Below are 55,417 nucleotides of genomic sequence, written 5' to 3' on the forward strand. Positions count from 1 at the left end.
GCGGCGAGCGCCTACGCCGCCCGCGCGGGCCTCGACTCCCACGTGTTCCTCCCCGACCGCGCCGGCTTCACCCAGAAGGCGATGACCGAGGTCCACGGCGGCGACCTCCGGATCGCCGAGGGGGAGATCACCGACGCCGGCGACGAGTACGCTGCCGCGATGGCGGAGGGCGCGGAGGGCGACGAGGCCGGCTGGTACTCCACGAAGACGTTCGTGACGCCGTACCGCCACGACGTGAAGAAGACGATGGCCTACGAGACGATCGAGCAGTTGGACTGGGCGGTGCCCGACGCGATCGTCTACCCGACCGGCGGCGGCGTCGGCCTGATCGGGATGCACAAGGCGGCGACGGAGCTTCGGGACCTCGGCTTCACAGAGAGCGACGACCTCCCGGGGATGTACGCCGCCCAGGCCGACGGCTGTGCGCCGGTCGTCCACGCGTGGGAGGAGGGTGCCGACGAGCACGAGGCCTGGACCGACATCACCACCGCCTGCAACGGGATCGCGGTGCCCGATCCCGGCGCGTCGCCGTGGATCCTCGAGGCGCTCCGGGAGTCCGGCGGCGGCGCGGTCGCCACCGGCGACGAGGCGATCCTCGACGCGGCGATCGAGGTCGCGCGGGCGGAGGGCGTCGAGGTCGGCGCGACGTGCGCCTCAGCGGTGTCCGGGGCGTTCGAGTTGGCCGAGCGGGGGGAACTCGGCGCTGACGACACCGTGGTCCTGCTCAATACCGGCGCGGGCAACAAGGATGTCGACACGCTGCGGAGCCACCTCGGCGCACGCGAGGAAGCGGCCAGCGAACGATAGACGGGAGTCACGGGCGGCCGGAATCGTCGCCGACGGGGGCGGCGAGGGGTACGAGAGCGTCACCGGAGCGAGGACCGAGGGATCGACGGACTGCGGGTCGATCCGGGTCACTCCGTCGGCGAGTCGACGCCGGTGATCTCGAACCGCGCGCCGCCGCCCTCGGCGTCGGTTACGCGGACGCTCCAGCCGTGTGCCTCGGCGATCTCCTCGACGATGCTGAGCCCGAATCCCGTTCCGTTCTCGGCGGTGGAGACGCCGGCGTCGAACACCTCCTCGCGACGCTCCGGATCGATTCCGGGGCCGTCGTCGGCGACGTAGACGCCGCCGTCACAGTCGCCGACCGTGATCGTCGGGGCCGGCCCGCCGTGGTCGACGGCGTTGCGGAGGAGGTTCTCGACGAGCTGTCTGAGTCGGCTCTCGTCCGCCGACACCGTCAGATCGGTGTCCACCTGAAGCGACGCCTCGCGGGTGTCGACGGTGCCCCAGCAGGCCTCGACGAACGCCGCGACGTCGACCGGCTCGCGCTCGGCGACCTCGTCGCCCTCCCGTGCGAGCACGAGCAGGTCGTCGATCAGCTCGTCCATCCGGTCGAGCGCGGACTCGACGTCCTCGAGGTGCGGGCTGTCCGCCTCCGCTCTCGCGAGACGCAGTCGCCCGGTCGCGACGTTGAGCGGGTTTCGCAGGTCGTGTGAGACGATGCTCGCGAACTCGTCGAGCCGTTCGATCTTCCGCTCCAGTCGCTCCTCGCGTCGCTTCTGGTCGGTGATGTCGCTGATCGTGCCGACGTGGTAGTCGTCGCCGTCGACGCGGACCCGCGTGGTCGTCGTCCTGACGGGGACGTCCTCCCCGGTGTCCATCCGGCGGTTGACCGTCTCGTGGACGCGCGTCTCGCCCACGTCGTAGGAGTCCCAGTACTCGTCGAAGCGGTCGGCGTCGATCTCGGGGTTCACGTCCCAGATGTGGGCTCCCTCGAGGTCCGATCGGGTCCCTCCGAGCAGGCGCGGGTAGTAGTCGTTGACGAAGACGACCTCCCCGTGCTCGTCGTACGCGCCGACGCCGGCCTCGATCTGTTCGACCCCGCGCTCCAGTATCGCCCGTTCGTACTCGCGCTCGCGGACGTTGCTGAGGTCGCGGCTGATCACGAAGAAGCGCGACTCGCCGGCGATGTCCACCTGCGAGAGGGTGACCTCGGCGGGGACGGCCCGGCCGTCGCTGTGTCGGTACGTCCCCTCCAGGCGTCGCGTCTCGCCGGGGTTCATTTCGTCCCACATCGCCTGGACCGTCTCGGGGTCGATCCGATCGTCGAGCTCCCAGACGCGCCTGCCGATCAGCTCGTCCTCGTCGTAGCCGAGGGTCTCACAGAACCGTCGGTTCACGTCGAGGATCCGCCCCTCGTCGTCGTGGACGTCGATCATGGCCGGGGAGTTCTCGAACAGCGCGTCGAGCTCTGCGGCCTTGCGCCGCCGTTCGCGCTCGCGGTCGCGACGCTGGCTCACGTCGCGGATGACGCAGACGTGACCGCCGCCCGACAGGGGCGCAAGCGAGAGGAGCTTCGGATACGTGCTCCCGTCGACGCGCTCGCCGATCGAGTCGCCGACCCACGTCGTGTCCCCCTCGAGCGTCGGGAACACCTCCTCGCGGAGACGCTCGGCCTCCTCGTCGGGGACCGTCTCGGTCCAGTGGCGACCGATCAGCTCCGCCGGCTCCACCCCGTAGTTGGCGGCGTACGACTCGTTCACCTCCACGAACCTACCGTCCCCGTCGATGATCGAGATGCCCTCGTTTGCGGTCTCGACGGCGCGCGCCCACAGGTCGGCGCGTCGCTCGGCGCGCGCACGCTCGACGGCGTTGCGGACGCGGTTCGCGAGGATCTCGTAGCCGTCCTGGCCCCCCTTCTTCTGGAGGTAGTCCGTGACCCCCGCCGAGATCGCCTCGCTCGCTATCTCTTCGGACCCCTTCCCGGTGAACAGCACGAACGGGAGGTCCGGGTCGCGCTCGCGAACCGTCTCCAGCAGTTCGATCCCGTCGGTTCCGGGCATGTCGTAGTCGCTGACGACGCAATCGATCCCGTCGTCGAGTCGCTCCAGCGCCTCCTCCGCGTTTTTGGCGGTCTCGACCGAGAATCGGTCGTCGGTCCGTTCGAGGAACGCGGCGGTGAGATCGGCGAAATCCGGGTCGTCGTCGACGTGCAACACCCGGATCGGATCAGCCATAACCACTTCAGGGGACGGTGGATGAAAAGAATATACCCTGGTTACGTCACGAACGCGGTCGATTCAACGGGTCGACGGCGATCCATTCACTCGGCGGCGACCGGAACGGAACCGCGACGGACACGGATCGGCACCAGCGTCGGAGCCGTCGCTGGCGGGCGGAGATCGGGCGGCTCGGGTGAATCCCTCGTCACACGGGGCTCGGTGGGGGTAACCCTCGTCACGGCCGCCCGGCCGGTCGTAGCCAACGGATGCGTATCACTCCTTCCCATCGGCGGCGTCGCCGTCGCGGTCGCTGTCGCGGTCGCCGCCGTCGGTCGCGCTCTCCCCGGTCGTGACGGCGACCGCGACACAGCATCCGCGACCGCGACACAGCATCCGCGACCGCGACACAGCATCCGCGACCACGACACAGCATCCGCGACCGCGACACAGCATCCGCGACCGCGACACAGCATCCGCGACCGCAACGCTACCGCCACCACGACCGCGACACCGGAGACGTGTACCACCACCGGCGCGCTTTTGCGGGCGTCGGCCGCAGGAACGGTATGGAGCTATTCGCCGTCCCCGACCTCCCGGAGGTCCGGGAGGGGGACGACCTCGCCGAGTTGATCCGCGACCGGGTCGACCTCCGACCCGACGACGTGGTGTGCGTCGCGTCAACGGTCGTCTCGAAGGCCGAGGGACGCGCGTTCGACCTCGACGACTTCCCGGCCGGACCGCGGGCCCGGGAGGTCGCGACGCGTCTCTCTGAGGTCTCCGGCGACGAGAAGGACCCCCGGTTCGCGCAGGCCGTCCTGGAGGAGTCGACCGAGGTGATCATGGACGCGCCGTTCCTGCTCACCGAGTCGCGCTTCGGCCACGTCGGCGTCAACGCCGGCATCGACCGCTCGAACGTCCCCGGAAGCGACCTCCTCCTCCTGCCGGAGCGCCCCTCCGCCTCGGCCGAGCGGATCCGGGACGGTCTCCCGGCCGACCGCGTGCTCGTCACCGACACCTGCGGGCGGCCGTTCCGCCACGGACAGCGCGGCGTCGCGATCGGGTGGGCCGGCATGTCGCCGGCGCGTGACTGGCGCGGAGAGTCGGATCGGGACGGCCGAGAACTGGGCGTCACCGTGGAGAACGTCGCCGACGAACTCGCCGCCGCGGCGAACCTCGTCGCCGGCGAGGGCGACGACGGCACCCCGGTCGTCGTCGTCCGGGAGTTCAGGTGGGGCGACCACGCCGAGAGCGACGCGCACTTCCGGGACGTGGACGGCGACCTGATCCGCCAGGCGGTTCGGGGGTGGGAGTTCGATGGATAGTCCGACGCTCGGGATCGAACTCGCGCCCGAGCACCCCGTCGACCGCATGGTCGACCTCGGCGTGCGGGCCGAGGACGCCGGCTTCGACGCGCTGTTCGTCTCGCACCACTACAACAACCGCGACGCCTTCTCCGTGCTCTCGCGGCTGGCGGCCGCGACCGACGACGCCCGCCTCGGCCCGGGCGTCGTCAATCCGCTGGAGTTCCACCCCGCCACGCTCGCCTCGAAGGTGGCGACGCTCGACGAGGCCAGCGGCGGCCGGGCCGTCTTCGGGATCGGACCGGGCGACCCCTCGACGCTTCGGAACCTCGGTCTCGGGGACGACCGCGGTCTGCGGCCGGTGCTGGAGGCGTTCAAGACCGCGCAGAAGCTATGGGCGGGCGAGCGCGTCGACGGCGGGTCGACGTTCGAGGCCGACGACGCCGGCCTGAACTACGAGCCGCCGCAGGGAGCCGACATTCCCGTCTACGTCGGCGGCGAGGGCCCGCACATGTGCCGGATGGCCGGCAAACACGCCGACGGCCTGCTGTTCAACGGCTCGCACCCGGACGACCTGGCGTGGGCGCGCGAGCAGGTCGAGCGGGGGAAGTCCGACCGCCCCGACTCCCGCGGCGACTTCGATCTGGCGGCGTACGCCGCCGTCAGCGTCGCGGAGGACGACGAGGCGGCGCGGGAGGCCGCCCGACCGCCGGTGGCGTTCATCGCCGCCGGCGCGGCCCCGCCGGTGGTGAAGCGCCACGGGATCGACCCCGAGACGGCGGAGGCGATCGGCGAGCACATCTCCGCCGGGGAGTTCTCGGAGGCCTTCGACGCGGTGACGCCGGCGATGATCGACGCCTTCTGCGTGGCCGGCGACGCCGGCGCGGTCGCCGACCGGATGGCCGCGGTGCTGGAGCACGCGGACTCGCTGGTCGTCGGCTCCCCGCTGGGCCCCGATCTGGAGACGGCGATCGACCTGGCGGCCGAGGCGGCGGCCGACGCCGGTCTCGTCGCCGGCGACCGCGCGAGCGACGACGCGCCGTAACGAGAAGTCGGGGATCGGGAGCCGTCGCGGTCGCCCGCGCGGGCCTCGAACGCGGATCAGTTCGTGTAGGTTCGGAGGTCGGCGATCACGAGGTCGCGTCCGTCGGCCTCCGTTCGCGCCGCGGCGTCGGACCCCTCGACTGCGGACCCCTCGTCCCCGGATCCCTCACCGGCGTCGACGATCCGGAACACGTCGACGAAGCCGAACAGCTCCGCGCCGTCGCCGCCGACGAGTCGGCCGCGGACGAGGACCTCGCCGCCGGCGTCGGCGTGCACCGCGTCGACCCGGTGGTCGGTGTCGGCTCGGGGGCGCTCGTCGCGCATGAACCGGACGAACCGCTCGCGGCCCGACAGCGTTCGATCCGGGCGGTCGTGGACGAAGTCGGGAGCGAGCAGGCCCGCGAGCGCGTCGTACTCGCCGGCGTCGATGGCCTCGTAGTAGGCACGCGCGGTCGCCTCGGGCGTCACGCTATCGACAGGGCGGCCCGCGGGCTTGAATGGTCGGGTCGCGGGCGAGACGCGTTCGGGTGGCGGCGCGAGCCGCGTCGCAGCCGGCGGCGGCGGCCGGTCGGGGCGCTTATTCGCCCGGGCGGCGTTGCTCGGGCGTGGATCTGCACGTCCGGTACGAGGGCGACGACGACCCCGACAAGTGCACGGCCCGGAAGCTCGCGCGCTTCGACCTGGCTGAGCTCCACCGTTCGGACTCGGCGACGCCGTACGGAACCGTGCTCAACCCCCACGCCGAGCGGGCGCTCTCGCCCGCCGACCGCGAGGCGGCGGACGGCGGGACGCTCGTCGCGCTCGACTGCTCGTGGGAGTCGGCGGGCGAGGCGATGTTCTCGCTGCCGGGTGAACACCGCGCGCTCCCGTACCTCGTCGCCGCCAACCCGGTGAACTTCGGACGACCGATGCAGTTGACCACGGTGGAAGCGTTCGCCGCCGGGCTGCACATCCTCGGCGAGCCCGATCACGCCGAGCGGGTGCTCTCGAAGTTCACCTGGGGTGAGACGTTCCTCGAACTCAACGAGGAACCGCTCCGGCGGTACGCCGCGTGCGACGACTCCGGGGAGGTCGTCGCGATCCAGCAGGAGTACCTTGACCGCTGACGACCGCCCGACCGGTCAGGCGTCGCGCCCGCCCTCCCGGCGACGCTCGTCGTCCCCGCCGTGCTCGTCCGTGCCACCTGCACCGTCCGCGTGCTCCTCGTCGACGCCCCGGTCGACTCCGTCCTCGGTTTCGCTCCCCTCGTCGCGCTCGAACGCCGCCGCGCCGTCGACGAGGCGGTCGTCGTCGCCGGCGGACCCCCCGGCATCGTCGCCCGCGGCGTCGGACACCGGGGCATCGGAGGCCGGCGCGTCGGAGGCCGACCCCTCCCCGAGCCCGTCGTCGCCCTGCACAGCGTACTCCGGGAGGTCCGCGGCGTCGACGTCGCCCGCGAGCACCTCGTCGGGGTCGATTTCGGCGAGCCCGTCCGGGTCCGACGCCGTCCGGGAGTCGGTATCGGCGTCCGCGTCCACCTCCGCCCCCGGTTCGGACTCGGCCTCGCTCTCGGCGTCGGCGTCGGCCTCCCGCGCGGCGGCCAGTTGGTCGGTCGTCGGGACGAACAGGCGGTCGGTTTCGGGGTCGTACGGGCCGTCGGGAACCTCCCCGCGCGCCTCCGCGCGGAGGCCGTCGGCCGCCTCCGGTGCGGGGTCGGGAGCGTTTCCGGCGTTCGTGCGGACGCGCTCGGCGCTGACGCCCCGGATCCGGGCCCACTCCTCGGCGTCGACGCCGGCGAGGGTGACCGCCCACGCGTCCAGCGCCGCCGCCGGCGACGACCCCGACTCCAGCAGGCCGACGAGCGACCGGAGCGCGCGCGTCTCGGCCTCGCGCCACCAGTCCGGCTTGCCGACGTAGACGGGGTAGAAGAACGGCGTGTCGCTGGCGTCGGCCAGGTCGCGCGGGAACGAGACGGTGCGGTCGTGCACCTCCTGAAAGACGGTCATGTTCACGGCGGCGACGGCCGCCAGCAGGTCGTCGTCCATCTCGTAGCCGGCGGCCTCCAACTCGGCTCGGAGGTCGGCGAAGGCGAACGCGAACCACGCCGAGTCGGCGTCGTCGATCAGCAGGTGATTCGGGCTGTCCGCGTCGCGGGCGCGGCGGTACTGCTCGACGATGCGATCCTGGACGGCGTCGTGGAGGACGCGCAGTCCGATCCGCACGTCGTCGACGGCGAAGTCGGTGCGCTCGGCGACCTCCTCGATGTACGCGTCGGGAACCGCCGGGCGGTGCATGGGAGGTGGGTGTTCGGTGGGGGCTAAAACGGTTCGTGTTCTCGCGATCGGACTCGTGTCGGAGCGTCGCGGACGGCGACGCCGTGGTGAACAGCACCGCCGAGGCGACGGAGTTGACTACCGCGAAAGCCCCCGGCGCGTTCGGGTCGGTGCAGCCGGCGCGCTCCTCGTCGCTCGGCGACGCCTCGCTCCTGCGGTGCTCACCGGTCCGCGCCGTCCCCGAACGCGCCGGCCCCTTTCAGTCCCACCCGACGGTCGGACGAGCGTCGTCGCGATGGCGGTTTCTCGGACTCGTCGCGTCACGGACACCCGCTCGTGTCGCCGTGGGGTGTCGGCGATCGCGGGTCGCCGGGAGTCCGTTAGAGGCGGTCAGCGATGTCCTCGGCGAAGTACGTGAGGATCAGGTCCGCGCCGGCGCGCTTCATCGAGAGGAGCGACTCGCGGGCCGTCTCCTCCAAGTCGAGCCACCCGCGGTCGGCGGCGGCGTGGAGCATCGCGTACTCGCCGGAGACGTTGTAGGCGGCGACGGGGAGGTCGAACTCCCCGCGCACGTCGCGGACGATATCGAGGTACGGCAGCCCGGGCTTCACCATCAGCACGTCCGCGCCCTCCTCGGCGTCGAGGCGGGCCTCCCGGAGCGCCTCGCGGCGGTTCGCGGGGTCCATCTGGTAGTGCCGGCGGTCGCCGAAGGCGGGCGCGCCGTCGGCCGCGTCCCGGAACGGGCCGTAGAAGGCGGACTCGTACTTCACCGCGTAGCTCATGATCGGCACCGACTCGAAGCCGGCGTCGTCGAGGCCCGCGCGGATGGCTCCGACCATCCCGTCGGTCATCGAGGAGGGCGCGACCATGTCCGCGCCCGCCTCGGCGTGGGAGACGGCCGTCTTCCGGAGCAGGTCCAGCGTCTCGTCGTTCTTCACCGTGAGGTCGGGGTCCTCGGCGGCGTGCTCCTCGAGGACGCCGCAGTGGCCGTGGTCGGTGTACTCGCAGAGACACACGTCGGTGACGACGTAGGCCTCCGTCTCGCTCGCGACGTCGCGGACGGCGCGCTGGACGACGCCCTCGGCGGCGTAGGCCCGCGAGCCGACCGCGTCCTTCGACTCGGGGATGCCGAACACCATCACCGCCTCGACGCCCGTCGCGAGCACCTCTTCGACGCGGTCGACCGCGTCCGCGACGGGGACGCGCTCGTGGCCGGGCATCGACTCGATGGCGACCCGCTCGTCGGTCGTCGCGTCGACGAACACCGGCGCGATGAGGTCCGACGCCGAGAGGTCGGTTTCGGAGACGAGCGGCCGGACGCCGTCGCTCCGGAGGCGACGGGGCCGGCGCGTGCGCGGCGAGTCGCGCGGGCGATCGGTGGGGGTCATCGTCGGGGGTCGGCCCGCGCGGGAGGTAAACCCCGCGTTCGCGGCCGACCGGTGGAGGGGGCGTCGTGACGGGTCGACCGGCGGGGAAGGCGTCGGCGACGGGCCGGCCGGGCGGGACGCGTGTTCGCCCGCCGGCGAATCACGCAAACCATATATCGGGAGACGGGTAACCGGGGAGCGTGACGCTTTCGCCCCTCCAGGTCGACGCGATGCCCCCGTGGCTGGAGTCGCTGTTGGCCTCGGAGTACGCCTTCCTCGTGCTGTTCGGCGTGTTCGTGCTGGAGGGAGCGATGCTGATGTACTTCATGCCGAGCGAACTCATCGTCCCCGGGTCGCTCATTCTCTTCGGTCACTCCCCCGACACCGTCGTCGCCGTGATCGGCGTCGCGGTGCTCGGGGCGACCGTCGGCCAGACCGCGCTGTTCGTCGTCGCCCAGCGCGGCGGCCGGGAGTGGCTCCTCCGGAAGCGCTGGTTCCGCGTGAGCGAGGACACCCTCGACCGCTTCGACGGCTGGTTCGACCGCTGGGGCCCCGTCGTGGTGCCCGTCTCGAACGCCCTGCTGTTCACCCGGGGGATGCTCACCGTTCCCGCGGGGCTGGCCGAGATGGAGCCGCGTCGGTTCCTCGTGCTGTCGGCGGTCGGGACCCTGATCTTCGAGTCGTGGCTGGCGGCGCTGTACGTGTTCGGCGTCGACCTGCTGTGGTAACGCGGGCCACGGAACGGAAACGGTTTTTCCCCGACCGGACGCCCCTCGGGGTATGCCCGGTCCCGTCTTCCTCGCCGACGAGCGCGTCGCCCTCCGAACCGTCGAGAGCGAGGACGAGCCGTTCCTCCACGAGCACCGCAACCGCGCGTCCCTGCGCGACCCGCTCGGGGAGTTCGAGCCGTTGACCGCCGAGGACGTGGCGGAGTACCGCGAGGAGGTCGTCCGCGGCGACGACGGACTCACGCTGGCGATCTGCGTCGACGGCGACCCGGTCGGCCTGTGTTTCCTGTTCGACGAGGACGCCCGCCGCGGCGTCGCGGAGGTGGGCTACTGGCTCGCCCCCGACGCCAAGGGCAACGGCTACGCGACGGCGGCGGCGGGCCTGCTGTGCGATCACGCGTTCGACGAGCGCGGCCATCACCGCCTCACCGCCCGGGTGTACGAGGGCAACGACGCGTCGACGGCCGTGCTCGAGCGCCTCGGCTTCGCCGAGGAGGGCCGGCTCCGCGAGAACGCGGTCCGCGACGGGGAGCGACGCGACACGCTCCGCTACGGGCTGCTCGCGCGCGAGTGGGACCGAGAGTCGTGAGGGCGGGGACGCGATCGAACGGTGGGGGCGTGAGGGCGGGGACGTGGGCGGTCGGAGCGATCAGGACTCGCGATCGGTCTGCGTCACGTCGACCTGCTCGCGGATGGCCTCGAGTCCCTCGCTCTCGGCGAGCTCCTCGACGCGGTCGCGGAAGTGCGACTCGCACAGGCCGACCCTGACGCCCCCCCGTTCGGCGGCGTACGCCGCCTCGCGCTCACAGTAGTGGCACTGCATGTCCGATACTGGGCGCTCGTTCCTACTTAACTCCGTGCCTCCGGCAACCGCTCGACGACGGCCGCCCAGCGCTCGGCGTCGAGTCCCGCAACCCCCAGCTCCTCGCCGTGTGCGTCGGTGCCGCCCGTCAGGAGGAGGTCGTGCTCGGCCGCCAGCGACTCGACCCGGCCGGGGTCGTCGGTGACGGACTCGGCGTACGGGTAGAAGCGCTCGACCGCATCGAGGTCGTGTTCGACGCAGAGATCGAGCGCCGCCGCGGGGTCGTGGTAGCGGAACGGGTGCGCGAGGCCGACGACCGCACAGGCACCCCGGAGGAGGTCGACGCCGCGGTCGATCGGGGTCACGTCGCGCGGAACGTAGCAGGGACCGTCGTTGCCGATGAGGTGCGCGAACGCGCCCTCGTAGTCGTAGTCGGCGTCGCTGGCGTCGATCGCGCGAGCGACGTGCGGGCGACCCAGGCCCTCGCGCGCCTCGATACCCAGGTCGACGCCGAGGCGGGACTCGACGCGCTCGATGATCCGCCGACCGCGGTCGATCCGGTCCGCCTGCAGGCGTTCGCACTCGGCGCGGAGCGCGTCGTCGTCGCCGACGCCGTAGCCGAGGAGGTCGACCCGGTCGCCACCGGCGAGTTCGACGCGAAGCTCGATGCCGCGGACGACCGTCAGCCCGTCGCGGTCGACGACGGGCGCGTTCAGTTCGGGATGGATCCGGTCGTGGTCGGTGACGGCGGCCGCCTCGAGGCCGGCGTCGCGGGCGGTGGCGACCAGCGACTCCAGGGTGAACGTCCCGTCGGAGACCGTCGTGTGCGCGTGGAGGTCCGCGACTACCATGCTTCGAGTCGGACGGTCGCGACCCAAGGCGGTTCCGGTCGGCGGCGACCTGGGTGGGAGAGTTCCGGTCGGCAGCGACGTGGGCGGGAGAGCTACGGTCGGCGGCGACGGGGGTGAGAGAGTTCCAGTCGAGGACGATCCGCGGCGGCGACCCGGATCGCGTCCGTCGCGGACAGACGTGGCTGCCCGAGGGAGCCGTGGCCGCCCAAAGGACGCCGATCGACGGACGCGATCGAATTGAAGGACATTATAATACGTTAAAGACTACCGTTCCCACGAAGGTCGTACATGGACAATCGTTACATACCCGGACCGCGTCAGCGTAGTTGATGCGCCTGAACGGCACGGAAGACGACATCTCGACCCACGAGTACCCCGCGACGAGCGGCGAACTCATCGACGCGTACGGCGACACCCGTATCGAACTACAGGACGGGAGCGAGACGCTCGGTGCGGTACTCGGTCGCCTGGGGTCGGAGACCTTCCACTCCGCCGACGACGTGTGGATGACCCTCCGCGGCGGCGTCGGCCACGAGGCCGTCGGGCGGCGCTTCTACAGCGACCGCGACGCCCCCGCAGTCGGGGAGGACGGACCGGACCCCGTCTCGTTCTGAGACGGCCGCGGCGGCGACCCGCCACGCTGCCGCACCACGGTACTGATCGGTCTCGGGGTCAGTCGTAGCTCAGTCATCGACCCCGACACCTTCGTTCGGACGCGACACCCACTCCAGCGCCGCGTCCAACTCCAGCGCCGTTACACCCACTCCAGCGCCGCGTCCGACTCCAGCGCCGTTACACCCACTCCAGCGCCGCGTCCAACTCCAGCGCCGTTACACCCACTCCAGCGCCGCGTCCAACTCCAGGGGCACGCTTCCCTTCCGGTACGCCTCCGTGCGGCCGTCGGGGCGCGACCGGAACACGACCGCCGGACGGTGGCCCACCTCGGGGCGCTCGCCGCGGACGGCGAACCAGTCGTCGTCGGGGAACGACGAGCAGTCGACGAACAGCGTGATCCCGCCGCCGTGGGCCTCCAACTGCCCGCTGGTCTTCGTCTCGACGGTGTCGCGCACGGCCGCAGACGGCGTCCCCGCCGAGCGCCTGTTGGGCGCGACCGGCCGGGTCACCTCCACGAGCGTCGAGGTCCCGTCGTCGCGGGTCGCGCGGAAGTCGATCACGTGGTCGGTCGTCACCTCGATCTCCGGTTCGATGTCGTAGCCCGCGTTCACGAGCAGGCGCGCGGCGTCGAACTCGCCCATCGTCGCCGTCATTCGGGTGAGGTCCATGTACTCGCTGGTGCCGAGCTTGCTCGCCATCTCCTCGCGCTCGTCGTCCATGACGCCCGTCGCGAGGAACTGCTCGTAGAAGCCCAGCGCCTCGAAGCGGTCGGCGTCGGGGAACCCCGCGGCGTGCTCGCGGAAGAACTCCCGGGTCGTCCCCGCGCCGTCCTTCGAGCATAAGACCGGCAGGAAGTACCACGAGAGGTGCGGGAAGTCCTCCAGCCACGGGTCGTCCTCGTACAGCACCGCCAGCAATTCCTTTTCGGCCCATCGCGTGACGCCGAACGGCACGTCAGCGAGCGCGTACTTCTCGGTGCGCCACAGCGTCGAGGGCGTCTCGGTGTTGCCGAGCCAGTAGCCGCCGGGACCGCCGCCGACGCCGTCGGGGCCCTCCCCGTCGTCGGTCCAACAGAACAGCGCGAGGCTGCCGTCGTCCATGTCGAATCGTCGCGCCTCGTAGCCGGACGGCGGGGCGTACCACGGGTCGCCGGCGGTCGCCCCGATGTTCGAGTCCAGCGGACCGAGGAGGTCGCTTCGGACGCGACCCGTCGACCACGAGCCGGGGGCGTATCTGAAACGGAGCGGGCGTGCCACGTCGGCTATCGACGGGCGCTCGGTTTGAACCCTCCGCTCGGGCGTCACGTCCCCGCCCGACAGCCTCGCACGGACCGGTCCGCGGCGACCTGCAGCGACCTGTTGCTGCCCGCAGCGACCTACGGCGGCCCGCAGCGACCTACGGCGGCCGAGGAATGCCTGCGACCACCCACTGATCGATCCGACGGTCGCGGACGACGACGGACTGGCGGCTATACCACGAACGACCGATACATATATTGCAGATGATTTGTTACGTGATGTCGTACCATGTCAATGGGTGCCTATGACGAGGACGAGCACGAGCGTCGCGAGGAGAAGGCCCGTCTCGACGGCGACTTCGGTGAGGAACGCAGCGAGTACCGCGGGAGGGTCACTTACGAGTCGGGCGACTCCACGGAGGCACTCCTCGACCAGTTCCAGACGATCAAAGACGACTGAGCCGACGACGCCGGCGACCGGGGGTTCTCGAGTGCGCCTGTGACCGTTCAGCGACGCCACCGCCCGAAGCGTACGTGTCCGGGTCGACGGACCACGGGTCCCGAACCGCGGATCGCCCGCCGGCGTCACTCCCAGTCGTCGGTGGGGGGCGCGCCGCGATCCGTCTCGACGGCGTCCGGGTCGGGGGCGTCCGCGACGGGACTGCCGCGGTCGGCCGCCGCGTCCCGCCACTCCCGGTCGGCGGCGGCGACCCAGGAGTCGGCCGCGAGCGTCCGCTCGCGCTCGCGAGCCATCCGGTCGTCGTCGACCGTGCCGGTCCCCGGCGCGGACGCGGCCGCGCAGGCGACGAACGCGGCGCGGTCCTCGACGGTCGCCTCGCCGGCGACGAGCCGAGCGACGGCTCCCTCCACGGCGTCGGGATCGGGGTACAGGAACACCGTCGAGCCGATCGCGCCCCGGTCCAGCGGGGGCGGCGGAAGGTCGGCGGGTACGGCGTCGTCGACGAGGTGATCCCCGGCCTCGCCGTGGACGCGCTCGACCCGTTCGCACTCCGTCTCGGCGTCGAGTTCGAGGTTGTGGCCGGGGTAGGTGTGACACCGGCGCGGGTAGCGGTCGGTCTCGTGGATCCGGCACTTCAGCGTGGTCGGATCGAGGAAGGCGCAGGCGTCCAGCCAGACGCGTTCTCCGTCGAAGGGCGCGACCGGCTTCGGCGTCTTGCGGAGGCCGACGAGGAACGCCGGTCGACCGCCGACGGCGGCGACCTCGTGGCCGTCGACCGTCACCGTGTGGTCTCCCTCGGCGGCGAACAGTCGGGGAACGAGCGCGTCGCCGAGACCGTCGGCGACGAACTCGCGGATCTCGTCGCGAGAGAGCGCGACGAGGTTGTACGCGTCGTCGAGCGCGCGGTAGCGTCCCTCGCGCTCGCGGTCGTCGGGCGCACCCAGCGGCCGCCAGTCGATGCAGCAGCCGGCGCAGCCCTCGCAGTTCACCTCCATGGTCGACGTGACGCCGTCGCGTCGCAAGAAGCTGTCTGCGGATCGCTGTGTCGGTGCGCGACCGCGGGGTTATTGTCCGCGCCGACCCCAGCAGGGGCATGAGCACGCAGCGGTGCGACGGCTGCGGCGACCGCGTCCGCCTCGGCGGCGGCATCGGCGACATGTGGTCGTTCGAGACGGGTAGCACCGACGGCCTCACCCTCGAACTCGCCGACGGCTCCGAGCACTTCCTGTGTTACGACTGCATCGAGGCGCTCCCCGACGACGAGGAGGTGCGTCGCGAGCACGTCGAGGCGCTGCCGGCGGCGGACGACTGAGTCGTCCGTCGAGTGGAGTCGCCGACGGGGCCCGCCGATCGAGCTCTCGACGACTCCGATCTCGACGACTACTCACCCCTCCCCCGGGATCGACCGCGGTACCGCCATCCGACACCCTTACGCCCGCCGCCGCGGTTCCTCCGACAGACCGTGGACCCCTCCCGGATCCCCTCGGCGTTCCCCGCGCCCTCCTTTCGCGGGACCCAGGAGTCGGCGCTGTCGGCCATCGCCGACGCGTTCGCCGACGGCAACCGTGTCGTGCTCGTTCGCGCACCCACGGGGAGCGGGAAGTCGCTGTTGGCGCGGGCGATCGCCGGGGCGGCCCGCACCGTCGAGGAGGCCAGTCCGTCGCAGGCGACGGGGGCGTACTACACCACCCCGCAGGTGTCGCAACTCGACGACGTTGCCGCGGACGACCTCCTCGAGGACCTGAACGTGATCCGCGGGAAGTCCAACTACACCTGTATCCTCCCAGGCGAGGAGGACACCCCGGTGAACCGCGCGCCCTGCGCCCGCCAGCGGGGGTACGACTGCTCGGTCAAGCACCGCTGTCCGTACTACTCCGACCGCGCGATCGCCTCCAATCGCCCCATCGCGGCGATGACGCTGGCGTACTTCATGCAGACGGCCGGCTCGGACGTGTTCCGGAAACGGGACGTGGTCGTCGTCGACGAGGCGCATGGCCTCGCGGAGTGGGCCGAGATGTACGCGACGATCGAACTGTCGCCCGAGACCGTGCCCGTCTGGGACGAAGTCGGGGTGCCGGACGTGCACGATCACGAGGTCGGTCCCGTCGAGCGCACCGCCCGGTTCGGCGACGCCCTCGTCGGCGTCTGCGAGCGCGCCAAGGACGACCTCCTCGCGAAGGGCGACCTCACGCCGGAGGAGGCGGCCAGACGCGACCGCCTGCAGGAACTGATCTCGGAGGTGAAGTGGTTCCTGGAAGACTACCGCGACGCGGAGTCGGCGACGACGTGGGTCGTCGACCAGCCCGACGGCGAGGGCGGCGCGCTGACGATCAAGCCGCTCGACCCCGAGCGCTACCTGAAGCACACGGTGTGGGACCGCGGAAACCGCTTCGCGCTGCTGTCGGCCACGATCCTCAGCAAGGAGTCGTTCTGCCGCGGCGTCGGCCTCGACCCCTCGGAGGTCGCGCTCGTCGACGTGGAACACACGTTCCCCGTCGAGAACCGGCCGCTGTACGACGTGACGCAGGGGAAAATGACGTACGAGCACCGCGATGAGACGCTCCCGAAGGTCGCGCGGCTGTGCCTGCGGCTGCTGGCGCGCCACCCCGACGAGAAGGGACTGATCCACGCCCACAGCTACGCCATCGCCCGACAACTGACCGAGCGCCTCGGCCAGTTCGGCGTCGGCGCGCGCGTCCGAAGCCACGACAGCGACGACCGCGACGCCCAGTTGGAGGCGTGGAAGGCCAGCGACGACCCCGAGGTGTTCGTCTCTGTGAAGATGGAGGAGGCGCTGGACCTGAACGGCGACCTCTGTCGCTGGCAGGTGCTGTGTAAGGCCCCGTATCTCAACACGAGCGACTCCCGCGTCGCCGCCCGCCTGGAGGACGGTCAGTGGGCGTGGTACCACCGCGCCGCCCTCAGGACTGTGATCCAGGCGTGCGGCCGGGTCGTCCGCGCGCCCGATGACCACGGCGCGACCTACCTCGCGGACTCGAGCCTGCTGGACCTGTTCGAGCGCGCCCGGGCCGACACGCCGTCGTGGTTCCGCGACCAGATCGACCGCATGAGCGAGCCGGACCTCCCGGAGTTCGACCCCGAGGCGGCGATGGCGGGGATGGACGCCGATCCCGGCCCGAGTTCCGGGGCGGGACACGGCGTCGGCGGCGGACGGTCGAGCGGTGGTGGCGGGAGCGGCGGTGGCGAGAGCGACGGGGGCGGGAGCGGCGGTGGCCGTGGCTTCTCGGGCGGTACCGGACGCCCCTCCTCGGGATCCGCGTCGTCCTCGTCGGGGTCGTCGCGGGGATCCTCCTCCGGCGACGACGGCGACGACGAGGACGGGGACGACCCGATGGCGGACCACCCGCTCTCGGACGTGTGGGGAGAGTAGCCCCTTCGAGATCCACGGCGATCCGAGTACGCCCTTATATGACAGCACCGGAACGGCGTGAGTCGCCACGCGTATCATGACATATTATCTCACGAAGGATTATGTATTCCCTTGTAGTATCCGGAGCTATGACGATCCACGGTGTCGACACCGCCCTGACGCTGTTTAACTCCGGAACGCTCACGCGGACGCAGGCCGCCCGGAAGGCCGGCGTCGACCTCGACCGCTTCGACGAGCTGTGCCGCCGCCGCGGCGTCGGATCCGCGGGGCCGTCGCTCGACCCGAGCGGGCCTTCTGGGGTCAACGCTGACTGAGCGGTTGACCCCCACGTTCCCCGGCTCTCGTCCCCAGTCGCTCCAGCCGGCAGAACACTCAACCGGTAGCCGCGCGCGTCTCGGTCCGTGAGCTACACCGTCGAGACGGCGACAGTCTCGTACTGTCCCGCCTGCGGCGCGTCGCTCGGCGCTCGCGAGACCCACGAAGGCGAGCGGCCGTACTGCCCCGACTGCGACCTGACGCTGTACCGGAATCCGATCCCGATGGCCCGAGCGACCGTGGTCGACGGCGACCGCGCGATGCTGGTCGAGATGGGCGAGGGCCGCGACGAGGGGGCGTGGGCGCTGGCGGGCGGTCACTGCCTCGGCGACGAGCCGCCGCGGACGACGGCGGCCCGGGAGCTCCGGGAGGAGACCGGCCTGTCCGTCGACCCGGCGGATATGACGCTCGTCGGCGACGGGTTCCTCCGGTTCGAGGACGGGGTGTCGATGGTCTCGTTCAACTACGCCGCCGCGGCCGCCGACGCGACGGGGACCGTCGAGGCGGCCGACGACGCCGCTGACGCGCGGTTCTGGACGCGAACCGAGATCGAGGGGTCGCCGCCGCTGCTGCGGGCGTCCGGGAGGACGCAGGTGCTCGACGCGATCGATCGACTCGGCAGGGACCGGTAGCCGCCGCTACTCCCCGTCGGCTGTGTCGTCCTCGGCCTCCCCGTCGTCCGCGTCCGCCGGCGGCACCACGTACAGCCCCGCGTCGGTCTTCACCACGTCGACGCGCTCGGCGTCCTCGTCGACGCCCGACAGGCGCGCCACCGTCACCGCCTCGTACGTCTCGGGGTCGAGCACCTGCACAGCGTTGTCGTCCTCGACGGCGACGACCGTCGTCTGGACGGCGTCGTCGACGTGTCCGACCGTCTCGGCGTCGGGCGTCTCTCCCTCCTCGAAGGCGGCCTCGTAGGGCTCGCCCGTCGCGAGGCGGATCCCCTTGAGGTTGCCGCGGACGGAGCGCACCAGCACCGGCCCCTCGCCGTCGTCGGGGTCGATCACGTCGCCCGGGCGGAACTTCGGCAGGCGGACCGCGAAGGTGACGCGGTACACCTCGTTGCCGTCGCCGTCCTCGGTGACGAGCGTCGGAGCCTCCGAGTAGCTCCCGCCTAACTCCTCGGTGATCTGGGTGGCGACGGCCTTCCCGAGCTTGTTCGTCGAGAGCTTCACGTCCGTGCCCTCGGGCTGGTCGACGACCTCGGTGACGAACGACTCGCGGTCGCCGTCGGCCTCGCGCTCGGCGACGAGCGACTCGGCGATCTCGACGGCTCGCGACTGCTCTCGGGGGTCCGGGACGCGGTCGCGCCCGCGGATCTGCACCTCCGCGGCGTAGCTTCCGCCGGAGATGCGCCCGCAGCGGTCGCAGGTGCCGCGGCTGATCTTCACCGGAACGACGACCGTCTCCTCGACGCGGACGCCGCGGACGACGCCGGAGAACGTGCAATGCATCCGGATCGTGTTCTGGTCGACCTGTTCGGGCTCGACGCCCCACCCGATGTCTTCCGCCTTCAGGTGGACCGCGAGCGCCTCGGACACCTCGTCGACGGCCACGTCGGTGTAGTCGCGCGCGCCCACGTCGACCCAGCGGTTGCCGCGGTGGACAGCGCCGCAGTGCGGGCAGACGGTCACCTCGACGCGCTCGGGCGCGTCGACCAGTTCGAAGTCCTCCAGATAGCAGGCGTCACACAGCACGCGGTCGCGCTCGCGCGGCTCGCCCGGCAGCGGCTCCTCGCGCTCGGGGACCGAATCGCCGCAGCGGGGGCAGAACTCCCGCCGATCGCGCGTCTCACTCATTCGTGGCTGCGTACACGGTAGACGCGGTTAAACGGCGCGACCGACTCGCCGGACCGCCGAACCGCGGACGCGACAGCGCCAGCCCACCGGACCGCTGAACCGCCGAACCGCGGACGCGACAGCGCCGGCTCGCCGGGTTCGGGCCGTGTCACTCGGCCTCGTACGTCGACTCCCACTCCGGGGCCGCCTCCGCCTCGGCAGGGGCGTCCGGCTCGAGCATCTCGTCGACAGCGTCGAGTCCGAGCAGTTCCCGCTCGTCCTCGTCGAACGACAGCGACTCGAGTCCCTCGGAGTCTTGCACGTCCGACCCCGAGAGCTGACTCCCGTACCGCCCCAGTAGGCTCGTCAGCTCCTGCGGGATCACGAACGTCGTGGACTCGCCCTGGCCGATCGACGCCAGCGTCTCCATTCCCTTGTCGACGATGGCGCGCTCGCCCATCGACTCGGCGGCACGGGCGCGCAGCACCGTCGAGATGGCGTCGCCCTGCGCCTCCAGCACGCTCGCGACCTTCTCGCCCTGGGCGGAGAGGACGTTCGCCGTTCGGTCGCCCTCGGCGGTCTCGACGGCGGCGCGGCGCTCGCCGTGCGCCTCCAGTATCATCGCGCGGCGGCGACGCTCGGCGGAGGTCTGCTCTTCCATCGCGTCGAGGACTCCCCGGGTCGGGAGCACCTCCTGTACCTCGACCATCTCCACCTCGACGCCCCAGTCGTCGGTCGGACCCTGGAGCCCCTCGCGGATCCGGCGGTTGATCTCCTCGCGCCGGCGCAGCGTCTCGTCCAGGTCCATGTCGCCGATGACCGCACGGAGCGAGGTCTGCGCGAGCAGCGCGGTCGCCCGTCGGTACTCCTCGACGTTGAGGAACGACCGCTCGGCGTCGACGACGCGGACGTACACGACCGCGTCGGCGGTGACCGGCGAGTTGTCGCGGGTGATCGCCTCCTGGGTCGGCACGTCGATCGTCTGGACGCGCGTGTCGAACCGGTAGGTCCGCGAGACGAACGGCGGGATCAGGTGCAAGCCGGGGTCGAGGAGCCCGCGGTAGGAGCCCAGCACCGTGAGCGCGCGCGTTTCGTACGCCTGCACGATCTCGACCGCCGAGGCGAGCGTGACCGCCGCGAGCACGAGCAGCGTCCCCGCGAGCGCGTACATCGTCGGGAGGAGGAGCCACGCGAGGAGGGCGAGCGCGACCGCGATACCGACCTGGACGCGGCCGTCGTCGGGGAGCAGGTCCGAGAGACCGGCCTCACCGGCGCTCAGACGACCCAGCGTCCGAAAGAACCGGCTGCCGGCGTCGTTCATACCGTTGAATAGAACGACGCGCTACTTAGGGTTTCGCGGGATCGGGAGTCGCGCGACCGGATCTCAGCGGTCCGTGTCGTCGTCCGCGCCGTTCCCGTCGTCGCCGTCCCCGTTGCTGTCCGCGTCCCCGTCGTCTGAACTCCCGTCGTCGCCGCCGGTTTCGCTGTTGCCGGCGTCGCTGTCGCCGTCGTTCCCAGCGTCGTCGGGCGGGCCGGCCCCGTCGTCCGCGCCGTCCGAGTCGGAGCCGTCGTCGGTGCCGTCGGTGCCGTCGGTGCCGTCGCTGTCGGGTCCGGTCTCACTCCCGTCGTCGCCGCCGGCTCCTCCGTTCCCGCGGTCGGTCCCGGTTCCGGCACCCGGAGCCGCCGTGTTCCGGTCGTCCCCGGTCTCGTTCCCGTCGCGGCCGTCGCCCGCGTCGTCCGCGTTGTCGTCGCCGCCACCGCTGTTACCGGGCGGACCAGCGTCGTCCGGCGGTCCGCGGTCGTCGTTCTCGTCGTCCGCGTTCTCGTTCCCCTCGGTTTCGTTCTCCTCGCCGTCAGTACCGTCGTCGGGCGGGCCAGCGTCCTCCGGCGGGCCAGCGTCCTCCGGCGGACCGGCGTCCTCAGGCGGGCCGGCGTCCTCCGGCGGACCGCGGTTCCCGAGTCCGTCGCCGGTCCCCTCGCCGCCGATCTCGCGGGCGGCCTCGGCGGCCTCGCCGCCGGACACCTCAGAGGCGTTTCGCCTGAGTTCGGCGATCGACGAGGCGTTCACGCCGCGCTCGCGGAGCGTCTCCTCGGGGATCTCGGCGGCGGCGGCGGCGGTGGCGTTGAGCCGCCGTTCGAGCGACCGGGTCTGCGCGGCGAGACTCGCGAGTCGCGACCGGTACTCGCCGCGGGTGATCTCCCCGGACTGATACCGCTCTTCGAGCGCCTCGCGCCGGTCGCGCAGCTCGGACAGCCGACGCTGGATCTCTTTGGTCTCCTCGGCGACGACCGCCGCCCGCGACTCGTTCGAAGTCGCGTTCTCGAAGCGCCGGTCGAGCGCCCTGTTCTCTACCTCCCCCTCGACTTCCGCGCCTTGCACCCCCACCACGCCGGCGAACGTCGCCCCCGGCTGTGCGGTGTCCCCCGATTCCTGGGCGAACGCTGCCGTCGCGGGGATCCCCGCGACGACTAACATCGCCGCCGCCAGGAGCACGGTCGTCCGACTCATATCTCCGTCGTGGGGACCCACCCACTAATACCGTCCACTCGCTTCCCTCGGATTCACCCCGGTTAAGCTCCGTTAACCCGTCGCCGACGGGCGATCCCGGCCGCGACCGTCCTCACTCGTCGTCCCCGTCGCCCGGCCTGTCGGGCTCGCCGGGGTGGGGCTCGTCGTCCGCCTCCGGGAGCCGGAGGACGTTCTCGCGGCCGAGCCGGAAGCTCTCCAGGTCCCCGTCGTCGCGCAGGTCGCCGACGACCTGGCTGGTGCGGGCGGCGCTCCAGCCGAGTTCCTCGGTCACGTCGGCCTGCTTCATCCGGCCGCCGTTGCCGGCGACGAGACGCGTCACCCGCTCGTGGGGGCTGAGGAGTTCCTCGGGCGGCGTGGCGTCGTCGCCGCCGCCGGCGGCCTCCGAGTCGTCGCCGGCGGAGCCGCTGGGATCGCCGGCGGCGGTTGGGGCGTCGGACCGCTCGCTGGCGGAATCGTCGCCGTCGTCGCCGCCCTCGCCATCGTCGTGGTCGCGTCGATCCGTCTCGGACGCGGTCGAGCGGGCCGTCTCCGGGGCGCTCGCCGCCCCGGAGTCCGAGCCGAGGGAGCCGTCGCCGGCGACGGCCTCCGAGTCGCCGCCGACGGGGAACGCCCCGCGGCGACGGAGGACGACCGCGCCGGCGACGCCGAGCAGGACGACCGCCGCCGCCGCGAGGTACGCCGGACGCACCGGCAGCGCCGAGGCGGGCGCGACGGTCACGCGCGGCTGGCCAGGACCGAAGTTACGCTCGCCGCGCCACGTCACGGCGGTGTCGGAGCGCTCGTCCGCCTCCGGATCGACCGACCGCGCGTCGAGGTCGTCGGGCCACGCGATCGTGAGCACCGTGCCGGCGTCGAGGTACAGCCCCGCGAGGGCGTCGCCGGCGACGACGCGGTCGCCCTGCGTGGCGGCGAACCCTTCCCAGGTGAACGAGTACGTGACCACGCCGTAGTCGCTGCTCGTGGGGAACGGGTCGCGGCCGGTGGCCACGGAGACGTTGCGCGCGGCCATCTCGCGACCGGTCGCGTTCTCGGCGGCGGCGACGGTGGCGTTCATCCGCGAGGCGAACTGAGCGGTGTACGCCGACCTGTTCGCGCGGATGTCCTCGCGCAGGCTCTCGAAGGCGGCGGTGGTGTTGTCGTCGGTCAGCTCGATCCGGTAGGCGATCTCCCAGCGGGCGTCGCCGTCCGGTTCGAGCGTCGCCCGGAGGACGACGCGGTTGGCCTCGACGTCGCCGGTCTGGGCCGCCCCGAGCCCGATGTCCGCGGCGGTCGCGTCCGACCCGAGAGTGCCGTAGCTCGTCGGCAGCGGGGCCGAGGAGGCGCTCGCGCTCCCCGCGGCTCCGACCGCCGGGGCGACGGCGGCCAGCGCGAGCACGAGCGCGAGCGCGGCCGCGGCGGCGGGGCGTCGCATACCCGTCTCTCCCGCGGGCCGCCCAAAACGGTTTTCGTCGCCGGCGAACCGATCCCGGGCATGGCACTCGACGTCGACGACCTGCTGAAACTGGTCCTGGTGTTGGTCGCGGTCTGGCTGGTGCTCGAAATCCTGGAGGGGATCGTCGGCATCGCGCTCGGCGTGGTCGGTTCGCTGGGCGGGATCTTGGGCGTCGCCGTGATCGTCCTCATCGTCCTCTGGCTGACCGACCGGATCTGAGACGTGTACAGCGTCAACGTCCCCGTCCCCTGGCCCGTGCAGCGACTCGCCGCCTCGCTGGAGCCCGATCTCGCGCCGTTCGAGACGGTCCGCGACCGACACACCCTCGTCGTGAAGCGCCTCGACGGCCGCGACCTGAACGACCTCCACCGGATCCGCGAGCGCCTCCGCCCCGCCCTCGCCGACGTGGCCCCGTTCGACCTCCGGGTGACCGGGGTCGACGCCTTCGAGCGCCCCCCGATGGGCGCGGCACCGGTGGTGTACCTCGCGGTGGAGGCGCTCCCCGTCGATGGCGGGGGAGACCGAGGCGACGACCGCGGCGGCGAGGCGGACCGCCGCGGCGACGCCGACCCCGTCTCCGGACGCGACTCCCTCCGAGCCGTCCACGACCGACTCGTCAGGGAGTTCGGCTCCGTCGCCGGCCTGGAGGGCGCGGACTACGTCCCGCACGTGACGCTGGCGCGGGGGTGGGACGGCCACGGAGACCCCGGCGCGGCCGTCGACCGACTCCGCGATCGGGAGGTCGAGTCAGTCCGCTGGACGGTCGACGAACTCGGCGTCTGGACGCGGGAGTACGAGGAGATCGCGGCGCGGGTTCCGCTTCGAGGCTGACCCCCCGCCACCGGGGGTCTCCCGGGATCTCCCGCCGTGTCGCGTGCGCGTTGCGCGCCGTCAGCACGACGACAGCCGCATCGGGACCGGGTGGTCGGGATGCATCGTCAGCGACCCGCGGAGGTCGAGGTCCGGGCCCTCGTAGGAGAAGTCGAACTCGCGGCCGACCGTCGCGAGGATGAGTTTCGCCTCCAGCAGCGAGAACTGCTTGCCGATGCAATGGCGCGGGCCCGCGCCGAACGGGAAGTACGCGAACCGGGGGCGGTCGCGGGCGCGCTCGGGAGCCCAGCGGTCCGGGTCGAACGCCTCGGGGTCGTCGTACCAGCGCTCCGAGCGGTGGACGACCCACTGGGGGAGCATCACCAGCGATCCCTCGGGGATCCGGTAGCCGGCGACGCGGGTGTCGACGCGCGTCTCGCGGAACAGGGTGTACACCGGGGGGTACAGCCGCATCGACTCCGAGAGCACGCGGTCGGTGAACTCCAGATCGCGCACGTCTCCTGCCGTCGGCGTGCCGTCGAGCGCGTCGACCTCCCGCTGGAACCGCGCCTTCGCTTCGGGGTGTTGCGACAGGAGATAGAAGGCGTAGGTGAGCGCGAGCGCGGTGGTGTCGTGGCCCGCGAGCAGCATCGTCATCAGCTCGTCGCGCAGGTCCGCTTCGGTCTGCTCGCCCGCGTTCTGCGCGCGCAGGAGGATCGACAGCAGGTCCATCGGCATCGGCGAGTCGACGGCGTCGCCGGCGGGGTCGGGGGCGGTCTCCTCGGTGCCGCGGCGGCGCGCGACGAGGTCGTCGATCACGCCCTCGAGCGTCGCGACGGCGTCGTGGAACTCGCGGTTCTCGCGGGTGGGTGCCCAACTGGGGATCACAGCCCGCATCGCGTTCGGCTCGAAGCGCTGGCCGAGCGGCTCGAGGTTCTCCTGGACCGTCTTCACCGTCTCCTCGTCGATGTCGGTGCCGAACATCGCGGTGACGATGATCCGGACGGTGAGCCGGGCGAGTTCGACCTGCACGTCGACGCGGTCGCCGTCCTCCCACTCAGAGAGCGCCTCCTCCGTGTGGCCGACGATGGCGTCGTCGAGGCCGGCGATCCGGCTGGCGTGGAAGGCCGGGTTCGCGAGTTCGCGCTGGTGTCGCCAGCGGTCGCCCTCGCTCATGAGCAGGCCGTCGCCGAGCAGGTCGTCGATCGCGTCGTCGAGCGTTGGCTTGCCGTAGGCGGCGTGCTCGGAGACGAGCGCGCGCTCGACGTCCCGGGGGTTGGTGAACATGTACGTCTCGCGGGGGCCCAGATCGAGGCGGATCACGTCGCCGTAGGCGTCGGCGACGGCTGTCATGAACGAGAAGGGGTCTCGCGAGTAGCGCCGGCCGTTCCCGAGCAGGGGCTCGCCGCGGGGACCCGGCGGTCTCGTACTCATAGACACGTACAGGGCTGCGAGCCGGAAATACCCTCGGGCGCGCTAGCACGCGATCGGTGTGAACCGAGAGAACGATTAAAAAAGGTATCCGAGAGAACGACTAAATGTGTTTCTGGACGAACCGGGTAAGCGACGGACCCCACTCCGAGACACGGTTGGACTTCACGTCCGCGTCCTCCGTCGAACCCTCCGTGTCGGGCTTCTGGTTCCTGTGGTCGTTAGAGTGGCTCATCTCGCTAGGTGTTCTCCCGGCTACCACATTCAATGTTTCGCTCAGCCGGACCCGTTCACCGGACTCGCGAGCGAACGGACGATATCGTAGACGACGTACGTGGCGACTGCGGCCACGATCACGACGAGGGCATAGATCGAAACATGCGGATCGGGAAACACGAGCGGAAACGCGCCGCCGAGAACGAGATAAGAGAGGCTGAACAGCGTCGTCATCTGTGCGTTGAATATGCGTGTGTGGTCGCGCTGGATTTCCGTTTCGTTGTTCGCTACCCACCCGGGAACCTTCTCGTTGATCGATCGCTTTGCTTCCCGCACGGATTCGTCCTCGCTGATCTCGTCGAGGAGGTAGTCGGCGCTCGGACCCTGAGCGATATCCGTTCGGTGGTAGGCCAGGATAGTGGTGAGCACCGCCCCACCTAGTGCGATGACGCTCGCCGTGGTGAACACGTTGAGGAAGTTCGCGTCGAGCGTGACCGAGGGCTCCGTTCTGAACCTCGCGAACAGAAGGATGAATCCCGAATACACTGAGAATATCACTCCGAGGAACCGGATCAGACTGGACGCTTTCTCGTTGAGAGCCTCGGTTTCCGAGCTGCGACGACGGAGGATCTCCTTGTTTTCACGGTACCGGAACTCTGTTACTGTTTCACTCTGGCGGGTCCGGCGTGGACGCGGGGAACGACCGGTATGAGCGGATGACGGCCCCGACGGCCGATCGTCCGACATGTTTGATCCGATGAGAGAGCGATAAATAATAAAACGGTAGGGTATCGGGTGGCGGTCGAGGACCGATCAGTCGTCGGCGGCCGCCAGCGACTCGTCGGTCTCGCCGTCGCCCGCCTGGCGCGCCCAGAGGTCGGCGTAGTCGCCGTCGGCGGCGACGAGGTCGTCGTGGGTTCCCTGCTCGGCGATCCGGCCGTCTTCCATGACGACGACGCGGTCGGCGTCGCGGATGGTCGACAGCCGGTGGGCGATGACGAACGCCGTCCGGTCGGCGATGAGGCGGTCGAGGCTCCGTTGGATCAGCTCCTCGGTCTCGGTGTCCACGTCGGAGGTCGCCTCGTCGAGGACGATTATCTCCGGGTCGTTCAGGAGGGCGCGAGCGATGGCGATGCGCTGGCGCTGCCCGCCCGAGAGCTTCACGCCGCGCTCGCCGATCTGGGTGTCGTAGCCGTCCGGGAGGTCCGTGATGAACTGGTGCGCCTCCGCGGCTTTCGCCGCCCGGACGATGCGATCGCTCGGATCGCCGTCGGCGGCCGCGTCGCCGGCGGCGTCCGCGTCCACGCCACCGCCCGCGCCAGCGACGGCGGCGTCGGCCTCGGCGGCCGCGTCGCCGCCGCGGTCCAGCGCCGAGAGGTCGCCGTAGCCGATATTCTCGGCGGCCGTGCCCGAGAACATGTACGGGTTCTGCTCGACGATGCCGACGTGCTCGCGCAGCGCCGCGAGGTCGTACTCGCGCACGTCGACGCCGTCCACCTCGACGGCCCCCTCGTCCACGTCGTAGAAGCGGGGGATCAGCTTCAGCAGGGTGGATTTCCCCGCGCCCGTCGTCCCGGCGAGGCCGACCGTCTCACCCGGATCGACGTCGAGGTCGATTCCGGAGATGACCTCCTCGTCGTCGGTGTAGCCGAACCGCACCTCGTCGAAGGTGACCCGTCCCTCGACCGACTCGGGGACGTACGCGTCCTCGGGGGAGGTCACCTCGGGGTCGTACCCGAGCAGGCCGAACACGCGCTCGGCGCTGGATTTGGCGAGTTGGTACTTGTTCGCCGTCTTGCCGACGCGGCGCATCGGCGAGTAGAGCCGACGCAAGAGGAGGAAGAACACCGCGACGGTTCCGGCCTGGAGCGCGCCGGCCTCGCCGGCGATGATGTCGCTGCCGGCGACCCAGAGGATGGCGACGAAGACGACGCCCGTGAGCAGCCGGAGCCCCGAGAAGAACGCCCGGCGGGCGCGGATCGCGCCCACCTTCTCGTCGTGGTAGCGCTCGCTCTGGGCGGCGACGCGGTCGAACTCGAAGTCGTGGCGGTTGAACGCCTTGATGACGCGCGCGCCGCCGATGTTGTTCTCGAGCCGGGAGTTGAGCCGCGAGACCGTCTCGCGGATGCCGCGGTACTTCGGCTCGATCCACGTGAGGAACCGCCCCGACGCCAGGCCGATGATCGGCACCGGCGCGAGCGCGATGAGCGCCAGTTTCGGCGAGTAGTAGAACATGATCGCGGCGATGCCGCTGACGGTCACGACCACGCGGATCGCCTGCCGGATCTCCGTGTTGAGGAACTGCTCCAGCCGGTTCACGTCCTGGTTCAGGACGGACATCATCGCGCCCGTCTGGTGGTCCGCGAAGAAGCCCAGCGAGAGGTGCTGCATGTGGTCGTACGTGTCGTTTCGCAGGTCGCGCTGGACCTTCTGGGCGGTCGACTGGAACAGGTACCGCGAGGCGAACCGCGTCACCGACCGCACGAGGTACGCGAGCGCGGCGATGACCACCAGTCGTTCCAGAAACGCCAGCCGGGCGGCCTCGCCCGCGATCGACCCGCCCGGCAGTATCCCCACGTCCGCGAGCAGTCCCGGGTCCCCGCCCGTCCGGATCACTCGGTCGATGGCCGCGCCGACGAGCAGCGACGGTAGCAGCCGGGCGAGTCGCGTGACGATGGCGGCCGCCAGCCCGACCGACAGCCGAGGCCAGTACGGCACGCAGTACCGTAACAGCCCCGTCATCGGGTTGCCGTCGACGGACTCGCGGATCTCCGCGAAGTCGCCGTGTTCCTCCTCCGCGTCGCTCATTACGATTCGAAACACGCCGACGGTACAAAGGCCCACGGAACGCGGAACGCCCCCGTGGCGTCCGCTGCGTGGGGACCCGGCGTGATTACGCCCCGTCCAGCAGCCGCGTCTGATCGATCGGGACCGCGGTCACGCCCCCGGCGTTCCCGTTCGAGTAGGCGTACAGCACGACGCCGGCCTCGACGTCGACGGCGCGCTTGAGCGTCCCGCTGAAGTCGTCGTCGCGAAAGCGCGCGCCCACGAGCTTCGAGAGCGGGTCCTCGTCGCCGCCGGCGTCATCGCCGTCGCCGCTGACCGCGTCGTCGCGATCGGCGGTGCCGGCGATCGGCTCGAACTGGGGACCGTCGCCGTCGTCGCCGTCGTCGTCAGCGTCGTCGCTCATGTCCGTGTCTCGGTCGAACAGACCCATGGCGGATCGACTCCGCGTCGTGTGAAAAGTGTGACGCGAGGTCGCCGTGTTGGGTCGGGTCGTGTCGCGTCGGGTCGCGTCGGGTCGGAGACCGGTGACCGTTCCGTTCGCCGTCGGAGCCAGCCTACCGATTCAGCGTGTGGATCGCCTGCCCCATCGCGTTCTCGGCGGCCTCCATCGTCGCCTCCGCGAGCGTCGGGTGGGTGTGGATCGTCGCGGCCACGTCCTCCAGCGTCGCGCCCATCTCGACGGCGAGCGCGAGTTCGGCGATCAGTTCGGAGGCGTCGGGGCCGACGATCTGCCCGCCGAGCACGAAGCCCGTCTCCTCGTCGGCGACGATCCGAACGAACCCCTCGGTGTGAGTCGTCGTGAGCGCCCGGCCGGAGGCGTTGAACGGCATCTCGCCGACGGCGGGCTCGAAGCCCTCGGCGGCGGCCTCGTCCTCGGTCAGCCCCACCGTGGCGATCTCCGGTTCGGTGAAGACGGCCGCGGGCACGGCCTGGTAGTCCAGCGCCGCGGGCTCGCCGGCGGCCGCCTCGGCGGCGACGATCCCCTCTTTGCTTGCCTTGTGCGCGAGCATCGGCTCGCCGGCCACGTCGCCGACGGCGAAGATCGAGTCCACGTCGGTGCGGGCCTGGTGGTCCGTCTCGATGAACCCGTCCTCGTTCGGCTCCACTCCGGCGTTCTCCAGTTCGAGGGTGTCGGTAACGGGAGCGCGACCGACCGCGACGAGCACCTGGTCCGCGAGGTACTCCGAGGTCTCGCCCGCCTCCGTCTCGGTCTCGACGGCGACGCCGCCCTCGGCGGTCTCCTCCCAGCCGCTCGCGCCCTCGCCGAAGTGGAACTCGACGCCGAGCTCCTCCGCGCGCTTGCGGACGATCCGTTGCACGTCCTCCTCGTAGCCGGGGAGCACGTCGTCGAGCATCTCCACCACCGTCACGTCGGTGCCGAGCTTCGCGAGCATCGTCGACAGCTCCATGCCGATGTAGCCCGCGCCGACGACGACGAGGCGCTCGGGGAGCGACTCCATCGCGAGCAGGTCGCGCGAGGAGAGCACGCGCTCGCCGTCGAACTCGAAGCCGGGGACCTGGATCGGCCGCGACCCGGTGGCGACGACGGCGTGATCGAACTCGATCGACTCGCTGCCCTGCCCCGCGCCCTCGTGGGCGACGCGCAGTTTGTTCTCGTCGGCGAACGTCGCCGTTCCCTCGACGAGGTTGACGCCGTTGGCCTTACAGAGCTTCTCGACGCCGCCGGTGAGACGGTCGACGACGCCGCTCTTCCAGCGCTGCATGCGCTCCACGTCGACGGCCGGGTCGGCGTAGATGCCCAGTTCCTCGGCGTTACCCGCCTCGTGGGCGACGTCCGCGCCGTGGATGAACGCCTTCGACGGGATGCAGCCGTGGTTGAGGCAGACGCCCCCGTAGGCGTCCTTCTCGATGAGGGTCGTGTCGAGTCCCTGCTGTGCCGCGCGGATCGCGGCGACGTAGCCCCCGGGACCGGCCCCGATGACGGCGACGTCCGTTCCGGTCGAGATGTCTCCGACGACCATTGAGTTCCCCTTTCTGATCCGGGATGATAAACTGGCAGGAATTGCGGACGACGGGGGCGGCGGACCGCCGCCGGCGACGGCGTGTGGGGCGGCGGACGGTCCTCGGCGACGGCGGGTGAGTCGACGTCCCGCTCAGTCGTCGGCGTACATGCTCCCGATGTCGTCCTCGTACCGCTCGAGGATGTTGCGCCGCTTCTTCTTCATCGTGGGCGTGAGCAGGTCGTTCTCCTCGGAGAACTCCTCGGCGACGACGCGGAACTGCTTGATCGTCTCGTGGGCCTCGAAGTCCTCGTTGACGCGGTCGACCTCCGTCTGGATGAGTTCCCGTACCCGGTCGTCGCGACACAGCGCGTCGTCGTCCGCGGGGAGGTCGTACCCCTCGCCGTCGGCCCACGCGCGCACCGCCGCGAGGTTCGGGACGACGATCGCCGAGACGAACTTCCTCGAGTCGCCGACGACCATGGCCTGCTCGACGTACTCGGAGGCCGCGAAGGCGTCCTCGATCGCGCCCGGCGGGACGTACTTGCCCGTCGAGAGCTTCATGAGCTGTTTGGCGCGCTCGCGGAAGCTGATGTAGTCGTCCGGGCGGATCTCGACCACGTCGCCGGTGCGGAACCAGCGCTCGCCGTCGATCTCCGTGAACGCCGCCTCGGTCTCCTCGGGGAGGTTCCGGTAGCCGCTGAAGACGTTCGGCCCGCGAACGAGCAGTTCGCCGACCGTGCCGTCGGTCCCGTCGTCGCCGCCGACGGCCCCGGCCACCGCCTCGTCGACGCGCACGTCCACGTCGTGCACCGGCGGGCCGATCGTGCCGACCTTCGGCTCCTCCGGGGAGTTCACCGCGACGACGGGGGCCGTCTCCGTGAGGCCGTACCCCTCGAGGATGGGGACGCCCATCCCGTGGTACAGTTCGCAGAGGTCCGCCGACAGCGACCCGCCGCCGGAGATGAAGAAGTCGACGTTGCCGCCCAGCGCCTCCTTCACCGTCGAGAAGACGAGGCGGTCGGCCAGACCGTAGCGCATCCGGAGTCCGACGCCGGGGTCGTCGGATCGGTGGTGTTCGCGACCGACGCCGGTTGCCCAGTTGAAGATTCGCTCCTTCACGCTCGATTCGGACGCCTGCTCGCGGATCGCGGCGTACAGCTTCTCGTACACCCGGGGGACGCTCGTCGCCGTCGAGGGTCGCACGAGCCCGAAGTCCTCGCGGAGGGTGTCGGACGACTCCGCGTACGCGACGGTCGCGCCGACGGAGTACATCATGAAGTGCCCCGCGAGGCGCTCGAACACGTGCGCCAGCGGGAGGAACGACAGCGTGACCGCGGTCTCGTCGATGACCGGCACGTCGTCGGGCTTGTCCGGGCGGTCGCCGAAGCGGCGGACGCACTGATCGACGTTCGCGAGGAAGTTGCGGTGGCTCAGCTCCGCGCCCTTCGGCGTGCCGGTGGTGCCGGAGGTGTAGATGAGGCTCGCGAGGTCGTCGATGTCGCGGTCGATCACCCACCCGTCGCCGGGGTCGACCTCGGCCCCGATCTCGTGGAGTTCGCCGAGCGTGTACACGTCGTCGCGCTCGTGTTCTCCGCCGTCGACGAGGACGACGAACTCCAGGTCGAGGTCGTCCTCGACGGCCAGCACCCGCTCGAGTAGCTCCCGGTTCTCGACGACGACGCCGGACGCGCCGGGGTCCGCGAGGAGGTGCCGGACCTGATCGGTCGACGACGAGGTGTAGACGGTCGTGACGACCGCGCCCGCGCCCAGCAGCGCGAAGTCGGCGTGGGCCCACTCCATGCGCGTGTCGGCGAAGATCCCGACGCGGTCGCCGGCGGTCACGCCGAGCTCGCGGAAGCCGGCCGAGAGCCGACGGACGAGGTCGCGCATCTCGCGGTAGGTGAGGTCGGCGTAGTCGCCGTCGGGCGCGGCGTCGACGACGCCCGCCCGGGCCAACGAGCGATCGTACACTCCGCCCTTGTAGCGCTGGGCGACTCGGTCGGCGTGCTCACGGCCGCTCGCGTCGAAGGTCGCCGCCAGCGAGTCCCGGGTGACTTCCGGATCGTACTCGCGTTCGGCCTGCCGCCAGTCCATGCCTCTCCCTGGCGAACGGGGGCGTATTAAGTCGGTCCCCATTCCCGGCGCGTTGTCACGGGTTTCTCGCGGTCGCCGACGGGGACGCGACGGTTCCGTACCGCGTCCGCGACGCCACCGCCTCCGCAACACCGCTCGCCTCAGACCGTCTCGCCGCGCTTCTCCTTGTAGTCGAGGTAGCCGAGGACGCCGCGCGTGTTCAGTCGCTCCTCCTCGCGGGCCTTCTCCTCGCCCCACACCTCGATGTGGTCCTCGGGGGCGTTCGCGGCGAAGTGCTCGATCACTGCCTCGTCGTCGCCCAACTCCTCGCGTTTCTGTCGGACTGCCTCGACCCACTCGGCGAGGGTGCGCTTGTACTCCGCGAGCAGTCGGTCCTCGAACTCACGGGGGCCGAAGTGGCCGAAGCAGACGTACCGCGGGTCGAGGTCGCGGATCGTGTCCGCGTCGTCCTGACAGCCGTGGAGGTCGAACCGCGAGGGCGGGGAGGTCTGCTCGATCCGGTCGAGTTCGGGGATGTAGATCCCGGCGGCGTCGGCGGCGAACAGCACGTCGTCGCCGCGGTCGTGGAAGATCACCTGGTGCGGGGCGTGCCCCGGCGCGTGGTGCACGTCGAGGTCGCGGTCGCCCAGATCGAGCGTCTCGCCGCCCGAGAGCGACTCGATCCGGTCGGCCGGCACCGGCTCGGGCTCGACGTAGTGTCGCCATTGGTCGCCGACGGCGGACTTGGTGCCGGCGACGAGTCGCTCGGGATCGACGAGGTGGTCGACGCCCGTCTCGTGGATCATCACCGTCGCGTCGGGGTAGCGCTCGGCGAGAAAGCCCGTCCCGCCGGCGTGATCGAGGTGGACGTGCGTCGGGAGGACGAACTCGGGGGTGATCCCGAGGCTGTCGAGCGCGTCGAACAGGTACTCGCGGTTGGTCCCGATCCCGGTGTCGATGACGGCGGGGCGTTCGGCGTCGACGAGGTACACCGCGCCGTAGTTGGCCGTGTCGTACATCCCGGTGTCGAGGTAGTAGAGGTCCGTACAGCCGGGTATCGGCTCCACGTCTCCGGGCTCCATCTCCATGGTCGCACCGGCGTTAGTCGGTACCAAAAGGGTTCGGGAGGCGGCCGAACCGTGGGAACGCGGAGCCGCCGCTGGCGACCCGAACGACGCGGAGGGCGCGGCGGGTGCGCGCGGGCGGTCGGGGACCGCGGCGAGGCGAGGGCGATCGGTGGCGGGGCGGGTGGCGGCGGTTCCTGGGGCGACCGTCGCGACCGACGGCGATGCCGGCGGCGGTTCCTGGGGTGACCGTCGCGACCGACGGCGATGCCGGCGGCGGTTCCTGGGGCGACGGCTACGCGTTCACGTCCGGGCCGTCGTCGACGAACCGAACCGTGAAGCGCTCGTAGCCGCCGTAGGCCGTCTCCAGCGAGCCGATCCACCAGTTCCATCGTTCCGCGAGGTCGTGGTCCTCGGGCGCGTCCGATAGCTCCTCGAGCACCTCCTCGACGGTCAGCTCGTGGCCGCGGTCGGCGGCGATCCTCCCGGAGTCGGCCAGGTCTCGCGCCTGCCGGGCGACCGTACGGCGAACCGCCTCCGTCCCCCCGAACTCGCGCTCGAGGGCCGCCGTGAGTTCTCTGCTGTCCACACCGAGGGTTGGTGGTCCATCGGTTTTAGTTAGTCGGGTGCGTGTCAGCCGTTCGCACGACCGTCGTCGGACGGTATGCGGGCGACTACCGTCGGTGATCGCGGCGTCCCGGCACCGCCGCTGGCGAGCGCGAGAGCGGCCGAGGGGAGTAAGCCCCCTTCTGTTCGGCCCGACATTCGGCTGAGCGTCCGCGTCGTTGCGGGGCGCGAGCCCCGGTCGTCCGCACGGGGACGCCGTGCGGGAACCCGGACTACCATCGGGGCGACCGCCGCGGCCGCCCGTCGACGCGGGCTTGCACCGGCGAGGATTCGCCGTTCCATCCGTTCCCGCCCGTCGGTCCTCGGTGGGTTCGCTCCCTCCCCTCTCGGGTCGGTTCGCGCGCCCGCGGCGGAGCCGCGAGCGCCGGCGGCGACGGATCGCCGCCGCACCTCATCGGTCGGGGCGGGGGGTCTCGTTGCTGTTCCAGAGCCAGCCGTCTCCGACTCCGGGCTTGCGCCCGGTCGCCCGTCCGGGGGTGGGGGGACTTTCCTCATGCGCCGTCGCCCGAGAGGGTCGAGCGCACGGGGGTCGGGCTCCCTCTGCCGAGTCCGGATAGATCGCTCGCTCTGATAAAGCGTTCGGGGTGATCGCGACGCCGATCTGTTCCCCCCGTGATCGGACGCCTCGCGGGCCGTGGGACGCTGGTGTGTCACTTCGTATCACGGTGATGAAAGGCTTCAAGTCCGGTGGGCCCACAGTACGTGTATGTCCGAAGCGGAGACCGTGCGGCTCACCTACGAGGACGGTGCACGCGCGGTCGAACTCGCCCGGGAGTCGGTCGAGGCGTACGTACTGCAGGGCCAACGCGAACAACCGGGGAGCATGCGCGACGCCTTCTACGCGCGAACCGGTGCGTTCGTCCGCCTCCAGTCCACTCGAGGCAGGGGGCGCATGCGCGGCTGTGCCGGGTCGTATCGGGGGAAGGACCAGCTCGGCCACGCCATCGTCGACGCGGCGATCAAGGCGGCCTCGGCGGACTCCGGCGGCTCGGAACTCGAGCCCAAGGAACTCGACTCCGTGCTCGTCTCCGCGTACGTCGTCTCCGGCGTCACGCTCACCAACGACCCCGTCGAGGACCTCGAACTCGGCCGCCACGGCGTCGCGGTCGACCACAACGGTCACCACGGCTGGCTGTATCCGACGATCCCCGTCGAGAACGACTGGAGCACCGAGAAGTTCCTCTCGCGCGTCTGCCGGAAGGCCGGGCTCTCGCCGCTGGCGTGGCAGGACGAGGAGACGATGGTGACGCTCATCGACGGACAGGTGTTCCGCGAGCGCCGCGACGGCGGCAGCGTCGAACAGCTGTAGGCGACCGACAGCGCCGACTTCTCCGCGACGCGCCGTGACTCACCGGCGACGCGACCGGGTCCGTTCAACAGCTGTCCTCGATCGGATCGGCGACGTCCTCGACCCGGTCGTCGAACTCGAACAGTCGCTCGTCGCCGCGACTGTGCCGGAAGATCAGTCGGTCCGGGACGTACTCCACCGGGGCGGTGAGCGTGTAGGTCGCGGTCGTCTCCTCTCCGTCACAGGGCGGAAGGAAGTCGGTGTCGTTGCTCGTGACCGTCGCCGTCAACGACAGTCCCTCGGGGCCCCGTTCGAGGGTGCTCGTGAGACGCCGACAGTCCGGCACGAACGCGGGGAACTGCCCGCGGAGACAGACGGACGACTCCTCGACCACGAACCGTATCGCGTGTCCGTCACAGTCGAACGCCGAGGGGTCCGGATCGGTGTCGACCTCGAACTCGTGGTCGATCGACGAGGGGGAGTGGAAGCCGCAGCCGGCGACGGCGGCCGTTCCGCCGGCGGCGAGTCCGGCCGCGGCGGTGCGGAGCAGGTCGCGTCTGGAGGGCATCGCCGGACGGAGTCGCGGTCGCGGTAAACCTCTTGCGGGGATTGCCGACACGGACGCGACGACCTACCCTCCGCCGAAGCCGACCGCCTCCGCGTCCGCCAGCGCCCGCCCCGCCGCGTCGTCGATGTCGAACTCCCGCACCACGTCGCCGTCGCGGACCAGCGGTTCCATGAGCGACTCGCCGTCGGCGGGGCCCTCGCGGCCGCGGAGGCCGACGTGGTGGCCGCCGTCGGGCGTCCGGTACACCTCCTTGACTCCCGAGAGCTTCCCGCGCTTGGCCGCCGGGTCGCCGTCGACCTCGACGATGTCGAGCGCGAAGTCCACCGGGTCGGCGTTGGAGACGTAGCCGCCGACCCCGAAGCCGTCGGCGACGTCGCGGAGGTGGCGGAGGTCAGCGGGGCCGAGGCCGCCCGAGAGGAACACGTCCACGTCGCCGCGGCCGCGGGCGTCCAGTTCCCACTGCACCTCGCGGACGATGTGGCGGAAGTCGCCCCGGCGCGAGCCGGTCGTGTCGAGGCGGACGCCGTCGAGGCGGTCGCCGAGCGTCTCCACCGCCCGGATCACCTCGTCGACCTCGTCGGAGTAGGTGTCACACAGCGCGATTCGGGGCACCCCCTCGGGGACCGCCTCGTCGAAGGCGCGCCAGGCGTCTTCCTGGTTGCCGCGGCCGAAACAGATGAGCAGCGCGTGGGGCATCGTCCCCGACGCCTCCCGGCCGATCACCTCGCCGGCGGCGACGTGCGAGAAGCCGTCGAGGCCGCCCACGAGCGCGCTCCGCTCGACCATCGCGGCGATCGAGGGGTGGACGTGCCGGGCCCCGAACGAGAGCACGTTCGCGTCGGGGGCGGCGCGCCGACACGCCAGGGCCGCGGTGGCGACGCCGGAGGCGTGCGAGAGAAAGCCCAACAGCGACGTCTCCAGCGCCGCGAACTCGAGGTACTCCCCCTCGATTCGCATCACGGGACCCCCGTCGAACGCCGTGCCCTCCGGGAGCGCGTCGACGGTCACGTCGCGGCCCGCGAGGAGGGCTGCGGCGTCTTTCAGGCCCGCCAGCAGTTCGAACTCGCCGTCAGGGAACTGGTCAGCGGTCACCTCGGCGACGACGCGCGGGTTCCGGTCGGCGTGTCGGAGGGTCTCCGCCGTGCGCTCGAAGTACGCGTCCGCCGCCGATCCGTCCCGGATCGCGTCCGCCCCGACGATGTCGAAGTCGGAAGGCGTGGAACTCATTGGGCGAGGTTCGACCGGGCGACGCAAAAAGTCACGCCATCGCCCCCGTGGGCGCGCCGTCCGTGCGAGGACCCCGCGTTCGTCGCCGGCGCGGCGGTCGCCCGGTCAGCCTCGCCGGCGCGCGAGCAGGCCCGCGACGGCGACGGCCGCGGCGGCGACGCCGAAGCCGAAGCCGGCACCGTCGGTCTCGGTCACGCCGTCGTCGGTGTCGCCGGTGTCGCCGGGCTCGGTGGTGTCCGCGGAGTCGTCCGGGGTGTCGTCGCCGCCGGCGTCACCGTCGCCGTCAGTCGGCGTCGCCGTCTCGTCTGCGGGCGTCTCGGTCGCCGGGTCGAGGCTCGGGCGGATATCCGCCACGTCCTCGACGGTGGGCCCGTTCACGATCGTCACGCGGTCGCCGTCGAGGCGGACGAGGAACGCGTCCTCGAAGGGACCGTCGGGGACGACGTAGTACCCCTCGTCGGTCTCGCGCACGTCGTGGGCGTCGAGCATGCGGAGGTACGTGTCGTGGAACTGCTCGGCGTCCTCCTCGGAGTCCCAGGCGGTCAGCCAGACGTAGCCGTACTCGGCGTCGTCGCCCTCCCCGTTTCGGTACGGGAACAGCCGGTCCCCGTCCCAGCCGTCGGACGGGGGCGACTCGTAGTTGTAGGTGTCGTACGGGCTCTCGGTCCCCTGGAACAGGCCGTTGGGGTTGATCGTGTTCGCCTGGTACTCGCGGGCCTGATACCAGAACATCGCGTAGATGGACGCCTCGCCGACGGTGTCGGAGCCGTTCTCCCCCAGCCGGGGATCGTCACGCGGGAACGTCTCCCAGCCGTTCGTCCCCTCGTCCTCGAACGACAGTTCGCGGGGCGTCTCGTCGGTCCGGTGGATCACCTGCTCGGTGGAGACGGGCGGGTTCCGGAAGCGCTCCTCGAAGGCGTCCCAGCCGCCCTCCTCGATCAGTTCGTTCACGTAGGCCGGGCCGTCCGAGTAGGGGTTCAACAGCGTGATCAGGATGCCGAGGTTCGGACCGGGACCGCCGCCTCCGCCACCGCCGCCGGCCTGGGGCGTGTCGACGCAGTCCCACTCGTCGCCGCAGCGCTGGGCGTAGCGCGTCTCGATGTAGTTCGCCTCGCCCTCGACGACGCCGTCGATCGCGAGGTCGCTATCCTGCGTCTGGCCCCGGTACGTCTCGTTGGTGAGGTCGTACTGCTGGTCCTGGAGGGCGTGAACAAGTTCGTGAACCAGCGTCGCGTTGTTGATCGTCGGGGAGTCCGGCGAGTCGGTGACGATCGTGATCGCGTCGTTCGTCGGGGAGTAGAAGCCCGCGACCGACGAACCGGTCGTTCCGCCGATCGCCTCGCCGGAGCCGGTCGACTCGCCGACGATGAACAGCCCCTCCCACACCTGGTCGTTCCAGCGGTTGTATTCGTCGGAGCCGCCCCCGCCGGCGCTCTGGTTGCGGTACTCCTCTCGGGTGATGATCGAGACGGGGACTCGGGAGTCGAACTCCTCCTCGCGGATGTACTCGACGCGCGCCATCGCGCGGGCGACGTACGCCCGGAGTTCCTCGTCGCTGAGGCCGTCGGACTGGTCGACGTCGATGCTCTCGTTGTGCCAGTAGCCGTCCTCCCAGCCGATCACGTCGGAGTCGGGATCGGCGGGTGCGGACTGGGTGGCTCCGGAGTTGGTCGCCGGCTGACCGGCGGTGTCGGCCGAGACGGCGGGCACGCGGGCGGGGTCCGATGCGGAACGGGGGGTCGCCGCGAACGCCGGGGCGACCGCGCTGCACACGAGCGCGACCGCGAACGCGACGGCGACGAACCGCCCGACCGTCTGCGGGGACGGTGTTCGCATGTGTCGCCATTGGACTGGGGGTAGAAGTACCTTGTCCGAAATTCAAGGTCGAGATCGGACGGCGATTCCGTCGCCCGCGCCGTTCGGTCCGCCCCGTCGGCCGACGCGCCGAGCCGTTTTGTGGGCGCGGTTCGAACGGTCCGACATGCCAGCGGACGAAGCCGCCTTCGACCCCGACAGCACCGCCGTCGTCGTCGTGGACATGCAGAACGGCTTCTGCCACCCGGACGGGAGCCTGTACGCCCCGCCCAGCGAGACGGCGGTCGAGCCCGTGAGTCGGCTCGTCGACCGCGCCGGCGACGCCGACGCGCCGGTGGTATACACCCGCGACGTGCACCCGCCCGAGCAGTTCGACGACGCCCACTACTACGACGAGTTCGACCGCTGGGGCGAGCACGTCGTCGAGGGGAGCTGGGACGCCGAGCTGATAGACGACCTTCCGACCGAGGACGCCGCCCACGTCGTCGAGAAACACACCTACGACGCCTTCTACCGCACCGATCTCGAGGGGTGGCTCGACGCACACGGGATCGACGACCTGGTGATCTGCGGGACGCTCGCGAACGTCTGCGTCCTCCACACCGCCGGCTCGGCGGGGCTGCGCGACTACCGGCCGGTGGTCGTCGACGACGCCCTCGGTTACATCGACGAGGAGCACAAGGAGTACGCCGTCGAACACGCCGACTGGCTGTTCGGCGAGACGACGACGCTTTCGGACGTGCGGTTCGCGTAGCGGTCGGCCGGTGGTCGGTCCGCGGTCGATCAGGCCTACTCGGCGGCGTCGCCGTCGAGGGAGTCACTATCGCCGCCTTCGGGAAACAGCGCGTCGGGCTCGCGCTGGGTGAACACGACGCGCTCGGAGTCGTCGAGGGGCCGGAGGTAGGTGTGGAGTTCGCCGGCGCGCTCGGCGCGATCGAGCAGCGGCTCGGCCTGGTCCTGCGAGTAGTACAGCGGGAAGACGACGGCCGTTCCCGCGGCCTCCGCCTTCATCGCGACGACGAGGAACACGACGTTCGAGCGCTGGGCGCGGTAGGCGTCGTACTCGTCGAAGCCGTCCTCGACGCCGGCGACCGTCTCCTGGACGGTCTCGAACTCGTCGCCCGGAAGGAGCACGTCGAAGCCGAGGCGCTCCGCCTCGACGCCGGTCCCGGCGGTGCTGGCGTTCGGGAGCGGCGTCACGTCCCCGGGGTGGAGCTCGGTCACGTCCCACCCCGACTCGCGGTACTCCTCGGCTGTGGCCTCCATGTCGGCCATCACGTCGTCCCAAAAGTCGGTGAACCCGGCGAGCGGGTGGCTTCCGGCCATGTCTCACCCGGGGCGGCGGGGCCTCAAAACGGTTGTCCTGTCGCCTCGCCGCCAACCCTTTGCGTCGTCGCCACCGAGACACCGGGCGTGACACGCGTCTCCGTCCTCACGGCCACGGCCGCGTTCGTGCTCGGAGTCGTCTTCTCCGGCGGCGTCGCCGCCCTCGACGACCCGTTCGGGGTCGGAGCGGCCGTCGTCGCGGGGGTCGTCGGAACGGTCGCGCTCGCGGCGGGGCTGCTCGGGTGGCTCCTCGCGCACGCGCTGGCCCGGCGCGAGGACGCCCCCGAGGGGACCGAGACGGCCGCCAGAGTCGCGTCCGCCGGGGCCGTCGCCGGGGCCGGATCGGTGACCGGTGCGGCGCTGACGCGGATCCTCCTCGCCGGGGGGTAGCCGACGGCCGACGCGGGCGGATCGACCGTCGGCGACGGTGTCGTCGCCGTTCTCGCTGCCGGCGTCGGCTACGACCCTCGCCGAACGTTCTCGCCGACCGCCCCGCCGAACGCCTCGTCGCCGCCGCGGGCGTCGTAGGCGACGTGACCGCGCACGAGCGTCAACTCGGGAAAGACGGCCTCGCGGCCCTCGAACGGCGTCCACCCGCACTTCGAATGGAGGTCGTCGCCGCGGATCTCCCGGGCCTCGTCGAGGTCGACGAGCACGAGGTCCGCGTCGGCACCCTCCTCGACCCGTCCCTTCCCCGGCACGTCGAAGATCCGGGCGGGGGCGGCGGCGACCAGGTCTCTGACGCGCGTCAGGTCGAGGGCCCCCTCACGGACTTCCTGCAGCAGCAGCGGGAGCATCGTCTCGACGCCGGGCACCCCCGACGGGGCCTCCCGGACGCTCGCGTCCTTCTCCGCGCGGGTGTGGGGCGCGTGGTCGGTGGCGACGACGTCGACGGTGCCGTCGGCGACGCGCTCGAACACGGCCTCCCGGCGCTCCTCGCTCCGCAGCGGGGGGTTCATCCGGCCGAACGTTCCCAGGCCGTCGAGGTCCTCGCGCGACAGGAACAGGTGGTGGGGCGTCACCTCGCAGGTCGCGCCCGCGTCGCTGGCGGCGTCGATCCCCTCCGGCGTCGACGTGTGAGCGATGTGGACGTCGGCGTCGGAGTCCGCCCCGACAGCGAGGGCGCGCTCGACGGCCGCGGCCTCGGCCTCGGCGGTCCGGTAGGCGCTCCAGGCGTCGGCGTCCGCGTCGCGACCGGTCCCGTCGCCGGCGCGCTCCAGGGCCGCCCGGTCGAACAGGTCGGCGTCCTCGGCGTGGACGGTGACCGTCACGTCCTCGCGGGCCGCGCGTGCGACGGCGTCGCCGAAGAGGTCCGCCTCGATTCCCATGTCGCCGGTGGAGTCGGCGAGGAACACCTCTCCGAGCGCGAGGATCGGCCGATCGAACAGCGAGTCGGGGTCCCAGTCGGCGGTGACGCCGCCGTTGATCCCGAAGTCGACGAGCGACCGCGACGCGCGGTCGGCCTTCCCGTCGACCGCGTCGCCGGTCACCGTCGGCGGGTCGGTGTTCGGCTGGTCGACGACGGTCGTGACGCCGCCGGCGGCCGCCGAGCGCGACCCGGTGTGCCAGTCCTCCTTGTGCGGGAAGCCGGGCTCGCGGAAGTGGACGTGCGCGTCGATCGCGCCCGGCAGGAGGTGTTTTCCGTCGCAGTCGACGACGTCGACCGCCGTCGCGTCGCCCGCGGCGTCCTCGACGGCGACGGTGTCCGCGTCGGCGACCCGCGCGATCGTCCCGTCCGCGACGAGCACGTCCCGCACTCGCCCGTCAGCGAGCGTGGCGTGTCTGAACAGCGTGGTCATTGACGGACGGTGCGCGGGGGGCGGCGTAAGTCCGACGGGTCAGTCGCCGTCGATCGACAGGTCCGCCACGTCGCACACGTCGGCCGCGCGGTCGCCGACGAACGCGGACTCGAGCGTCTCTCGGACCGCCTCGGGGTCGTCGGGGCCGCCCGCCAGCTTGACCGAGCCGACCGAGTCGGGGTCGAACGGCACGTCGAGCGCGTCGTAGACGGGCGACAGGACCGCCCGGATCGGGCCGCGCTCGGCGACGGTCACGCAGCCGGAGACGAGTGCGGCGTCCCGCCGCACGCGCTGGGCGATCCCCGACAGCTTTCCGCCGCCGGCGACGCGGACGGAGTAGTCGCCCGGGCAGTACGAGGCGGACGGCTCCCCGCGCGCCACGTCCGCGCCGGCGTCGCGGAGGGCCGCGAGGAGGGTCGCGACGGCCGACTCGTAGCGGTCGTTCAACCCCGTCCGGGCGTCGTCGAGGGGGATCGCGTGCGCGAACGCCAGCGTCGAGTCGGCGTACGCGACCGCGCGGCCGCCGACGGAGCGCTCGACCGGCGGGAAGCCGCGCTCGCGGGCCGCGGCTCGCGCCCGGTCGTACCCCGCCGCGCGGACGTCGCGCCGGCCGAACGCCAGCGACCGGCCGGGCGTCCACACCCGGAGCGCGGGGACGGTCGACTCGGCGGCCTCGGCGAGCATCGCGCCGGTGGCGGCGCGGTCGGCGTCGCGACGGGGTCGGCGACCGCGGTAGACGCGAACGCGACCGCCGCCGTCCTCGGCTGTCACGTCCGCCGCTGGGAGTCGGGTCGCCTAAGCGCTTGCGTCGCCTGCGACGGATATGGACGAGTCGGCGGGCGGACGCCGGACTGACGAAGGCGCGCCGAGATCGACCGACTCGGCCCCGGTCGTCCTCCCCGAGTCCCTGCTCGCGCGCCACCGGAAGTTCTCGCTGTACAACTCCCCGTACCCGGCCCACGACCGGGCCCGCGCTGTGGACCTCTACCCCGCCGGCGACGGCGACGCGGTCGGCTCCCCCGTCGCCGGCGAGGTGCTCGACGCCCGGACGGTCGGCTGTCCGGACCGCGAGTACGCCGTCGACCGCGACCACCTGATCGTGCTCGACGCCGGCGAGCACCTGGCGCGCGTGCTCCACGTCGACCCCGCGGTCGAGGCGGGCGACGAGGTCGCCGTCGGCGACCCGCTCGGCGATCTGGTGCGCTCCGGGTTCTTCGGCCGGTGGGTCGACAACCACCTCCACCTGGAGTTCCGCGAGCGCGAGAGGAACCCCTATCGAGCGTCGGGATCGCTCCCGCTCGTCGCCGACGCGCCCGTGACCCCGGTCGGCTGGGACGGCACCGGCACAGTCGTCGAGACGGGCGCGAGCCACGCCGTGCTGGACGCCCCTCGGCCGCCCTCCGCGGGCGAGGGGTTCCACGCGCTCGCCGGCGACGACGGGCGTCCCTTGGACGGGGGACTCGCCCACTACGCCGGCGGCGGCGTCCTCGCGGCCGGACCCGAAATCACGGTCGAAGCCGGAGTCGCAGTCGAAACCGAGGTCGATGACGGAACCGGAGTCAAGGCCGGAGCCGACGGGGACGACGCGTCGCCGGCGCTGTCGCTGCTCGGCACCGAGGTCGGCAGCCGAGTCGGCCGCCACGTCGACTGGGCCGACGTGGCCGTGCTGGCGAACGGCGAGCGGATCACCGGGCTGTCGCTGTTTGCCGCCCGCGGCGACGACCTCGGGGCGAAACTCGTGACTCGACCCGAGGCCGGCGACCCGACGTTCGCCGTCGGCGACGAGGTCCGCGTGCGGATCGTCCCCGACGACGACCCGGTCCGACTGGGCTGAGAGCGGCCGGCGACTGCGGGGGCCTCGTCGCACCCGCGGTCGCGTCGTCGCCGGCGGCCTCACCGCACAGCGACCGCGACGGCGACGAGGGCGAGCAGCGAGGTGCCGAGCGCGAGCGCCGCGACGACGGCGTCGCCGGCGTCCAGCCACACCGCCGGAATCAGGGGAAGCAGGAGGAGTCCACACCCCATCACCGCCGCGCCGAGTCGGCGGGCCGTCTCCCTGTCGGCGTTCGGTATCGTGAGCAGCTCCCGCCGGTCGCGGTAGCGGACGAGCCACCCGAGCGCGAGACACGCCGCGGCGCTGGCCGACAGCGTCGCGACGCCGACGACGCGGCCCGGGACGCCGGCGGCGACCGCGCCGGCGAGCGCGAGCAGTCCGGCCCCGACGGCCGCGACGACGGCGGCGTTGCCGCGTGCCGCCGCGTCGTCGGCGGGATCGACCGCGTAGGCGCGGCGGAGCCCGCTGTCGGGCTTCAGCGTGGCGAGCGCGAACGCGACGAACGCCCCGCCCGTGACCGCGAGCGCGACGACGCCGGCGTCGACGACCATGCTCGCGGATGAACGGCGGGGAGAAAAAAGCGTACCGCGCGGGTGGTTACGAAGCGTACCGCGCGGGCGGTTACGATCCGTCGTCGCGGGCGGTCAACGCGCCGTCCACGAGGTCGAGTCGGCGGTCGAACCCGCCGCTCACGGCCGGGTCGTGGCTCACGACGGCGACGCCGGCGTCGAACGCCTCGCGGAGCGAGCGGAGGAGGTCGAGCACCGACTCGGTCGCCTCGGGGTCGAGTTGGCCGGTGGGCTCGTCGGCGAGCACGACCGCCGGGCGGTTCGCCAGCGCGCGGGCGATGGCGACGCGCTGTTTCTCGCCGCCGCTGAGGCTCGCGGGGTAGCGGTCCGCGAGGTCTGCGATCCCGAGGTGGTCGAACAGCCGCGCGAGCCAGTCGGGGTCGCGCTCGCCGGCGTGGTCCTGCGGGAGCGCGGCGTTGTCCCACGCGTCGAGGTCGGGGACGAGCTGGAAGTCCTGAAAGACGATTCCGAGGTGGTCGCGACGGAGAGTCGCCCGCTCGCGTTCTGACAGTCCCGAGGCGTCGCGGCCGGCGACGGCGACGACGCCGGCGTCGGCCGGCTCCAGCAGGCCGAGCGTCGCGAACAGCGTCGACTTGCCCGAGCCGCTCGCGCCCCGGATCACCACCCGGTCGCCGCGGTCGACGGCGACGTCGACGCCGTCGAGGACGCGCTCGCCGCCGCGGGTGACGACCAGGTCGCGCGCGGCGAGAGCCGGGGGGTCGCTCACGGCCGGGAGTGACGCCGAGCGGCTGTTAGTCCTGTCGGTCGGTTCGGGTGACCCCCGAGCCGGATCAGCAGTCCGCGCCGCCGGGGCGACTCGGCAGCGACATCGCGACTCGGTCGCGGGTGCCGGCGTCGTAGACGACGTGTCGGTCGGCGAGCAGGCCCCGGTAGCGACCCGGGTCGACAGCGACCGCCGGCCGGGGGTACTGCTGCGCGCCGACCGTCGCCCACGACGCCTGCGAGACGACGGCGCAGTCGGGGGGCGGCCCGCCGGCGAGCCAGCCCGAGACCGGCGCGCGCCGGGCCGGCTCGTCCCGGTCGTAGTAGCCGGCGATCCGGACGAGGTGGTCGTCGCCGGCCCACGTGCCCGGCACGTGCGCGACCGCGTGGCTCGTGCCCGCGAACTCCGCCTCCTCGGTGATCCCCCGGTAGGGGACCACGTCGACGCCGGCGAAGGCGATCGGGAGGCTCGCGGCCGCACACGTCAGCAGGACCGCCGCCGCGACGGGGACGGCCGCGCGACGGAGACGACCGGGGCGGCCGGAGTGGCGGGGATCGACGGACCCCCCGGACCCAGTTGACCCGTCGCCGGCGGCGTCGCTTCCGGCGGCGTCGCTTCTGCCGGTAACGCCGCGAACGCGGGGGAGCCCGACCGCCAGCGCGACGCCCGCGAGCACGGCCCACGGCAGGTGCGCGAACGTCTGCACCCGGTAGATGGTGTTGAGGTACGGCGGCGTGAGCGCGGCCGACAGCGAGAAGCCGATCGCCAGCGCGACCGCGGTCGCCAGCGCCGCCATCGCCCGCCCGTCCGGCCGGTCCGCGAGCGCGGTCGGCAGCGCCCACGCCGCCGCCAGCGACGGGATCGCGAGCGGGAGCAACGCCGCGAGGAGCACGCCCGGCGTCCGCGGCAGCCCCGGGAACACCGCGGTCGCGGCGTTGAGTGCCAGCAGGCCGAACGCGACGCAGACCGCGAGCGCGCCGGCGACCCGGACCCGCCGCGGTCGGGCGCGCGCCAGCGCCGCGAGCCCGAACGCCCCGAGGATCACCCAGGCGGCGAACAGGTCGAGCGCCTCGGTCAGCCTGGCGCTCTGGATGACGTACGCCGGCGTCAGCCGCGCGGTCAGCGAGAAGTAGCCGACCGCGTACGCCCAGAAGGCGACCGCGGCCGCGACGTGGCCGGCCAGTCGGCGCGGGGTGCGCCCCGGCGCGAGCACGGCCCAGCCGACGAGCACGAGTCCGAACACGACCGTGTCGAGGTTGTGCGTCGGCGGGAGCGCCAGCGCCAGCGCCGCCGTCACCGCGTACCAGCCGAGCCGGCCGGTGTGGCTCGCGCGGGCGTACGCGACCGTCGCCAGCGGAACCAGGAGGAGTCCCAACGTCTGCTCGTCGACCGCCATCGCCCGGTGGAGGGTGAGCCCGCCGACGGCGAGCAGGCCGGCCGCGACGCCCGGGCCGACCCGGCCAACTGGGACGGCAGTCCGGGTGATCCGGGCGGCGATCCGTCGGGCGACCGCGGCGGCGACAAGCACGGGCACGGCCCCGACGACCGCGATCGCCGGCTGTGCGACGACCAGCGCCGACTCGCCCGTGACGGCGCTGACGACCGACAAGAACGCCGTGAACTGGAGGTCGTCGACGGGCATCCGCGACAGGGGGAGTCGCCCCGTCGCGGCGACCAGCCGGACGTGGCCCGCGTAGACGATCCCGTCGGGATTGAACGGGAGCGACGACCGGATCAGCGGACTCGCCCGGAGCGCGACCGCGACCGCGAACGCCGCGAGCACAGCCAGCGCGCCACGGCGACGGCCGCGGACTCCGGTACCCCCGTGACCGTCCCGATCGGCGGCGTTCGAGTCGGTCGGGTCACTCATCGCCGCCCCACCTCCCGGACGCGGCCAGCAGCGACGCCGGCGTCGCGCGGGTGACGCCGACGGCCGCGAGGAGTCCGCCGGCGGCGACGAGGCCGACGGAGGCGACCGCGAGGACCGCGAGCGTCGCCGGCGACGGGGTCGGGTCGACGGAGACGCCGTAGACAGTCAGCGCGCCGATGGCGTCGAGCGCGCGCACGGCGGCGACCCCGGCGACGCCGCCCAAAAGCGTCGCGACCGCGCCGACGCGGACCGCGTCGGCGACGACGAGCCGGCGGATCTGCCGGGGCGTCGCGCCCGCGGCCCGGCGGATCCCGAGGCTCCGCCGGCGGGCGTGGACGGCGCTGGCCATCGCCGTGGCGACGCCGCCGACGACCGTGACGGCCGCGACCGCCGACAGCGACGCGACCAGCAGCCTGAGGTTGCCGAACACGGTCGCGACCGCCCGGCCGATCGCCGAGGCGTCGCGGTCGACGCCGGCCGTCGCCAGCGCCGCCGCGAGCCGGTCGTCGCCGCCCACCTCGACGCGGCGCTCGGCGAGCGTCGTCCCGTCCGTCGCGACCGTCGCGTCGAAGCCGCCGGGCGGCTGGCGCGCCAGCGCGAGGTCGATCCGGGTGCGCTCGCCGGGCGCGAGCGCGACCGAGCGGTCGGTGCTCGTCCCCGCGGCCGCGACCGTCACCTCGCGCTCGACGGTCGCGTTCCAGGGGTTCGACAGCTCCGCCGTGACCGTCGGCGTCGACAGCACCGACGGCCGTTCGGGCGAGACGGCGACGCTCGCGACGAGATCCCGGCGCGCGTCCGCCGACACCTCGACGGTCGCCGACGCGGTCCGCCCGTCGGCCCGCGCGGTCACGGTCGCCGTCCCGGGGTCGCCCAGCGGGAGCCGCGCGGTGCCGTCCGGTCCCGTCGTGACCGTCCGCGACGCCTCGCCGTCTCCAGCGTCTCCGTCCCCGTCCCCGCCGTCTCCAGCGCCGCCGCCGTCCTCGGAGCCGTCGAATTCGACGGCGATCGTGGCGTTCGCGACCGGGTCGCCCCCGACGGTCACGACCGTCACCGCGGGCGTGCTGTTCGGCGGCGCGGTCGCCGGCAGCCCCCGGAGCGCGAGCGCGTCCGGGTCGCGCGAGACGAGCGTCGCCTCGCGGTCGCCGACGCGGAGGGCGTGCTCGCCGGCCGGGGGTGCGACGAACGTGAGCGGGACGCGCCGCTGCTCGAACGCCTCGAGCGACACCGTGCGACTCCGCCGCTGGTCGCCCAGTCGGGCGGGCACCTCGACGGTCGCGGGGCCGCCGACGGCGACGAGCGTCGCCTCGACCGTGACGTTGCGGCCGGCGACGGCCGAACCCGGCGTGTCTATCGAGGTGACGACGACGCCTGACCCGTTCACTCCGACGGCGTCGCCGGCGGCTCCGTCCGTCCCGGGGGACCCTCCGCCCCCGGCGTCGCCGCTTCCGTCGGTCCGGACGAACTGGACGGCGTCCCCGGACTTCCCCGTGAGGTGGCGGGCCGTCGGGAGCGACACGATCAGCTGGTCGTCGACCGCGCCCGGCCCCGCGAAGACGCCGACGACGGTGACCGTCGTGACCGCGGGCTCCGTGCTCCCGCCGAGGGTCATCTCGTCCCCGGGGTCGAGGTCGAGGCGGGCCGCGAGGTCGGCACCGACGACCGCCTCGTCGGCGCGTTCCGGCTCGCGGCCCGCGGTCAGCGACACCGACGAGACGGACGCGAACGCCCCGTAGTCGGCCCCCCGGGTGAGGACGGCCTCGCCGTCGACGACCGAGAACGCGAGCAGCTCCGCGCTGGCGTCGGTTCCCGACGCCCGGAGCGCGTCGGCGTAGCCCTCGGGGACGCCGCTGGCGACGGGGTGGACCGCGCCGGGCTCCGTGATCGTGTCGCCGGCGACCAGCGGCGCGAGCGCGCCCGCCCCGGCCGCGAGCGTCAGGCTCACAGCGAAGAACACGGCGAGCGCGCCGGCCGTCGGCACGAGCGGCCGCCACCCCAACAGCGACGGCTCGAGCGCCCGTCGGGCGCGCGCGGTCCCGGACCGAACCGCGGCCGCGACGCCGGACCTCGGGCCGCGTGCGGCGTCGTCGTCCGTGGCGGGATCTGCGTCGCGGTCGGCGACGGGAGCGCCGCCGGAGGCCCCCGGGTCGGCGAGCGCGTCGTCGATCGCTCCCGGCGGCAGGCGAGCGGTCCGCCAGCCGGCGAGGCCGCCGGCGGCGACGCCGACGAGCGCGACCCCGGCGTAGGCCGGGACGAGCACCCGCGCGGCCGCGGGCGACACCCCCAAGTCGAGGCTGGTCGGGACGCCGAGGAACACCGCCGCGTTCACCACGAGGTTCAACAGGACGACGCCGACGGCGTAGCCGAGCGCGGTCCCCGCGAGCGCGAGGACGCCGCCTCGGAGCGCGAAGGCGGCGACGAGGTGGCGCGGCGGCGCGCCGGTCGCGCGGGCGACGCGGATCGCGCGCCGGCGGTCGCGGACGGCGATCCGCGAGACGCTGTACACCGTGATCGCGGCGAGCGCGCCGACGCCGACCGAAAGCGCCGCGAGCGCGTCGACCAGGCCGCGCGAGCCGACCGCGAAGAAGGCGAACGCGCTGCGCAGGGGTGCCCCCCGGGACGGTACCGCCGTCGCGTCGGCGTCGCCGGCGTCGATCACGAACGCCGACTGCAGACCCAGTCTGTCGAGCGTCGAGCCGTTCACCCGGTACCAGCCCGGCGCGAGCACGGCGTCGCCGGCGCGGTCGACGCCGACTGTGGCGTTCCCCTCGGGACCGACCAGCGTGACGGCGTCGTCGGGGGGACGGTCGCCGGTCGCGGCCCCGGTCTCGACAGGGCGGATCGTCGCCTCGCCCGCGAGGGTCGGCACAGTCACCGGTTCGGGAACGGCGACGACTGTGACGGTCGAGAGCGACCGATCGGAGACGCCCTCGACGGTCGCGGTCGTCGCCGGGATCACGACCGCGTCGCCCGCGCTGTCTGCGTCGCCCGCGCGGTCGGCAGAGGGGGCGTCGCCGGCGGCCGTCAGCGCCGCGGGGTCGTCGACGCGCTCGACGGTGCCGCCGGTGCCGTACTCGGCGGCGAGCCCGAGCACCTGCGCGCTCGCGCCGACGGCGACGAGGACCGTGCCGGTGAGAAACGCGACCGTCACCGCGAGCACCGCCACCGCGAGCCAATCGCGCGCCGACCACCCCGCGACGAGCCGCCACCGGTAGCTCACCGCGGCCACCCCGGCGAACGCGTGTCACGGCGGGCGGCGCGCGTCGGTCGCATCGGATCGGTGCCACCCTTTGCTCCGGCTCCCTTGTGTCTTTGTATTCCGCCGACCACCGGACGCGGGCGCTACCCGAACCCACTAAGGCGGTGCGGCGACCACGCTCTCGCCGTGAACGCCGTCCCGTCGCCGCGCGCGGTCGCGGCGCTGTCGATCGCGACCCTGCTGATCCTCGTCGCCGCGACGCCGGCGGCGAGCGCGGCCGCCGGCGGGTCGGGAGCGTCCGCGCCGGTCGTCGCCGGCGATTCGCCCGGTACCGACACGTCGCCGACGAGGATCGTCGACGGCGTGTCGATCGGCCAACAGACGGGAACGGCGACCCCGGCCAACGCGACGAACGCGACGAACACCAGTCACGAGAACCCCGACGAGGTCGACCGCGACGGCGACGCTGCGGCCGTGCGGTCGGCGCTGGCGAGCCGCCTCGCCGAGCGGCTCTCGGAGGGAAGCGTCCGGATCGAGCAGGGAGAGTACGAGGCGGCGCGGGGCGCGCTCGACGACGACTACGCGGAGCTGCTGTCGGCGTACGTCGAGGTCGCCGGCGACGCCGCCGACGCGTCGCCGGAGGCGTTCGAACGGGCCGGCGAGCGCCAGCGCGAGTACGCCGAGGCCGCCGCCGAGTTCGAGGAGACGTACGAGGCGTACCGCGAGGCCCGCCGCGCGGGCAACGAGTCCCGGGCGCGGGAACTCGCCCGGGAGCTTCGCGAGGACGGCGAGCGCGTGAACCGGACGGGAACGAACCTGACGCGGTCGTTCGACGCGGTCGAGTCGACGACCGCGGCGAACCTGACGGACGCGACGTCGTCGGTCAGGAACGCGACCGCCTCGGTCGAGAACCGGACCGAGTCGGCCGTCGAGGCGACGTTCGTTCGGACGGTCGTCGAGGCGAGCGTCGCCCGAGAGTCGGCCGCGTTCGACGACCCCGTGGGCCTCAGCGGGCGGATCGCGACCGCCGACGGCGACCCCGTGGCGAACCGGACCGTGACGCTCGTCGTCGGGGAGCGTCGCCTGCGCGTCGCGACGGACGAGACCGGGGCCTTCGAGACGACGTACCGCCCGGTCGGGATCCGAACGGGGGATCGGTCGGTTCGCGTGGCGTACCGGCCGGCCGATGACTCGGTGTTCCTGGGCGCGAACGACACGGTCGCGCTGGCCGTGCGGCCGACGAACGCGACGGTCACTATCACCGCCTCCCCGGAGCGCGCCGCCGCCGGCGACCGGATCGCCGTGACCGGCACCGTGACCGCGAACGGGACGCCCGTCGCCGACGCGCCCGTCCGCGTGACCGTCGGCGGGACGACCCTCGGGGTCGTCCGCACCGCCGAGAACGGGAGCTACCGCCTCGCGGCGTCGCTGCCGGCGTCGGTCACCGCCGGCGAGGCGACGGTGACCGCGGGCGTCGACGGCGGCGACCGCGCCGTTCGCGCCGGACCCGCCGAGGCCGACGTGACCGTCGCGTCGACGCCCGTGACGATCGACGCGAACGCGACCGCGCCCAACGGTTCGACCGCGGTCGTCGCCGGGACCGTCGAGACCGAGAACGGCGACCCGGTGACCCGGGGAGCCGTCGAGATCAGCGTCGACGGCTCCGTCGTCGCCACGGCGCGACTCGGCGACGACGGGACCTTTCGGCGGCTGATCGACCTCGAGGACGCCGTCGGTGAGGGGGACGGCGGCGACGGCGACCGGAGCGACGGGAGCGTCGCGATCGCCGTCTCGTACGCCGATCCCGCGACGAGCCTCGAGCGCGCGTCGGCGACCATCAGGGTCGACCGCGACGCCGGCGACGAGGCGACGACCGCCGCGATCCGGTCGGCCCTGTCGTCGGTGCCGGTCCTTCCGCTGGGTGCGGTCGTCGCGACGGGGATCGGCCTGGCCGTGTTGATCCGCCGCGACCGGGGCACCGATCCCGTCGCCGGCGCGGTCGGTGGCGACGAGGCGACGGACGGGGACCGCGTCGGCGACGACGCCGCCGCGGGGGACCGATCGCCGGGGCGGGACCTCCTCGCGGCCGCGCGGCGACGCCACGAGGCGGGCGAGGAGCGCGCCGCCGTCGAGACGGCGTACCGCGCGGCCCGCCGGGCCGTCGCGGCCGGTGAGGGCGTGAGCGTCCCCGCGACCGGCACCCACTGGGAGGTCAACGCGGCCGCGGGGCGGGCGCTCCCCGCGGCGGCGGCCGACCGCTTCGAGCGGATCACCGAGCGGTACGAGCGGGTCGCCTACGGCGACGAGCAGGCCTCCCCGTCGGCGGTCGCCGACCTGCTCGAGGACTGCGAGGCGCTGGTGAACGCCGGCGACGCGGACCGCGCCAGCGACGACGAGTAGCGGGGAGTCGCCGAGGGCGGGCGGACCGACTTCCTTTTGTGAGCGGCACCGTTTGCGGGGCACATGACCGGGGACACGTCGTGGCGCTTGCTGCTCCCCGAGCCGGTTCGCCGGCTCCCGGCGGACCTGGCGGCGATCGTCGGCTGGGTGCTGCTCACGGTCGTCGTCGTGTTCGTCCCCGTAGTGAACGAGACGCCGGTCCGACCGGTCGTCGGGCTCGCGTTCGTGCTGTTCGTCCCGGGGTACGCGCTGGTCGCGGCGCTGTTCCCGGAGGCGGGCGAGCCGCCGGCGGACGACGCGGACGCCGCCGATGGCCGTGGTGCGGGCGTCGACGACGGCGGCAACGCCGACGACGACGGCGGCGACCGTGGCGATGACACCGACGCCGTCAGCGACGACCTCGCCGACGCCCCCGGTGAGCCGGACACACGCGAGGGGATCGACGGGATCGAACGGGTGGCGCTGTCGTTCGGGCTGTCGATCGCGGTCGTGCCGCTGATCGGGCTCGTGTTGAACTTCACGCCGTGGGGGATCCGCCTCGCGCCGATCGTCGTCGCCGTCGGCGGCGTGACGCTGGCGCTGACGGCCGTCGCGGCCGCCCGACGGCGCGCGCTTCCCGCCGAGGAGCGCTTTCGCGTGCCGTACCGCGAGTGGGGGGCGGCCGCGCGGACGGAGCTGTTCGAGCCGGAGACGCGGGTCGACGCCGCGCTCAACGTCCTGCTGGCGGTCAGCGTCGTGGTCGCGGTCGCCTCCGTGGGCTACGCGGTCGCGGTCCCGACTGAGGGCGAGTCGTTCACCGAGTTCTACCTGCTCACCGAGGGCGAGGACGGCGAGCTCGTCGCCGACGACTACCCGACCGAGTTGGTGCGCGGCGAGCCGGCGTCGCTGGTCGTCGGTATCGGCAACCACGAGCACCGACGGACCAACTACACCGTCGTCGTCGAACTGCAGGAGGTGCGGGTCGCGAACAACTCCACGACCGTCCTCGAGTCGGACGAACTCCGGCGCGACCGCGCGAGCCTCGCGGACAACGAGACGTGGACGCTCCCCCACACCGTGACGCCGACGATGACCGGCGAGCGTCTGCGGCTCCAGTACCTCCTGTATCGCGGGGAGGCACCCGCGGACGCGACCGCCGGGGACGCCTACCGCGAACTCCACCTGTGGGTGAACGTGAGCGATCCGGAGACGTAACGCGTCCCGATACCCCCGAACGGTCGCACGCGCCCAGGACAGGGGCTTCCCGCCGATGGCTGTCGGGCTACTCCGAGCCCAGCGCAGCCAGCAGGAAGCTCCCGAACGCGACCTGGAGGCCGACCACGACGGCGGTGAACGCGAGCAGGCTGGTCGAGATGGGCGGCAGCGCGGTGAATCCCGTCGCGGCCCACCGGAGGACCGCCCAGGCGGCGTACGCGCCGCCGGCCGCGGCCGTCGCGAGTCCCAGCGTCGCGCCCGACTCCAGCGAGAGCCGGTCGGTCAACAGCCCGGTGACCGGGTCGGTCGGGCGGCGGACCGGGTCGCTCGCGACGGTCGCGAACACGCCGAAGCTGGCGACCTGGACGCCGGTGATCGCGAGGAGGCTCCCCGCGATGAGCGTCCGGATCCCGAACGACGCCGACGCGACGCTCACGTCGAGGGCGACGACCGCGATCAGCGCCGCGCCGACGAGCCCCAGCGCGATCCCGGGGGCCGAGAACAGGTAGCCCGGGGCGTTCAGCAACATGAACTTCACGTGTCGCCAGCCGTCGCTGAAGCTGTCGAGGGTCGCCTCGCCCTCGCGCTCGTGGTAGGTGATCGGCACCTCCGCGATGTCGAGGTCGCGCGCGCCGGCCTCCATGATCATCTCGGAGGCGAACTCCATCCCGTCGGTGTCACACTCCATCTCCTCCCACGCCTCGCGGGTGAACACCCGCATCCCCGAGTGGGCGTCGGAGACGCCGGCGTCGTAGAAGGCGTTGAGAAACCGCGTTAACAGGGGGTTACCCACGTGCTGGTGCAGCGGCGGCATCGCCCCGTCGCGGATCTCGCCATCGAGGCGCGAGCCCATCGCCACGTCGGCGTCGCCCTCGACGACGTGCTCGAACAGCTTCGGGAGTTCCGTGAAGTCGTACGTCGTGTCGGCGTCGCCCATGGCGATCACGTCGCCGCGGGCGCGCTCGAACGCGTAGCGGTAGGCGTAGCCGTAGCCGGGCTCGTCGGGCTCGACGACGATCGCGCCCATCTCGCGTGCGATCTCCGGCGTCCGGTCGGTGGAGCTGTCGGCGACGACGATCTCCGCGGAGACGCCCATCTCCCGGAACGCCGCCGTCGCCCGCCGGATGCACTCGGCGATGCCGGCCTCCTCGTCGAGCGTCGGCATCACGAGCGTCACAGCCGGGTCGCGCTCGCCGTCGGCCGAACACAGCGACCACTCGTCGTCCGGGTCGCCGGCGGCCGCGTCGGTCGGGTCGACCGCGTCGACCGCCTCGTCGCCGACAGCGGGGCCGACTGCCGGATCCTCCGACGGGTCGCCCTCCTCGACGCCTCGATCGCGTTCGGTCTCCGTCTCTGTCGTCGATGACATTTCGGTGTCGACTCCGGTCGTGCACGCGCCGGCCGGCTCACCCCCACAGGCGGATCGACGGCGGCGGTACCGCGTCTGCCAGCAGTTATGCGATAGCTACCATAAGACTGTCCATACTGGCGATACGTTCATTTCATAGAAACGACCGCCGGAGGGAT

52 protein-coding genes and 1 other RNA gene (1 of these 53 only partly in view) are annotated in these 55,417 nt (G+C 72.3%); 20 read left to right on the top strand and 33 right to left on the bottom strand.

Annotation, left to right across the window (positions count from 1 at the left end):
* A protein-coding gene (locus Hbl1158_RS14395) for a threonine synthase (protein ID WP_234297941.1) crosses the window boundary here: on the top strand, positions 1 to 807 show its 3' portion. It extends 423 nt beyond the left edge of the window; the window shows 807 of its 1,230 coding nt (coding positions 424-1,230); its start codon lies beyond the left edge, outside the window; it ends in the stop codon at positions 805 to 807.
* 107 nt (positions 808 to 914) lie between these two features.
* Here Hbl1158_RS14395 and Hbl1158_RS14400 read toward each other — a convergent pair whose 3' ends face one another.
* Both Hbl1158_RS14400 and Hbl1158_RS14405 read right to left on the bottom strand, forming a co-directional pair.
* The gene (locus Hbl1158_RS14400) at positions 915 to 3,020 is read right to left on the bottom strand and encodes a PAS domain S-box protein (protein WP_234297942.1); all 2,106 of its coding nucleotides are present in this window, start codon (positions 3,018 to 3,020) and stop codon (positions 915 to 917) included.
* A 258-nt stretch (positions 3,021 to 3,278) separates the two neighbouring features.
* Positions 3,279 to 3,428, bottom strand: a complete 150-nt coding sequence (locus tag Hbl1158_RS14405; RefSeq protein ID WP_234297943.1) for a hypothetical protein — start codon at positions 3,426 to 3,428, stop codon at positions 3,279 to 3,281.
* A gap of 143 nt (positions 3,429 to 3,571) precedes the next feature.
* Between Hbl1158_RS14405 and Hbl1158_RS14410 the strand changes: the two genes are divergently transcribed.
* On the top strand, positions 3,572 to 4,327 hold the full coding sequence (locus Hbl1158_RS14410; protein WP_234297944.1) for a coenzyme F420-0:L-glutamate ligase: 756 nt from the start codon (positions 3,572 to 3,574) through the stop codon (positions 4,325 to 4,327).
* Positions 4,320 to 5,351 carry a 5,10-methylenetetrahydromethanopterin reductase gene (locus tag Hbl1158_RS14415; protein ID WP_234297945.1) on the top strand — a complete coding sequence of 344 codons (1,032 nt, stop codon included), beginning with the start codon at positions 4,320 to 4,322 and terminating at the stop codon, positions 5,349 to 5,351. Before Hbl1158_RS14410 ends, Hbl1158_RS14415 begins: the two co-directional genes overlap by 8 nt.
* A 56-nt stretch (positions 5,352 to 5,407) precedes the next feature.
* On the opposite strand, the gene Hbl1158_RS14420 is transcribed toward Hbl1158_RS14415, so the two are convergent.
* Positions 5,408 to 5,818, bottom strand: coding sequence for a nuclear transport factor 2 family protein (locus Hbl1158_RS14420; protein WP_234297946.1), 411 nt, complete (start codon positions 5,816 to 5,818; stop codon positions 5,408 to 5,410).
* A 137-nt stretch (positions 5,819 to 5,955) separates the two neighbouring features.
* Between Hbl1158_RS14420 and Hbl1158_RS14425 the strand changes: the two genes are divergently transcribed.
* The gene (locus tag Hbl1158_RS14425) at positions 5,956 to 6,456 is read left to right on the top strand and encodes a DUF367 family protein (protein ID WP_234297947.1); all 501 of its coding nucleotides are present in this window, start codon (positions 5,956 to 5,958) and stop codon (positions 6,454 to 6,456) included.
* A gap of 15 nt (positions 6,457 to 6,471) precedes the next feature.
* On the opposite strand, the gene Hbl1158_RS14430 is transcribed toward Hbl1158_RS14425, so the two are convergent.
* Together Hbl1158_RS14430 and hemB are read right to left on the bottom strand one after the other, a co-directional pair.
* Positions 6,472 to 7,623 (bottom strand): hypothetical protein, encoded by a 1,152-nt coding sequence (locus Hbl1158_RS14430; protein WP_234297948.1) that lies wholly within the window; start codon positions 7,621 to 7,623, stop codon positions 6,472 to 6,474.
* A gap of 359 nt (positions 7,624 to 7,982) precedes the next feature.
* Positions 7,983 to 8,990 (bottom strand): porphobilinogen synthase, encoded by a 1,008-nt coding sequence (gene hemB / locus Hbl1158_RS14435; protein ID WP_234297949.1) that lies wholly within the window; start codon positions 8,988 to 8,990, stop codon positions 7,983 to 7,985.
* Between the two features lie 209 nt (positions 8,991 to 9,199).
* On the opposite strand from hemB, the gene Hbl1158_RS14440 reads away from it, so the two are divergent.
* Positions 9,200 to 9,697: a VTT domain-containing protein gene (locus Hbl1158_RS14440; protein ID WP_234299545.1), complete on the top strand. Its 498-nt coding sequence runs from the start codon at positions 9,200 to 9,202 to the stop codon at positions 9,695 to 9,697.
* 52 nt (positions 9,698 to 9,749) lie between these two features.
* On the top strand, positions 9,750 to 10,286 hold the full coding sequence (locus Hbl1158_RS14445; protein ID WP_234297950.1) for a GNAT family protein: 537 nt from the start codon (positions 9,750 to 9,752) through the stop codon (positions 10,284 to 10,286).
* 60 nt (positions 10,287 to 10,346) lie between these two features.
* On the opposite strand, the gene Hbl1158_RS14450 is transcribed toward Hbl1158_RS14445, so the two are convergent.
* Both Hbl1158_RS14450 and Hbl1158_RS14455 read right to left on the bottom strand, forming a co-directional pair.
* Positions 10,347 to 10,520: a DUF6757 family protein gene (locus Hbl1158_RS14450; RefSeq protein ID WP_234297951.1), complete on the bottom strand. Its 174-nt coding sequence runs from the start codon at positions 10,518 to 10,520 to the stop codon at positions 10,347 to 10,349.
* Between the two features lie 26 nt (positions 10,521 to 10,546).
* Positions 10,547 to 11,350 (bottom strand): PHP domain-containing protein, encoded by an 804-nt coding sequence (locus Hbl1158_RS14455; RefSeq protein WP_234297952.1) that lies wholly within the window; start codon positions 11,348 to 11,350, stop codon positions 10,547 to 10,549.
* 329 nt (positions 11,351 to 11,679) lie between these two features.
* Here Hbl1158_RS14455 and Hbl1158_RS14460 point away from each other — a divergent pair, with 329 nt between their 5' ends.
* The gene (locus tag Hbl1158_RS14460) at positions 11,680 to 11,964 is read left to right on the top strand and encodes a DUF2795 domain-containing protein (protein WP_234297953.1); all 285 of its coding nucleotides are present in this window, start codon (positions 11,680 to 11,682) and stop codon (positions 11,962 to 11,964) included.
* 216 nt (positions 11,965 to 12,180) lie between these two features.
* Here Hbl1158_RS14460 and Hbl1158_RS14465 read toward each other — a convergent pair whose 3' ends face one another.
* Positions 12,181 to 13,221 (bottom strand): DUF5784 family protein, encoded by a 1,041-nt coding sequence (locus Hbl1158_RS14465; protein ID WP_234297954.1) that lies wholly within the window; start codon positions 13,219 to 13,221, stop codon positions 12,181 to 12,183.
* A gap of 276 nt (positions 13,222 to 13,497) precedes the next feature.
* Here Hbl1158_RS14465 and Hbl1158_RS14470 point away from each other — a divergent pair, with 276 nt between their 5' ends.
* Positions 13,498 to 13,662 carry a DUF5786 family protein gene (locus Hbl1158_RS14470; protein ID WP_234297955.1) on the top strand — a complete coding sequence of 55 codons (165 nt, stop codon included), beginning with the start codon at positions 13,498 to 13,500 and terminating at the stop codon, positions 13,660 to 13,662.
* 125 nt (positions 13,663 to 13,787) lie between these two features.
* Here Hbl1158_RS14470 and Hbl1158_RS14475 read toward each other — a convergent pair whose 3' ends face one another.
* Positions 13,788 to 14,657, bottom strand: a complete 870-nt coding sequence (locus tag Hbl1158_RS14475) for a YkgJ family cysteine cluster protein (protein ID WP_234297956.1) — start codon at positions 14,655 to 14,657, stop codon at positions 13,788 to 13,790.
* 98 nt (positions 14,658 to 14,755) lie between these two features.
* On the opposite strand from Hbl1158_RS14475, the gene Hbl1158_RS14480 reads away from it, so the two are divergent.
* From Hbl1158_RS14480 to Hbl1158_RS14495, 4 genes are all read left to right on the top strand, one after another.
* Positions 14,756 to 14,974: a hypothetical protein gene (locus Hbl1158_RS14480; protein WP_234297957.1), complete on the top strand. Its 219-nt coding sequence runs from the start codon at positions 14,756 to 14,758 to the stop codon at positions 14,972 to 14,974.
* A 150-nt stretch (positions 14,975 to 15,124) separates the two neighbouring features.
* Positions 15,125 to 17,053 (top strand): ATP-dependent DNA helicase, encoded by a 1,929-nt coding sequence (locus Hbl1158_RS14485; RefSeq protein ID WP_234297958.1) that lies wholly within the window; start codon positions 15,125 to 15,127, stop codon positions 17,051 to 17,053.
* A 128-nt stretch (positions 17,054 to 17,181) separates the two neighbouring features.
* Positions 17,182 to 17,367, top strand: a complete 186-nt coding sequence (locus Hbl1158_RS14490; protein ID WP_234297959.1) for a hypothetical protein — start codon at positions 17,182 to 17,184, stop codon at positions 17,365 to 17,367.
* Between the two features lie 87 nt (positions 17,368 to 17,454).
* Positions 17,455 to 18,000 carry an NUDIX domain-containing protein gene (locus Hbl1158_RS14495; RefSeq protein WP_234297960.1) on the top strand — a complete coding sequence of 182 codons (546 nt, stop codon included), beginning with the start codon at positions 17,455 to 17,457 and terminating at the stop codon, positions 17,998 to 18,000.
* Between the two features lie 6 nt (positions 18,001 to 18,006).
* Here Hbl1158_RS14495 and Hbl1158_RS14500 read toward each other — a convergent pair whose 3' ends face one another.
* From Hbl1158_RS14500 to Hbl1158_RS14515, 4 genes are all read right to left on the bottom strand, one after another.
* A complete protein-coding gene (locus Hbl1158_RS14500; RefSeq protein WP_234297961.1) occupies positions 18,007 to 19,167 on the bottom strand; it encodes a 60S ribosomal export protein NMD3 in 1,161 nt (386 codons plus the stop codon).
* Positions 19,168 to 19,315: 148 nt separating this feature from the next.
* Positions 19,316 to 20,317 (bottom strand): SPFH domain-containing protein, encoded by a 1,002-nt coding sequence (locus Hbl1158_RS14505; protein WP_234299546.1) that lies wholly within the window; start codon positions 20,315 to 20,317, stop codon positions 19,316 to 19,318.
* 213 nt (positions 20,318 to 20,530) lie between these two features.
* Entirely contained in the window at positions 20,531 to 21,655 is a 1,125-nt protein-coding gene (locus tag Hbl1158_RS14510; protein WP_234297962.1) for a hypothetical protein, read from the bottom strand.
* 112 nt (positions 21,656 to 21,767) lie between these two features.
* Positions 21,768 to 23,087 (bottom strand): hypothetical protein, encoded by a 1,320-nt coding sequence (locus tag Hbl1158_RS14515; RefSeq protein WP_234297963.1) that lies wholly within the window; start codon positions 23,085 to 23,087, stop codon positions 21,768 to 21,770.
* A 60-nt stretch (positions 23,088 to 23,147) separates the two neighbouring features.
* Here Hbl1158_RS14515 and Hbl1158_RS14520 point away from each other — a divergent pair, with 60 nt between their 5' ends.
* On the top strand, positions 23,148 to 23,327 hold the full coding sequence (locus Hbl1158_RS14520) for a hypothetical protein (protein WP_234297964.1): 180 nt from the start codon (positions 23,148 to 23,150) through the stop codon (positions 23,325 to 23,327).
* Between the two features lie 3 nt (positions 23,328 to 23,330).
* Positions 23,331 to 23,939 (top strand): 2'-5' RNA ligase family protein, encoded by a 609-nt coding sequence (locus tag Hbl1158_RS14525; protein ID WP_234297965.1) that lies wholly within the window; start codon positions 23,331 to 23,333, stop codon positions 23,937 to 23,939.
* 60 nt (positions 23,940 to 23,999) lie between these two features.
* Here Hbl1158_RS14525 and Hbl1158_RS14530 read toward each other — a convergent pair whose 3' ends face one another.
* The 9 genes from Hbl1158_RS14530 to rnpB form a co-directional block, all read right to left on the bottom strand.
* Complete coding sequence (locus Hbl1158_RS14530; protein ID WP_234297966.1) at positions 24,000 to 25,352, bottom strand: cytochrome P450; 1,353 nt, start codon at positions 25,350 to 25,352, stop codon at positions 24,000 to 24,002.
* Positions 25,353 to 25,625: 273 nt separating this feature from the next.
* Positions 25,626 to 26,312, bottom strand: coding sequence for a hypothetical protein (locus Hbl1158_RS14535; protein WP_234297967.1), 687 nt, complete (start codon positions 26,310 to 26,312; stop codon positions 25,626 to 25,628).
* Positions 26,313 to 26,378: 66 nt separating this feature from the next.
* On the bottom strand, positions 26,379 to 28,373 hold the full coding sequence (locus tag Hbl1158_RS14540; protein WP_234297968.1) for an ABC transporter ATP-binding protein: 1,995 nt from the start codon (positions 28,371 to 28,373) through the stop codon (positions 26,379 to 26,381).
* 85 nt (positions 28,374 to 28,458) lie between these two features.
* Complete coding sequence (locus Hbl1158_RS14545; protein WP_234297969.1) at positions 28,459 to 28,782, bottom strand: hypothetical protein; 324 nt, start codon at positions 28,780 to 28,782, stop codon at positions 28,459 to 28,461.
* Positions 28,783 to 28,906: 124 nt separating this feature from the next.
* Positions 28,907 to 30,334 carry a dihydrolipoyl dehydrogenase gene (lpdA, locus tag Hbl1158_RS14550; RefSeq protein ID WP_234297970.1) on the bottom strand — a complete coding sequence of 476 codons (1,428 nt, stop codon included), beginning with the start codon at positions 30,332 to 30,334 and terminating at the stop codon, positions 28,907 to 28,909.
* Positions 30,335 to 30,466: 132 nt separating this feature from the next.
* Positions 30,467 to 32,410 carry a long-chain fatty acid--CoA ligase gene (locus Hbl1158_RS14555; protein ID WP_234297971.1) on the bottom strand — a complete coding sequence of 648 codons (1,944 nt, stop codon included), beginning with the start codon at positions 32,408 to 32,410 and terminating at the stop codon, positions 30,467 to 30,469.
* 140 nt (positions 32,411 to 32,550) lie between these two features.
* The gene (locus Hbl1158_RS14560) at positions 32,551 to 33,471 is read right to left on the bottom strand and encodes an MBL fold metallo-hydrolase (RefSeq protein WP_234299547.1); all 921 of its coding nucleotides are present in this window, start codon (positions 33,469 to 33,471) and stop codon (positions 32,551 to 32,553) included.
* Positions 33,472 to 33,748: 277 nt separating this feature from the next.
* Positions 33,749 to 34,042, bottom strand: coding sequence for a hypothetical protein (locus tag Hbl1158_RS14565; RefSeq protein ID WP_234297972.1), 294 nt, complete (start codon positions 34,040 to 34,042; stop codon positions 33,749 to 33,751).
* Positions 34,043 to 34,179: 137 nt separating this feature from the next.
* Positions 34,180 to 34,625: RNase P RNA component (rnpB, locus tag Hbl1158_RS14570), an RNA gene on the bottom strand.
* Between the two features lie 161 nt (positions 34,626 to 34,786).
* On the opposite strand from rnpB, the gene Hbl1158_RS14575 reads away from it, so the two are divergent.
* Positions 34,787 to 35,389 (top strand): TIGR00296 family protein, encoded by a 603-nt coding sequence (locus Hbl1158_RS14575; RefSeq protein ID WP_234297973.1) that lies wholly within the window; start codon positions 34,787 to 34,789, stop codon positions 35,387 to 35,389.
* A gap of 64 nt (positions 35,390 to 35,453) precedes the next feature.
* Here Hbl1158_RS14575 and Hbl1158_RS14580 read toward each other — a convergent pair whose 3' ends face one another.
* The 3 genes from Hbl1158_RS14580 to Hbl1158_RS14590 form a co-directional block, all read right to left on the bottom strand.
* Positions 35,454 to 35,936 (bottom strand): twin-arginine translocation signal domain-containing protein, encoded by a 483-nt coding sequence (locus Hbl1158_RS14580; protein WP_234297974.1) that lies wholly within the window; start codon positions 35,934 to 35,936, stop codon positions 35,454 to 35,456.
* 63 nt (positions 35,937 to 35,999) lie between these two features.
* A complete protein-coding gene (locus Hbl1158_RS14585) occupies positions 36,000 to 37,163 on the bottom strand; it encodes a nicotinate phosphoribosyltransferase (protein ID WP_234297975.1) in 1,164 nt (387 codons plus the stop codon).
* A 105-nt stretch (positions 37,164 to 37,268) separates the two neighbouring features.
* Positions 37,269 to 38,999, bottom strand: a complete 1,731-nt coding sequence (locus tag Hbl1158_RS14590) for an Hvo_1808 family surface protein (protein ID WP_234297976.1) — start codon at positions 38,997 to 38,999, stop codon at positions 37,269 to 37,271.
* A gap of 145 nt (positions 39,000 to 39,144) precedes the next feature.
* Here Hbl1158_RS14590 and Hbl1158_RS14595 point away from each other — a divergent pair, with 145 nt between their 5' ends.
* Positions 39,145 to 39,732: an isochorismatase family cysteine hydrolase gene (locus Hbl1158_RS14595; RefSeq protein WP_234297977.1), complete on the top strand. Its 588-nt coding sequence runs from the start codon at positions 39,145 to 39,147 to the stop codon at positions 39,730 to 39,732.
* Positions 39,733 to 39,767: 35 nt separating this feature from the next.
* Here the strand turns inward: Hbl1158_RS14595 and Hbl1158_RS14600 are convergent, their stop codons facing one another.
* The gene (locus tag Hbl1158_RS14600) at positions 39,768 to 40,304 is read right to left on the bottom strand and encodes a hypothetical protein (protein WP_234297978.1); all 537 of its coding nucleotides are present in this window, start codon (positions 40,302 to 40,304) and stop codon (positions 39,768 to 39,770) included.
* An 87-nt stretch (positions 40,305 to 40,391) separates the two neighbouring features.
* On the opposite strand from Hbl1158_RS14600, the gene Hbl1158_RS14605 reads away from it, so the two are divergent.
* Entirely contained in the window at positions 40,392 to 40,694 is a 303-nt protein-coding gene (locus tag Hbl1158_RS14605; protein WP_234297979.1) for a hypothetical protein, read from the top strand.
* A gap of 68 nt (positions 40,695 to 40,762) precedes the next feature.
* Here the strand turns inward: Hbl1158_RS14605 and Hbl1158_RS14610 are convergent, their stop codons facing one another.
* Positions 40,763 to 42,103, bottom strand: coding sequence for a dihydroorotase (locus Hbl1158_RS14610; protein ID WP_234297980.1), 1,341 nt, complete (start codon positions 42,101 to 42,103; stop codon positions 40,763 to 40,765).
* A 39-nt stretch (positions 42,104 to 42,142) separates the two neighbouring features.
* Complete coding sequence (locus tag Hbl1158_RS14615) at positions 42,143 to 42,787, bottom strand: lipoate--protein ligase family protein (protein ID WP_234299548.1); 645 nt, start codon at positions 42,785 to 42,787, stop codon at positions 42,143 to 42,145.
* Positions 42,788 to 42,926: 139 nt separating this feature from the next.
* Between Hbl1158_RS14615 and Hbl1158_RS14620 the strand changes: the two genes are divergently transcribed.
* Positions 42,927 to 43,937 carry a hypothetical protein gene (locus tag Hbl1158_RS14620; RefSeq protein ID WP_234297981.1) on the top strand — a complete coding sequence of 337 codons (1,011 nt, stop codon included), beginning with the start codon at positions 42,927 to 42,929 and terminating at the stop codon, positions 43,935 to 43,937.
* Positions 43,938 to 43,996: 59 nt separating this feature from the next.
* Here Hbl1158_RS14620 and Hbl1158_RS14625 read toward each other — a convergent pair whose 3' ends face one another.
* From Hbl1158_RS14625 to Hbl1158_RS14640, 4 genes are all read right to left on the bottom strand, one after another.
* Positions 43,997 to 44,488, bottom strand: coding sequence for a hypothetical protein (locus Hbl1158_RS14625; RefSeq protein WP_234297982.1), 492 nt, complete (start codon positions 44,486 to 44,488; stop codon positions 43,997 to 43,999).
* A gap of 70 nt (positions 44,489 to 44,558) precedes the next feature.
* Complete coding sequence (locus Hbl1158_RS14630; protein WP_234297983.1) at positions 44,559 to 45,233, bottom strand: ABC transporter ATP-binding protein; 675 nt, start codon at positions 45,231 to 45,233, stop codon at positions 44,559 to 44,561.
* Between the two features lie 64 nt (positions 45,234 to 45,297).
* On the bottom strand, positions 45,298 to 47,100 hold the full coding sequence (locus Hbl1158_RS14635) for a hypothetical protein (protein WP_234297984.1): 1,803 nt from the start codon (positions 47,098 to 47,100) through the stop codon (positions 45,298 to 45,300).
* On the bottom strand, positions 47,093 to 50,317 hold the full coding sequence (locus Hbl1158_RS14640; protein ID WP_234297985.1) for an ABC transporter permease: 3,225 nt from the start codon (positions 50,315 to 50,317) through the stop codon (positions 47,093 to 47,095). The genes Hbl1158_RS14635 and Hbl1158_RS14640 overlap by 8 nt, the downstream gene beginning before the upstream one ends.
* A gap of 165 nt (positions 50,318 to 50,482) precedes the next feature.
* Here Hbl1158_RS14640 and Hbl1158_RS14645 point away from each other — a divergent pair, with 165 nt between their 5' ends.
* Both Hbl1158_RS14645 and Hbl1158_RS14650 read left to right on the top strand, forming a co-directional pair.
* Positions 50,483 to 52,696, top strand: a complete 2,214-nt coding sequence (locus tag Hbl1158_RS14645; RefSeq protein ID WP_234297986.1) for a DUF4129 domain-containing protein — start codon at positions 50,483 to 50,485, stop codon at positions 52,694 to 52,696.
* Between the two features lie 63 nt (positions 52,697 to 52,759).
* Entirely contained in the window at positions 52,760 to 53,890 is a 1,131-nt protein-coding gene (locus Hbl1158_RS14650) for a DUF1616 domain-containing protein (protein ID WP_234297987.1), read from the top strand.
* A 67-nt stretch (positions 53,891 to 53,957) separates the two neighbouring features.
* Here the strand turns inward: Hbl1158_RS14650 and Hbl1158_RS14655 are convergent, their stop codons facing one another.
* Entirely contained in the window at positions 53,958 to 55,055 is a 1,098-nt protein-coding gene (locus Hbl1158_RS14655; RefSeq protein WP_234299549.1) for a glycosyltransferase family 2 protein, read from the bottom strand.
* Between the last annotated feature and the right edge of the window lie 362 nt (positions 55,056 to 55,417).

Source organism: Halobaculum sp. CBA1158 (assembly GCF_021431925.1).
Classification (GTDB): Archaea; Halobacteriota; Halobacteria; order Halobacteriales; family Haloferacaceae; genus Halobaculum.

What these genes read in the sequence shown, in the direction of transcription:
- Hbl1158_RS14400 (WP_234297942.1), bottom strand. Translation starts at nt 3,020, where the DNA reads ATGGCTGATCCGATCCGGGTGTTGCACGTCGACGACGACCCGGATTTC.
- Hbl1158_RS14410 (WP_234297944.1), top strand. Translation starts at nt 3,572, where the DNA reads ATGGAGCTATTCGCCGTCCCCGACCTCCCGGAGGTCCGGGAGGGGGAC.
- Hbl1158_RS14415 (WP_234297945.1), top strand. Translation starts at nt 4,320, where the DNA reads ATGGATAGTCCGACGCTCGGGATCGAACTCGCGCCCGAGCACCCCGTC.
- Hbl1158_RS14430 (WP_234297948.1), bottom strand. Translation starts at nt 7,623, where the DNA reads ATGCACCGCCCGGCGGTTCCCGACGCGTACATCGAGGAGGTCGCCGAG.
- hemB (WP_234297949.1), bottom strand. Translation starts at nt 8,990, where the DNA reads ATGACCCCCACCGATCGCCCGCGCGACTCGCCGCGCACGCGCCGGCCC.
- Hbl1158_RS14440 (WP_234299545.1), top strand. Translation starts at nt 9,200, where the DNA reads ATGCCCCCGTGGCTGGAGTCGCTGTTGGCCTCGGAGTACGCCTTCCTC.
- Hbl1158_RS14445 (WP_234297950.1), top strand. Translation starts at nt 9,750, where the DNA reads ATGCCCGGTCCCGTCTTCCTCGCCGACGAGCGCGTCGCCCTCCGAACC.
- Hbl1158_RS14450 (WP_234297951.1), bottom strand. Translation starts at nt 10,520, where the DNA reads ATGCAGTGCCACTACTGTGAGCGCGAGGCGGCGTACGCCGCCGAACGG.
- Hbl1158_RS14455 (WP_234297952.1), bottom strand. Translation starts at nt 11,350, where the DNA reads ATGGTAGTCGCGGACCTCCACGCGCACACGACGGTCTCCGACGGGACG.
- Hbl1158_RS14460 (WP_234297953.1), top strand. Translation starts at nt 11,680, where the DNA reads ATGCGCCTGAACGGCACGGAAGACGACATCTCGACCCACGAGTACCCC.
- Hbl1158_RS14470 (WP_234297955.1), top strand. Translation starts at nt 13,498, where the DNA reads ATGGGTGCCTATGACGAGGACGAGCACGAGCGTCGCGAGGAGAAGGCC.
- Hbl1158_RS14475 (WP_234297956.1), bottom strand. Translation starts at nt 14,657, where the DNA reads ATGGAGGTGAACTGCGAGGGCTGCGCCGGCTGCTGCATCGACTGGCGG.
- Hbl1158_RS14480 (WP_234297957.1), top strand. Translation starts at nt 14,756, where the DNA reads ATGAGCACGCAGCGGTGCGACGGCTGCGGCGACCGCGTCCGCCTCGGC.
- Hbl1158_RS14490 (WP_234297959.1), top strand. Translation starts at nt 17,182, where the DNA reads ATGACGATCCACGGTGTCGACACCGCCCTGACGCTGTTTAACTCCGGA.
- Hbl1158_RS14500 (WP_234297961.1), bottom strand. Translation starts at nt 19,167, where the DNA reads ATGAGTGAGACGCGCGATCGGCGGGAGTTCTGCCCCCGCTGCGGCGAT.
- Hbl1158_RS14505 (WP_234299546.1), bottom strand. Translation starts at nt 20,317, where the DNA reads ATGTACGCGCTCGCGGGGACGCTGCTCGTGCTCGCGGCGGTCACGCTC.
- Hbl1158_RS14510 (WP_234297962.1), bottom strand. Translation starts at nt 21,655, where the DNA reads ATGAGTCGGACGACCGTGCTCCTGGCGGCGGCGATGTTAGTCGTCGCG.
- Hbl1158_RS14515 (WP_234297963.1), bottom strand. Translation starts at nt 23,087, where the DNA reads ATGCGACGCCCCGCCGCCGCGGCCGCGCTCGCGCTCGTGCTCGCGCTG.
- Hbl1158_RS14520 (WP_234297964.1), top strand. Translation starts at nt 23,148, where the DNA reads ATGGCACTCGACGTCGACGACCTGCTGAAACTGGTCCTGGTGTTGGTC.
- Hbl1158_RS14530 (WP_234297966.1), bottom strand. Translation starts at nt 25,352, where the DNA reads ATGAGTACGAGACCGCCGGGTCCCCGCGGCGAGCCCCTGCTCGGGAAC.
- Hbl1158_RS14535 (WP_234297967.1), bottom strand. Translation starts at nt 26,312, where the DNA reads ATGTCGGACGATCGGCCGTCGGGGCCGTCATCCGCTCATACCGGTCGT.
- Hbl1158_RS14540 (WP_234297968.1), bottom strand. Translation starts at nt 28,373, where the DNA reads ATGAGCGACGCGGAGGAGGAACACGGCGACTTCGCGGAGATCCGCGAG.
- Hbl1158_RS14545 (WP_234297969.1), bottom strand. Translation starts at nt 28,782, where the DNA reads ATGGGTCTGTTCGACCGAGACACGGACATGAGCGACGACGCTGACGAC.
- lpdA (WP_234297970.1), bottom strand. Translation starts at nt 30,334, where the DNA reads ATGGTCGTCGGAGACATCTCGACCGGAACGGACGTCGCCGTCATCGGG.
- Hbl1158_RS14555 (WP_234297971.1), bottom strand. Translation starts at nt 32,410, where the DNA reads ATGGACTGGCGGCAGGCCGAACGCGAGTACGATCCGGAAGTCACCCGG.
- Hbl1158_RS14560 (WP_234299547.1), bottom strand. Translation starts at nt 33,471, where the DNA reads ATGGAGCCCGGAGACGTGGAGCCGATACCCGGCTGTACGGACCTCTAC.
- Hbl1158_RS14575 (WP_234297973.1), top strand. Translation starts at nt 34,787, where the DNA reads ATGTCCGAAGCGGAGACCGTGCGGCTCACCTACGAGGACGGTGCACGC.
- Hbl1158_RS14580 (WP_234297974.1), bottom strand. Translation starts at nt 35,936, where the DNA reads ATGCCCTCCAGACGCGACCTGCTCCGCACCGCCGCGGCCGGACTCGCC.
- Hbl1158_RS14585 (WP_234297975.1), bottom strand. Translation starts at nt 37,163, where the DNA reads ATGAGTTCCACGCCTTCCGACTTCGACATCGTCGGGGCGGACGCGATC.
- Hbl1158_RS14590 (WP_234297976.1), bottom strand. Translation starts at nt 38,999, where the DNA reads ATGCGAACACCGTCCCCGCAGACGGTCGGGCGGTTCGTCGCCGTCGCG.
- Hbl1158_RS14595 (WP_234297977.1), top strand. Translation starts at nt 39,145, where the DNA reads ATGCCAGCGGACGAAGCCGCCTTCGACCCCGACAGCACCGCCGTCGTC.
- Hbl1158_RS14600 (WP_234297978.1), bottom strand. Translation starts at nt 40,304, where the DNA reads ATGGCCGGAAGCCACCCGCTCGCCGGGTTCACCGACTTTTGGGACGAC.
- Hbl1158_RS14610 (WP_234297980.1), bottom strand. Translation starts at nt 42,103, where the DNA reads ATGACCACGCTGTTCAGACACGCCACGCTCGCTGACGGGCGAGTGCGG.
- Hbl1158_RS14615 (WP_234299548.1), bottom strand. Translation starts at nt 42,787, where the DNA reads ATGCTCGCCGAGGCCGCCGAGTCGACCGTCCCCGCGCTCCGGGTGTGG.
- Hbl1158_RS14620 (WP_234297981.1), top strand. Translation starts at nt 42,927, where the DNA reads ATGGACGAGTCGGCGGGCGGACGCCGGACTGACGAAGGCGCGCCGAGA.
- Hbl1158_RS14625 (WP_234297982.1), bottom strand. Translation starts at nt 44,488, where the DNA reads ATGGTCGTCGACGCCGGCGTCGTCGCGCTCGCGGTCACGGGCGGGGCG.
- Hbl1158_RS14635 (WP_234297984.1), bottom strand. Translation starts at nt 47,100, where the DNA reads ATGAGTGACCCGACCGACTCGAACGCCGCCGATCGGGACGGTCACGGG.
- Hbl1158_RS14650 (WP_234297987.1), top strand. Translation starts at nt 52,760, where the DNA reads ATGACCGGGGACACGTCGTGGCGCTTGCTGCTCCCCGAGCCGGTTCGC.
- Hbl1158_RS14655 (WP_234299549.1), bottom strand. Translation starts at nt 55,055, where the DNA reads ATGCCGACGCTCGACGAGGAGGCCGGCATCGCCGAGTGCATCCGGCGG.